Raw genomic sequence first — 57,671 nt, forward strand, 5'->3', positions numbered from 1 at the left:
TCCATAAAATGGACTTTGTCTACAGTCTGAGCTCTTGCCTTGTAAAGGCAAGAGCTTTTTTTGTAAAGCCTTCTTTTTAATAGATTAATAGAAAAAAGCAAAAATCACTTTCTTATGTGATTGATTATACATATAAACCAAAGTTAAAAAAGCGTGATTATTGATAAAAATAATTTATAGAGCATGCCGATAATGAGAGTAAATCAGGCAGTTAAATAACGGTAATTATTACTGAATAAATTTGTGAAATAACGCGTGCAAATAAAGGGCATACTAAGGCTTTGTAGGGATTGTCGACAATATACAATCTTCATGAATAGTGTAAAATTAGTATTTGTAAACGTTTTTTGCTTATTTGAAAAGTTTGATGAAAATTCAATTAGAGAATTCGAAAAAATAGGCAATTTGAAAAGTAGTTTGTCAGAAAATATCAAAATATTGAGGAAACGACCTTTTACTAGTTCGGTGATTGTGCTATCATTTACTTGAACTACGGGTGGCTGATTTGCTCAAGTTCGAACAAACAAAAAAGCAGGGAGGTGAAATAATTTGACACAAATTCTTATACCATTAAAACAACATGTCGGCGCTCCTTGTAAAGGAATCGTGAAGGCTGGTGATCAAGTTCAACGTGGACAACTGATTGCTGAGCCGAATGGTTTAGGTGCAAACATCCATGCAAGTTTTTCTGGAAAAGTAGTAGATGTAGATGGAGACAATATTGTTCTAACGATTGATGAGGAACAAGATTTTTCTAACTATCTGCCTATTCCAGAAACAGATTCGTATGCAAAGGCAGTCGAAGCTGCAGGGATTGTCGGTGCTGGGGGAGCAGGTTTCCCAACATTCTTAAAGCTAGCTTGTGATATTCCAGAAGGAACATTTATCGCAAACGGGGCAGAATGTGAAGCGTTGCTGGCTCATAATGTGAAGCAAATGAGCGAACATATCGATCAATTGATTCGCGGGATGAAGTATTGTATGGAAATGACGAACGCGCCTAAAGGGGTGATTGCGGTAAAAGGCAAACACCGTGTGTTAGTAACGCGTTTATTGAAAGCAGTGGACAACGAACCAACGCTTGACGTTTACCAATTGCCGGATATTTATCCAGCAGGGGATGAGCGTATGATCGTTCGTGAAGTAATGGACATTGTTTTAGAACCAGGCCAGCTTCCAACTGAAGTTGGTGCAGTGATCGACAATGTGGAAACGATCAAACGAATCGCAGAAGCAATTGAAGATCGCAAACCGTTCATTGACAAAGACGTGACTGTTTCTGGTCGTGTAAAACAAAAGGAAACTGTCTTTGTTGACGTGCCAATCGGAACACCGGTCAAAACATTGATCAATAATGTCGGTGGTTACGTTGAACCACATGGCGAGATCGTTATCGGCGGACCAATGACTGGAAGAAGCGGTGATGAGATGACACCCATCACTAAAACAAGTGGTGGCGTATTAGTCGCAATGCCGTTCCCTCAAGAAAGTCGTAAGGTTGGTCTTTTGATCTGCGAATGTGGCGGGTCAGCGGAACGAATGACTGAAATCGCGAATAACATGGGCGCAGAAGTTGTCGCTGCTGAAAGATGCAAGCGAATGGTAGAAGTAAATGGAAGATATAGATGTGCCTTGCCAGGTATTTGTCCAGGTCAAGCTGCTACTGTAATGTCCTTGAAGAAACAAGGAGCAGAAGTAGTGATGACTGGATCCTGTTCCGATTGAACGAACACCGTCATGGGTGTAGCTCCTAGGTTAGGAGTTCCGGTTTATCATCATACAGATCATGTACTGCGGGCAGATGGTCACAGACTATATCGTAAATTACCTACAAACTAAACAAAATTTTAGGAGGATTTAACGAATGTCTATTACAGCAGAAACTGCTCAAGAACATGCCAAAGACCCTGCAGTATTATGTTGCCGTGCAGAAGCAGGCAAAGTAATTGCTCCAGATGATTTAGAAGATCCAGCGATCTTCCCAGATTTAGAGGATTCAGGTTTATTAGAATTGCCTGAAGCGACTCTAACAATCGAACAGGTACTTGGTACCACATTGAAAGAAACAACGGATGCGTTGGTTCCATTAACAAGAGAATTATTAGATGGTGTTTCTGAAGACACTGAAGAAGCAACGGAAGAGGAAGCTCCTGCTGAAGAAGCTGCTCTAGCACCAGTTGCTCCTATTGCTCCGGTAGCACCAGTTGCGCCAGTTGGCGGACAAACGATCAAGATCCATATTGCTGAAGGACGCGGCATTGATTTAGAAGTGCCAATGGCTATTGCAGGTCAAATGGGCGTTGCTCCAGCAGCACCAGCTGCTCCAGTTCCAAGTGAAGCAGCACCAGCACCAATGGCTGAGGCACCAGCTCCAGAAGCGAAAGTAGAAGAAAAAGTCGTTCGTTCAGTTCGTCGTGACCACATGAAGATTGAAAAAGTGATCTTTGGTGAGGAAACGAAAATTGAAGGCACAACTTTAGTTTTACGTAAAATGGAAGATATGTGTGCGGAAGCAGCAGAACTAGAAGAACTAGTTGAAAGTGTTACTTTTGAAATTATTACACCAGATAAATACAACGAATATAGTGAAACGATCATGGACGTACAACCAATCGCTGCCAAAGTTGATGGTGCGGATATCGGCCATGGCGTTACTCGTGTGTTAGATGGCGTTGTTATGGTTCTTACAGGAACAGATGCAAATGGTGTACAAATCGGAGAATTCGGTTCATCTGAAGGTGAATTAGACCGTAACATCATGTGGGGACGTCCTGGTGCACCAGATAAAGGCGAAATCTTCATCAAAACACAAGTAACAATCAAAGAAGGCGCGAATATGGAACGTCCTGGACCATTAGCCGCTCATAAAGCATCTGACTACATTACACAAGAAATTCGCGAAGCTGTTAAAAAAGCAGACGAATCTCTAGTAGTAGCGCAAGATGAAATCGTACAAAAACGTCGTATTGGTAACAAACGCGTGATCATTGTCAAAGAAATCATGGGTCAAGGTGCGATGCACGATAACTTGATTATGCCAATCGAACCAGTTGGAACATTGGGAGCAAAACCTAACGTTGACTTAGGAAATCTGCCAATTATTTTAGCGCCAACAGAAGTATTAGATGGTGGTATCCACGCGTTAACATGTATTGGACCAGCATCAAAAGAAACTTCTCGTCACTATTGGAGAGAACCATTAGTACGTGAAGCGATGGAAGACGAAGAAATCGATTTAGTCGGTGTTATGTTTGTTGGTTCTCCGCAAGCAAATACTGAAAAATACTATGTTTCTAAACGTTTAGGTATGACAATCGAAGCAATGGATGTTGACGGCGCGATTGTTACTACTGAAGGATTTGGTAACAACCATATCGACTTTGCTTCTCATATCGAAGAAATCGGTAAACGCGGCATTAAAGTTGTCGGAGACTCTTATTCGGCTGTACAAGGTGCGCTAGTTGTTGGGAACCCAGAAATGATTGCAATGGTAGATAACAACAAATCTATGCAAGGGATTGAAAATGAAATCCTTTCAAACAACACACTTTGTAAAGAAGACGCAATTCGTGATTTAGCAATGTTGAAAACATTAATGGGTGGCGGAACAATCAAAGCCGCTGAACGTAAATGGAACCCAAATGTGAAAGCAAACAACATTGAAATCATTGAAAAGACTACTGGTAAGAAGATCGACCTAGTAGATAATGAACAAGTCTTGCCTAAGAGTAAAAAACGCCAAGAAATTTACGAAGTAGAATAAGGTGAAGTAATGGATGGAATGAACAAACTCAAATATATTTCGACGGAACAAATGTTTGAAGGGATTATCGTTGAACTTTACGATGCCAGCGTTACGATCGACTTAAAGGGTCGATTAGGCCAGCTTAAAATACCCCGTCGAATGATCATTTCTGAATATGATTTAGAAATCGGTCAAGAAGTTGGGTTTTTAATGACCTATCCAGAAGTTTTGGCGGAAGAGCCGGACGAGCATTACAAAACTGCTATTTATGAGCATGAACGTCGTCGGGCCGAAGCCAGAAGAAAACGTGAAGAAGCAGGAGAGGAGAATTAACACATGGGCTTAACAGTCTTTGAAGGGTTACAGTCAGAAATTTTTGTGCCGATTACGCCAAAATCTGTCTTTACCCCTGTGAAAAAAGAGCTTAAAGAAATGCGTGTGGCATTAGCAACAGCAGCCGGCGTACACTTAAAAACAGATAAACGGTTTAACTTAGCGGGAGATACTTCTTTCCGTGAAGTACCAGATACAGCATCAACAGATGAATTGATGGTTTCTCATGGTGGATACGATAATGCCGATGCAAACCGCGACATTAACGCAATGTTCCCATTAGACCGTCTACACGAATTAGCAGCGGAAGGATTCATTAAAGAATCTGCCCCTGTACACTACGCATTTATGGGTGGTGGTGGAGACCAAGACGCATTCCACGATGTGACTGGACCAGCTATCGCTCAAAAATTAGTAGAAGAAGAAGTCGATGCAGTTATTTTAACCGCTGGCTGAGGAACCTGTCATAGAACTGCCGTGATCGTGCAGAGAGCTATTGAGGAAGCGGGAATTCCTACTATTTTAATCGCCGCATTACCACCAGTTGTACGTCAAAATGGTACTCCACGTGCCGTTGCACCACGCGTACCAATGGGTGCCAATGCAGGTGAACCACATAACATTGAAATGCAGACAGGTATCATGAAGGATACTCTAGAAGCATTAGTATCAATCGAAACGCCAGGGAAAATTGTTCCATTACCTTATGAATACATTGCCCACGTCTAAATCAAGAGGCTGATTTAATAAGTGCTCTGCGTCGAGAAATAAGGCAAAAATTCCTGAAATTGCTTTTCAAATTTTTGTGAATTTTCGACTTATTTCTGAAGACGCTACTTATTAATCGCCGCTTACGTTGAAAGTAGGTGTGAATGATGCGAGGCGAAACTTTAAAGATCAAAGTGTTTCACATGGAAGAAGTTTCCGTTGGAGACGGCTTTCGTGTCAAACCCAATCAGTTACAAATTGATCAAGACTTTGACTGTAAGGACGCCGCTATTCAGAAGCTGACGATTCGATTACTCCCACCACACCAACATGATGTTGAAACCAACACCATCATGGATATCATTCCGATTTCCACGAAGGTGTTGGGTGTGTTGGGTTCAGGGATCACGCATACACTTACCGGTGTTTCTGTCGTTATGACAGGAGCGATCGAGGATGGAGAACAAATGCATGAATTTGGCTCGTCTGAAGGTGTTTTGCGTGATCATTTAGTATTGAATCGAGCAGGGACGCCTAACGCTGACGACTACATCATTTTAGTAGATCTGTTAGCGAAAAAGGGGACTCCTTTTAATCGTGAGCTCTGTCTCAAAATGTTTGCGATTGTGGATGATTTTATCCAAGAAATTCGTGAAAGAATGAAGATGTTAGAAGGCAAAGATGCTTGCGAGTCACATGTGTATGAAGAGAATATCAATCCTGGAAAACCTAAAGTTGCTTTGGTCAAACAAGTGGCTGGTCAAGGGGCGATGTATGATATGCTGCTTTATCCAAATGAACCAAGTGGTTTTAAGGGTGGCTGTTCTATCATTGATATGAACAATATGCCCGTCTTCCTAACAGCAAATGAGTATCGCGATGGAGCGATTCGTTCCATGGTTTAACTGAATAACGGATAGGTGGTGGCGTTATGGGAATAGGCCCATCAACGAAGGAAACATCACTGCATCACTTTCAAGATCCGCTCGTCGATCTTCTAGGAAAAGATCCTGACATTGATTTTCAAGGAGTCGTTGTAGTAGGGACACCCCAAAGTAATGCCATGAAGTATTTAGTCGGACAGCGAACCGCTGCCTGGTTAGAAGGAATGCGCACGAATGGTGTAATCGCTACAACGGATGGCTGGGGAAATTCGGATGTAGATTTTGCGAACACCTTAGAAGAAATCGGACGGAGAGATATCAGTGTGATTGGACTTAAGTTCATTGGTACACAAGCAAAATTTGTTGTAGAAAATGACTTTACGAAGCATGTTTTAGACTTTAATAAATCAGAAGCTGGTATCGAAACAGAAGTAGTTGGTGAAAATACGATCAATCAACGAGATGCAGTTAAAGCGCTTGCGTCAATTAAATTAAAAATGCGTAAGGACAATCAACAGATACGTTAATTATCCGATCTGCATTTCACAAAGATAAGCACTAGTAATATAAAAGCCTTAAGAGGCTATACAGCATGAGAATCAAACGATTTTTTCAAGAGGAAAAATCATTCATTAATACGAACAAGGAGGGCAATCATGAAAGTATCAAAAATGATTTCAGCAATCGACACACATACAGCAGGTGAAGCTGCTCGTCTAATCATCGGTGGAATACCAAAATTCCCTGGAGAAACAATGGCTGAAAAGAGAGCGTATTTAGAAAACGAAGCAGATGACTTGCGTAGAATGTTGATGCTGGAACCACGTGGACACCGTGATATGTTTGGTGCCTTTATTACAGAGCCTGTTCACAAAGAAGCTGACTATGGCATTATTTTCATGGATTCAGGCGGCTATTTGAATATGTGTGGTCATAATACGATTGCAGCAATGACCTCAGCGGTTGAACAAGGCTGGATCGATGTAAAAGAAGGCGACCGTGAAGTAAAAGTTGTTCAGGATACACCAGCGGGAATCGTTCACGGAACGGTGCATTTAGATGAAGACTACTCAGCAGAGTCAGTATCATTCGAGAATGTGGAATCATTCCTTTATAAAGAAAATGTAACCGTCAATGTTCCTGAAATCGGTGAATTGACCATGGATATTTCCTTCGGTGGAAGCTTCTTTGCTATCTTGCCAGCTTCATCCATCGGTCTAGAAATCAAACCAGAAAACGCGTCGAAATTTAATGAACTCGGCATGATTATTCGTGATGCAGTGAATGAGCAAATCGAGATTCAACACCCAACACTGGATCACATCAAGACGGTTGACCTTGTGGAATTTTATGGTCCAGCAACAAGCCCAGATGCGACCTATCAAAATGTTGTTGTATTTGGTGACGGACAAGTGGACCGTTCTCCTTGTGGAACGGGTACAAGTGCAAAACTTGCGACATTATATGGCAAGGGCGAAATGAAAGTTGGCGACACATTTGTGTATGAAAGTATTTTGTGCACGAAGTTTAAAGGTGAAATTGTTGAAGAAGCAGAAGTCGGAGGATACAAAGCAATTATTCCTCGTGTAACGGGTTCCGCGTATGTCACTGGATACAACTCATTCTTAGTTGATCCGAAAGATTCCTTGAAGGATGGATTCCTTTTAGGATAGAAATGAAGGAGGGGTAATATGGTAACACTATTATTAGCGATTTATGTTGGTTTGATTTTAATGCATTCATTCGTAATGGGAAGGGATTTAGTCAAACATAAAAGCGATTTAGGTCATGGGAATTGGGCTGTATCAGGAGTTATTGGTTTCGTTACTGACTTTTTAGATACTTTAGGGATCGGAAGTTTTGCACCAACAGCAATGCTGTTAGATTTTACTAAACAATTAGGTGCTGACCGTCTACTTCCAGGTACATTAAACGTTGCCCATGCCATTCCGGTATTGGTTGAAGCGTTCATCTTTACAACAGTTGTTGATGTTGCACCTATGACGCTATTTTCTTTGATTATTTCAGCGACGATCGGTTCATTTATCGGTTCTAAATTTGTAACGAAATTGCCAGAAAAGAAAGTTCAATTTTGGATGGGCTGGGCATTGATTGTTACTGCAGTTCTTATGGCGTTACGTCAAACCGGCATGTTGAATATGTTAGGGGAAGGAAATACTGCAACTGCATTGACAGGAATCAAATTAGTAATTGGTATTGTCATTAACTTTATTTTAGGTGCGTTGATGACAATTGGTGTTGGTCTATATGCGCCATGTATGGCTATGGTGTATATGTTGGGATTAAGTCCGTTAGTAGCTTTCCCTGTAATGATGGGATCTTGTGCAGGTTTAATGCCAGTTGCAAGTATTAACTTTGTTAAAGAGGGAGATTATGCTCGTAAAGTTAGTTTAGCCATTACTATTGGTGGAATTATCGGTGTAATTATTGCAGCGAAATTTGTCACTGGCTTGAATCTAGATATTTTAACTTGGATCATTATCTGTGTAATTGTATATACGGGTATTACCTATATCTTAAAGAGTCGTAAGCCAGCAACTGCAGCGTAATAAAAAGTAAAAGCTTCCGTCTTATTTTAAACGGTTGCTGAAAAATAATCACTATGTTGAACCTTGTCTGAAGCCAAAAGAGCTTCAAGCAGGGTTCTTTTTCTGTTCAAAGAATGGTGGCTCGAAAAATACTGAAAAACAATGAAATTATATTTATTTTTTGATAGAATAAGCCAAACGTTTTCAGGATTGGAGGAGGATAAATGAATGTTCAAGATATATTGAGACTGCCTTCAATGAAAGAGGCTAAAATAATTGCTGGTGAGTCTCAAAGCCAATGTTTGGTTACTACAATCACTGTTTTAGAGGTTTCGGAACCAAGTTTATATAGTCAGATGCCTATTAAGGGAGAGTATTCAGGAAACGAACTGGTTCTTACATCATTTGCTCAAATTGCGAAAAATATAGAGAAACAGCTTGAGATAGTTTCCATTTTACATCAACACAATCAGCTGGGAATTGTCCTCTATTATGTTGGACTGATCATGCCGGATGTTTCGGAGAAATTGATTGAAAAAATGAATGAACTGAACATGGTCTTAATTTTAATGCCCGTAAATCGGATTGACCTACGGTACAGTGAAGTTATATCCGAAGCATTATCATACATTAATGAAGAGGAAAACGAATTAGAACCGCATCTGGACATTTTGATAGAGACCATCCGTCATTTGCCACCGCCCAATCAAATTGAGACCGCACTGAGTATTTTATCCGACAAATTCAAATGCAGCCTATTCATTAAGAGCCGTGAAGAGGAGGTTTTACTTTCAAAGACATGGCCGCGAAGTCTGGATCAAAGCTTGAGAGAAATCATTGCAGAAAAAAATACAGCTATGGGAGTGAAAAATTCTCCGATAGAGTTTAATCAGATTTATTATTTCCAAACGGATGTTCATTTGAACCTAACGGCTGTTGAAAATCAGTATTATTTAACGATTTTTAAAAAGGAGCCTTTGGCAGAAAAACAGCTGGAGGGAATAAAAACAATTATCGAAAAGACAATTAAGTATTTTGGAGAAGAACAGTTGTTAAATACGGGACAGCAATTCTTTTCGGCTTGTCAGACAGGAGATTATCATACCGCTGATTTATTGGCTCAAAAAGAAGGCGTGGATGGAAGCAGGCCCTTAAGATTGTATTGTTTCGAGAGACAAACAGCGAAGAGAAATGAACGCAATATTCAGCTGAAGGGAATCTATTATAAAGAGCGAAATCTGGAATGGGTGATTGGCAATGTTTCAGAAGAAGTACCGTATGCTGCGTTCTCTTTAAATGATTTGCCTTCAGAGTATGTATTTATTAGTGGAGAATTCATGGGTTTGAGTTCTGTTTCGTCTCAAATGAACTATATAGAAACTCAAATAGAGGATAGTAAGCGGGTCTTTCCGCGAAAGCACTATTTTTATCCTGAAGATCTTTACTTGCTGCAAGATGTAACACAAGAAACTGCCTCTATTTTTTTAGATCGTTATTTAGAGGAGGAGTTGATCGATACTTTAGCAGCATTCTTTTTAGATTGTAACGAAAACATAAACGATACGGCTCATTTACTTTTTTTGCATAATAATACGATTAAATATCGCTTGAAACGAGCACAAGAACGATTAGGCTTATCTTTTTCTCATACAGCATCACGCTACTTATTGATAAAAAACTTGATTTATTATCGAAAATATAAATAAAACATTGAAAGGAAGCTGGTTTTGTCTAATTGGACAAAACGACTTCCTTTCTTTTGTCTTAATAACATAGCCATTATTTTCTCATTTAGCTATAATGATAAAATATTTATTTATCAGAATATTCAGAAATGAGGGGAAATTATGGAAGAAGTGGTAGAAACGAATTCGGGAAATTATGAGAGAGAACGAGTCCCTGAAAAAGATCGAAAACGTTGGTTATCAATTAGTATGGTTTGGATTGCAATTGGTATCGACTTGTCAGGAATGTTTATGGGGGTCGCGTTGTCTCAAGGCATGGCCTTTTGGACAGCTATCGCAGCAGTAATAATAGGATCAATTATTTTAGGTCTACTGGCGATTGGTACAACCTATATTGGGGCCAAAGCAGGTTTGTCAACAGGAATGATATCCAGAATTTCTTTTGGCAAGAAGGGCGCTTCGCTGATGGGGGCCATTATGGGGATTTCTTCTTTAGGCTGGTTTGGCGTTCAAATTGGTTTTTTTGCAGAGAATATCGGATCAGCGATTAGTCAATTAACAAGTACGACTGTTCCATCATGGTTGCTATCTTTAATTGGCGGCGGTTTAATGATGCTTTCCGCGTTTTGGGGCTATCAAGCGATTGAAAAGCTGTGTACTTATTCGGTTCCACTATTGGCGGCATTGATTATCGTGGCAACAATTATGTCAATCAATAAAAATGGCGCATCGGGATTAGCTATCCCGCCTCAAGCTTCAACGATTTCTTTTGGTTTGGCGGTTTCTCTTGTAATCGGCGTGTATATGGTAGGGGTAGTAATGGCTCCAGATGTTGCTCGATGGGCGCAAAATCCTAAACAAGCGATGATTGCAGGGTTTGTCGGGTTTACGATCGGGAATAGCTTTATGATCATTATTTCATTGATTCTGGTAAAGGTTATGAAGACGGCTGATCTTACGGCGGTATTCTTTGCTTTAGGTTTGGGGATTCCCTCTATTTTAGTTTTGACGCTGGCGCAGTGGACGACGAATACGAACAATCTTTATTCGGCTTCTTTAGATTTTTCAATCGTATTCAAACGCGTGAATCCTAAAGTGATTACAATTATTTGCGGATCTTTAGGGATTTTGATGGCCATGTTTGGTATTTACGGAATGTTTGAAAACTTCTTATCGATTGTTACAGTTTTAGTTTCTCCAATTGCTGGAATCTATATGATTGATTATTTTCTTTATAAAGAAAAGTATGAGTTTTCCTTCGAGGAGAAATTACAGGATTATTATCCGGTATCTATTATTTCTTGGGTGATTGGAAGTACGGTTGCCTTTATGACAAGTCAACCGCCTGCAGGTTTTGGACTATTCACCTTAACCAATATTTCTGCTTTGGACGGAATTATTGTAGCAGGGATCTGCTATTTTGTTTTAACGAAATTAACTAAAGGACGGAAATAACTTATGGAATGGATCACGGAAAAGGATTTAGAGAATATTTCAGTTGGAGCAACTTTATTAGGAACTGGCGGAGGTGGCGATCCTTTTGTTGGTAAGTTAATGGCGATGCAAGCAATTCAAAAATATGGTCCAGTGAAAGTATTGCAGCTGGACGAGTTAGATGATGAGGAGTTAGTTATGCCTGTCGGCTCTATCGGAGCACCGTCTGTTTCGAATGAAAAAATAGCTTCAGAAGAAGAAATATATGCGCCTGCCGAAGCGTTAAAAGAATTTTTTCCGGAAAGAACGCAAGCGATTATGCCCATTGAAATTGGAGGAGGAAACTCGTTACTGCCAATTGCCTGTGCAGCTAAGATGGGTCTGCCAATTGTTGATGCTGATGCGATGGGGCGAGCTTTTCCTGAGTCCCAAATGGTGACCTTCTTTTTGAAGGGCTACCAACCAGAGATTGTGTCAATGGCAGATAGTCAGGGAAATCGGATTATTTATTATCCGAAAGATGGAGCATGGTCAGAGAAGATTGCTCGTGCTGTTACGGATGTCATGGGTGGGAGTGCGAACATGGCTGATAATATTTTTCCCGGAAAAATTGTTAAAGAATGCGGTATCGGCGGTACGTTATCACTAGCTAAAAAAATTGGAGAAGAATTATCAAGACTGAATGAAATCGATTCTCCAGTCAAAAGATTATTATCTCTTTTAAAGGGCTTCTCTTTGTTTGAAGGGAAAATAGATCATATCGAACGTAATGTCGAAGGTGGCTTTACAAAAGGAAAAGCCACGTTAGCAGGAATTGGCTGTAACAAAGGAGAGAAGCTAGAGTTACTTTTTCAAAATGAACTATTGTTGGCTAGTAAAAATGGGAAAGTTCTCGCATCTACACCAGATTTGATTTGTGCGTTGGATTATGAGACAGGAAAACCGATTACAACAGAGACTTTACGGTATGGTTCCCGAGTTCATGTGATTGCTCTAGCCTGTGATCCTAAGTGGCGAACAGAAAAAGGCATTGAAGTAGCGGGTCCTAAATATTTTGGCTACGAAATAGAGTACACACCGGTGGAAGAATTGATGGGAGAAGAAAGCATATGTATCGATTAGGAATTGATGTTGGCGGGACCAATACAGATTGTGCGATTTTAGATGAATCATTAAATTGTATAGGAAAAATTAAAAGCCCTACGATGGAGGATGTCAGTCAGGGGATCAATGTAGCGATAAGAAAGATTCTAAAAGAAACGAACATTCCGACAGAAAAAATCAGTGTAGTGATGTTAGGGACGACTCATTGTACAAATGCCATTGTCCAAAGAAAAGAATTGAGTAAGATCGGCATTATTCGTCTAGCCAAGCCAGCAACAACGGCGGTTGCGCCAATGGTTGGATGGCCGGAAGATCTTTCTAGCCAGATGAGTACGCAGTCTTTTATTGCTTCTGGCGGTTATGAATACAATGGCGATCAGATCGCAGAAGTGGATGAAAATGAAATTCGAGAAATTTGTCAACAGATGAAAGGAAAAGTCGAAGCAGTTGCAGTTATTGGCGTCTTTTCCCCTGTAAGTAATGCGCAAGAAAATCAAGTGGCTGCGATCGTTCAAGAAGAAATCGGCGTGCCAGTTACTTTGTCTAGTGAAATCGGCTCAGTAGGATTGCTGGAAAGAGAAAATGCGAGTATTTTGAATGCAGCTCTTACAGAAACAATTGCTCAAATGATCTCTGGATTAAAAGAGGCGTTGAAGAATAACGATCTAGAAGCAGCTGTATATATTTGTCAAAATGATGGTACTTTGATGGATTTAGAAAAAGCCTTGAATTATCCAGTATTGACCATTGGATGTGGACCAACGAATTCCATTCGTGGGGCCGCACATTTAAGCTCTTTGACGGATGCTCTAGTTGTTGATGTCGGTGGAACAACCACAGATATTGGGGTGCTAAAAAATAGTTTTCCTCGAGAATCGTCATTAGCGACGACAATTGGAGGAATCAGAACAAACTTCCGAATGCCCGATGTACTTTCTATTGGTTTAGGCGGCGGGACGCTTATTCATCAGGAGGAGCCTTTTAGAGTCGGACCAGATAGCTTGGGTTACCGGATCTTGGAGGAGAGTCTATCCTTTGGCGGAAAGGTTCTGTGCACAACAGATATCGCCATTGCGAACAAAACAGATCACCCTGTTGATGGAGCTATTTCACAGAATTTAGATGAAGCGCTGGTTTTTCAAGCTAAGGAAAAAATAAAAGAACTGATTGAAGATGCGATTGATCAGATGAAAACGGATAGTCAAGAGATCCCGGCCATTTTAGTTGGCGGCGGAAGTATCATCTTGCCAGAAACAATGGCGGGTGTATCTGAAGTCATTATTCCAGACAATTATGATGCCGCGAACGCTATTGGGGCCGCTTTAGGTGAGGTAGCGGGTGAAGTAAATTCTGTTTATTCTTTGGAGCATCATACTCAAGAGGAAGTTGTAGACATCGCGATTGAAGCTGCAAGACAAGCGGCGGTAACATCAGGTGCTTCTCAGGATACTCTGAAGACCGTTTTTGTAGAGGTTATTCCACTAGCTTATTTGCCTAAGCAAGCCGTGAACATCAAGGTAAAGGTGGCGGGGAAATTAAGCTTTTCTAAAGCAACAGCAATGGAAAAAGTTAGGAGCTAAACCACTTAGCTAATCTAGCAGTTTTTTCAGATAATAAGTGAAAAATGTGCGTTTCCTAATATCTAGGGGACGCACTTTTTATGCTTCTCTAATAAAGTAAGCGGCATTATTTAAAACGTTTTTATGATATGTGACAATCGTTATAAATTGGGCGTAAATAGACGTAGAGAAACAAAAAGTAAACTGTTATAATAGAGAGCGTGAAGGATGGTGGAAAACATGGAGACAGTCCAACAATTAATCGTCTGTGGTGGCTGCAACGCAAAGATCGGTCCAGGAAATTTAGGGGAGCTGTTAGCAGATCTACCTAAAGCAACCAATGAAAATTTATTGGTAGGATTTGATTCCACAGATGATGCTGCTGTTATTAAACTGCGTGATGATTTAGCGATTATTCAGACATTAGATTTTTTCCCGACGATGGTTACTGATCCGTATCTTTTCGGTAAGATCGCGGCCGCAAATGCATTGAGCGATGTCTATGCGATGGGAGGCGAAGTATTGTCAGCGCTGAATATCGTCGCGTTTCCAGAAGAAAAAGAGTTGACCATTTTAAAAGAAATCTTACGAGGCGGTGCAGAGAAGGTCCAAGAGGCTGGCGCGATTTTAGCTGGCGGGCACTCGATTCATGACCAGTCAGTAAAATATGGCTTGTCTGTTACCGGTACGATCGATCCAAATAAAATTTATCAAAACAATACGTGTCAATTGGGAGACCATTTGATTTTGACGAAGCCGTTGGGTGTCAGTATTATAACGGTAGGCTATAGTGCTGAAGAAATTAGCGAAGAAGCATTTGTGAAAGCCACCACGAGCATGGAGACACTGAACAAATACGCGATGGATATCATCCGCAAGTATTCCATTCACAGCTGTACGGATGTGACGGGTTTTGGTTTAGCGGGACACTTGCATGAGATGTTGAATGATCGCTTTAGTGCGGAAATCCAATCGAAAGACCTGCCTTATTTTGAGGAGGCTTATCAAGGAGCCAAAGAATTTATCCTAACTGCTGGTGGTCAACGCAACCGGAACTACATGGAGGATAAAATTGATTTTCAGATTGATGATTTTGGGATTGAGGAATTATTATTCGATCCGCAAACCTCTGGCGGGCTGTTAGTTAGTGTGCCGGCTGAAGAAGTAGACGCTCTGCTAAAAGAGTTACAAGCGGCGGGGATTCCTGCGCAGGATTTTGGGTCTGTTATTGAGCAACAAGACAAAGAATTGATTGTTTATTAGAGAGGTGGATAAATATGTTTAAAATCGATGCTTTAGACAAAGCTTGTCCGTTACCAGTTATTGAAACGAAGAAGGCCTTACGGGAGCATGAAGTTGTACAAACACTAGTTGATAACGAGATTGCCACACAGAATTTGAAAAAAATGGCGGAACAATTAGGCTATATTTATCAGATGGATCAAGATGCGCCGAATCATTACACGGTGGTTATTTCTAAAGAAAATGTGGATTTGACCGAGGAAGTACCTGAAGCAGCGGAACCAATCGCAACGGTAGAGGATTATATTGTTGTGGTTGATACGAATGTGATGGGACGCGGTTCAGATGAACTAGGAAAGAACCTGTTGAAGGGATTCATTTACTCTCTGACTGAACAGGATATACTGCCAGAAAAGGTTATTTTCTACAATGGCGGTGTGCAATCCGTCGTAGAAGGTTCAGACTCATTGGAGGATATTCAAGGTTTGGCTGATCGAGGGGTAGAAATCTACGCTTGCGGCGCGTGCTTGAATTTCTATGAATTGACAGCAGCTGTCGGTGAAGTTACGAATATGTATCGTATCGTAGAAATGATGCGTCAGGCTCCGAAGATCGTTAAACCATAAGAACAAGAGGATGAAAAAGGAGCAGTTTTTATGCAGACATACGGTGTTGCGCTATTTTATTCAACCCGGGAGGCCATGAAAGCTGAGGAAATTGCGAAGGAAGCCCAACTTGCCGTTCGAATCATTCCCACACCGGAAAAGATTCATGCTAGTTGCGGCTTTTCTTTGAAATATCCTTTGGCTGAAGAAGACATGTTAAGGTCTTTGCTCACTGAGGCGATGATTGCTTCAGAAGGCTTTTATCATGCCGTCCAAGAGGGGTTGAAAACCGACTATACGTTGACTCAGAAAGGATAACGAAATGGCAAATATTGTAATTGGAACGGCCGGGCACATCGATCATGGGAAAACGACCTTGATCAAAGCCTTGACCGGAATCGAGACAGACACGACGAGTGAAGAAAAAAAGCGGGGGATGTCGATTAATTTAGGCTTCGCCTATCTAGACCTGCCGAATAAAAAACGGGTTGGTATCGTGGATGTACCGGGACATGAAAAATTTATTAAAAACATGGTGGCTGGTTTGCCTGGGATTAATTTGGTGTTGCTGGTGATTGACGCTGCTGAAGGCATCATGCCGCAAACCAAAGAACATATCGACATATTAACGTTATTGGGCATCCGGGACTTTTTGATCGTCTTAACGAAGGTAGATACCGTTGATCCTGATCTAAAAGAGCTAGTCATTGAAGATATTCGTGAGCAATTGGCGGACACGCCTCTGGCTGAAGCTGATTTGATTGAAACCGACGCTGTAACCGGTACTGGAATCAAAGAGCTGCTGGCAAAAATCCAGGAGCATTCAGAGGAAGTTCCTGAACGTTCAGGCAGCGGCTCTGCCCGCTTGAATGTTGACCGTGTCTTTAGTGTAAAGGGTTTTGGGACGGTTGTTACGGGAACGCTCTTAGATGGCTCGATTAATGCGGGAGACGACTTATATCTGTATCCGAGTCAGAAAAAAACACGAGTACGTAATATTCAAGTACATGAAACAGATGTGAAAAGTGCGAGTTCCGGCCAACGAACGGCGTTGAACTTAGCAAATATCGCGACAGATGAGATTCAACGGGGCGATGTTTTGTCGGTGTCGGAAAAATTAGAAGATACTTGGATGCTAGATGTAAAAGTTACCTGCCTGCCTGAAGTAGAAGGTGGTATTGGTTTATGGGATCGAGTTCGTTTATTGATCGGCACTCGTGAAGTCATGGCACGGACTGTTCCGCTGGGAGTGGATTGGATCGGCCCGGGAGAGGATGGCTTTTTACAGTTGCGTTTAGAAGAGCAGGTCGCAGTCAAAGAACGGGATCGTTTTATTTTACGCTCTTATTCCCCAATGTTTACCATCGCTGGCGGCGAAGTTTTAGATGCTGCCCCACATAAGCATCGCCGGTTCAAGGTGGAAATCTTAGAGAGCCTGAAGGCAAAAGAAGAGGGCAGTCTGGATGAGTTAATTGCTGATTTTATGGTGAATAAGAAGCAGCCGTTTACGAAGGAAAAGGAATTACAGGAGTACTTAGGGGTAGGACTTGAGGAGCTGCAGCCGATCTTAAGTGAAATGGTGACAGAGAAACGAGTAATTGAAACCAAAGTCGGCTATTTGGCGCAAGCCAGCTACCAAAAATTAGCAGATCAGGCAACAGAAATTCTATCCGCCTATCATAAGCAGTATCGTTTGCGTTTCGGGATGCCATTAGAGGAATTTCGTTCGCGGATGCGAGGCGTCTTAGCTGAAAAAGAAATATCTGCTTTGATCGGCTTAATGAAAGGAGAGCTAGTCAAAGAAGCGAATGATAAATTGGCGCTGATTGATTTTGAAGTGACCTTTAACAAGTACCAGCAGGCTGCGAAAGAAAAGATCGAAAAGACTTTAGCAAAAAATGGCTATACACCAGTCAAGAAGGAAGAATTGTTTGATTTAGACAAAAACGCAGAGGAAGTTTTAGAAGCGTTGAATGGCGAAACCGTCGTCTTTTTGACCCACGAGTATGTCATTTTAGGGGAAGTTTTTGATCAAGCGGTGGCATTGATTCAGCAGTATATTGACGAGCACCAGCAAATGACACTAGGTGATTTCCGTGATTTAACCAACTCGAGCCGCAAGTCGTCAATGCTGATCCTCGAGTATATGGACAAGCAAGAGATCACGAAGCGTGTGGAAAATTATCGAATACTAGGCAAGTAATTGACTAGTAGACTTCTGTAGGAAAAAATCCATTAAAGGAAGAAGGGATAATAATGGGCATCTATTTGGATAATGCCGCCACGACGGCTCAAAAGCCTAAGGTGGTGGCAGAGACGATGGCGGAAATTCTAACCGGCGAGTACGGGAATCCCTCTCGCGGAGCCCACGGCTATTCGCTGGCAGGGTTTCGAGTAGCGGAGAAGGCGCGCAATCAGGTGAAGGCTCTATTTAACGCAGACCAACATTATGAGGTGGCGTTTACTAACAACGCGACCGTTTCTTTAAATGAAGTTTTAAAGGGATTGATTCAGCCGGGAGATCATGTGGTGACGACCTCTTGGGAGCACAACTCTGTGTTGCGTCCGTTGTATCAATTAGAAGCACAGGGGGCCAGCGTCGACGTTATTTCCAGTGAAGCGGTGACAGGTCGACTGAACTATCAGGAGTTCGCAGAAAAAGTTCGTTCAGAAACAAAGGCAGTAGTTTGTAATCACGCGAGCAACGTTACAGGGAATTTATTGGACCTTGAATGGGTAAAGGATTTCTGTACAGAGCGGGGACTTTATCTAATTATTGATGCCTCTCAAACTGCTGGTGTCGTACCAATTGATCTCAGCGACGGGAAAATCTCGGCGTTGTGTTTTACTGGTCACAAGTCGCTGTATGGACCACAGGGGACCGGCGGCGTGTGTTTGCGAAAAGACTTACCGTTGGAACCGGTATTGACCGGCGGGGACGGCATGCAGTCCTTTTCGAAGGTACAGCCTAAGGAGCTGCCGACGCTATTGGAAGCAGGAACAATGAATATTCCCGGAATTGCGGGCTTAACAGCGAGTATCCAGTGGTTGAAAGACCGCGAACCTTCGGAAAAACTCGGTGCTTATTTTTATCAGGAGCTGCAAACAATTGAGGGGTTAACGATTTATGGAGATTTCACAGGTCCTCGAGTGGATGTCTTTTCATTGAACATCAAGGATGCAGAGTCGGCAATCGTTAGTGATTTATTGTGGGAAGAGTATCAGATTGCTACACGTCCAGGCTATCATTGCGCGCCTTTGATGCACGAAGCGTTAGGAACCGCGGATCGCGGAACAGTCCGTTTGTCCTTCTCAAGTTTTACAACCAAGGCTGAAGTAGATAAGACCTTGGCGGCAATAAAAAATCTGGCGTTACGCTAAGAAAGCAGGTGGCTTATGTCAAAAGAGATTCAAAATATTTTAGCAAGCTTGCCCTCCGTGGATGTTCTATTGAAGCAGATTGATCCGATCTATCCCCACGGAAAAGCCAAAGAAGCAACACAGCAAGTAGTCGCACGTCTTCGGGAATCAGTGGTCGATGGGACACGCAAAACTGTGATCGATCAAAAAGAAGTTATCGCAATGATTCATAAGCAGTTGGAAGAAAAGCAGTTCTCATTACGTCGTGTGATAAATGGGACTGGAACAGTCATTCATACGAATTTAGGTCGCTCCTCCTTAAGCGAAAAAGCACAGGAGCAGCTGCTAGCGACTAGTTTTCATTATTCAAATTTGGAGTTGGACCTGGAAAGCGGCAAACGAGGGTCTCGCTATAGTCACTTAGTATCGATCGTGAAAAAGCTCACGGGAGCAGAAGACGTCTTGGTTGTAAATAATAATGCGGCAGCCGTATTGCTAGTCTTAAGTACACTGGTACAGGAAAAAGAAGTGCTCGTTTCACGGGGCGAGCTAGTAGAAATCGGCGGCGCCTTCCGAATTCCAGATGTCATTACCTCCAGCGGTGGAACAATCGTAGAAGTGGGAACAACGAATAAAACACATTTAGCAGATTATGAAAAGGCGTTGAATGAAGAAACTGGAGCGATTCTAAAGGTGCATACCAGTAATTATCGTATTGTTGGTTTTACCGAATGTCCGAAATTGGAGAAGTTGGCAGAACTGGCTCACGAGAATAATTTACCGCTGATCAATGATTTAGGCAGCGGTCTGCTACTTGATATGCGTCCTTTTGGGTTGCCTTATGAGCCGACTGTGAAGGAAGTATTGGATCAAGGCTGCGACATTGTAACCTTCAGCGGAGACAAATTATTAGGAGGACCACAGGCAGGAATCATTGTTGGAAAACGAGAATACATCGAGAAGATGAAGAAGAACCAGCTTTTACGGGCATTGCGTATCGATAAAATGACGTTAAGTGCGCTGGAAGCGACTTTATCCTTGTACCTTGATGAAAAGGAAGCCCTCAAATCTGTGCCGACATTACAAATGATCGGACTGAGTGAAGAAGATTGCTTAGGAAAAGCAGCGGAATTGGCTGCGATGCTGCAATTCATTACAGAGTTAAGTGTAAAAATCGAAAAAGACAGCAGTAAAATTGGCGGCGGTTCGTATCCAGAACATCTCTTGCCGACCTATGCGGTTGTTTTAAGCAGTGAACGATTTGCAGCGGATGTTCTGCAGGAGAAACTACGATTTGCAGCAACACCAATTATTACAAGGGTAAAAAATGATTGCAATTTCTTAGATATGCGGACGATTGCATTGGATGAATTTCCGCTGATTCAAGAAAGCCTGCAAGAAATTTTTAAATAAATGGAAGGAGGGATGACGATTCAACCACAGAAACAATTGGTTGTCGTGTCTCATTGTGTTTTGAACCAAAACGCCGTGATTCACGGTTGGGAACGGGCACGTGGAGCATTTCCTTTTGCGATTGATCTGCTGAGTCGCGGGATTGCCTTGCTTCAGCTGCCCTGTCCAGAGTTTATCGTGCTGGGAGGCGATCGTCCACCGATGACCTATGAGGAGTACCGTGATTTGCCAAACTACCGTCAAAAATGTCGAGAGCTGCTAACGCCCATTATCCAGCAAATTCAAGCCTATCAAGCGGAGGGCTACCAGTATCTGGGAATTATCGGGATCAATGAAAGTCCCAATTGCTCTATTAGTGGACAGCGGGGTGTTCTGATGGAAGAATTTTTTACGGAATGCGAGCAGCGGCAAATCGCGACCCAATATTTAGAGGTACCCACTTGGTACAGCGAGGACGATCAGGGAGAATTTGAAGAACAGTTACACGTTTTTTTAGAAAGAGGGATAAAGAATGAACAGTAAAGCAAGAGTGATTGCAATGTGTGCCATTGCAGTCGTATTAAATGTAGTACTGGGTGAAGCGGTATCTATGTTGAAGATTCCATTATTGTTTTTAGATACAATGGGCACGATTTTTATTGCCGCCAATTTTGGTATAGGGTATGGAATCATCACGGGTGTAACAACCAATTTACTAATGGGATTAATTAGCGGGCCGCTTTCCATTCCTTTCGCGTTGGTAAATGTAGCGGTAGCCATTGTAGTAGCATTATTGGCGAAAAATGGCTTTGGCTATAAACAAGCGTTGATTGCAGGAATCTTATTGGCCTTTATTTGTCCAATGATCGGTGCCCCGATTCGTCTAGCACTATTCGGAGGATTTACTGGATCGGGGACAGATATCGTGATCATGGCGCTCAGGGCTTCTGGGAAGGAAATGATCAGTGCGACTTACTGGGGTGCAGTTATGGGGAATGTCGTCGATAAGATTGTTTCGTGTCTGCTAGTCGCGTGGTTTGTTAAATTACCGCAAATGAAACGCTTTGCAGTAAAATGAGTATGAATAGCTTCTACGACTAAGGTGCTTAGTCTGGAAATTTTAAGGTGAGCTAGGATCAACCAGAACAGTTGAGACTAGCTTATTTTTTTTGCCTATTTTTGCCAAATGACAAAAATGTTAGACGAATTTAGGTTGTTTCAATGGTTGATAGTCTAGGAATATTTTATAGTAGCCCTAGAAATAAAAAGGAGCAATCAGTGATGAAAAAAATTTTGATTGGTTTAGTTAGTTTAATTGTCATCGCCTATGTAGGCTTACAAATAGCAGATAAAGTCGTGAAGGGCGGCGATGATTATTATGTCCAAATCACGACAGACGGTCAACGAATTGAAGAGAAGGATACGAGTGGAAATACATATGTAGACTATAGCTATTCGTTGCCGGGCTATGACAAAGCTGGCAATAAAAAAATGCTGGATTTCAATGCCTCAAAATCTCGTCCTTTACGTCGCGAAGCGTTTCTTAAAGTTACCTGGAACGAAAAGAAGGGCGTAACTTCTTACGAAGAGGTGCAACAAAAAGAGGTTCCGAAAAAGGCCGCGGAAAAATTAGGTGTTTGATCATTTCGCGGACTGTACAGAGAAAAAGAAGCAATTAGGAGTGAAAGTATGGAAAAAATTGTATCAGTGAATGAAGTAAAGAAAACCTATGGAAAAGGCAATCAGAAAAAGACGCAAGCCTTAAAGGGAATTTCTTTTGAAGTTGAAAAAGGCGAATTTGTCGGAATTATGGGAGCATCCGGTTCAGGTAAATCAACGTTATTGAATCTATTGGCTACTTTGGATAAGCCTACAGATGGGAAGATTCGAATCAACCAAGCGGATGTAACAAAATTATCAGGCAACAAGCTAGCTGATTTTCGTAGTCGCGAAATTGGATTCATTTTTCAAGATTTTAACCTGCTTGAAAATTTAACTGCAGCGGAAAATATCGCGGTTCCTTTATCTTTACAAGGAGTGAAGGCTAAAGAGATACATCGCAGAGTCTCAGATGTAGCCAAACGATTGTCAATCGACAGTATTTTGAATAGTTATCCTGCTCAAATTTCCGGAGGGCAAAAGCAACGTGTCGCTGCCGCTCGGGCTTTGATCACGCAACCAACGATCCTATTAGGAGATGAACCGACGGGAGCACTAGATTCCAATAGTGCTCGCGATCTATTGGATACGATGGAGGAATTGAATCAAAAAGATCAGGTATCAATTTTATTAGTCACTCACGATCCTTTCTCTGCTAGCTACTGTCAACGGATTTTATTTATCAAAGACGGAGTGATCTATCAAGAGGTTAAACGTGAAAATCAAACACGAGAAGCTTTCTATCGTCAGATTTTAAGCATTCTCGGTAACTTGGAACAGTAGGGGGACTTTCGATGCTTTTAAAATTATCACTTACTGGGATTAAGGGACGCCTAAGAGATTACGTGGTGCTGTTTTCAGGCTTGGTTGTCGCTTCAGGAATCTTTTATATGTTCGAAGGCTTAGCAACGAATGAGGCCTTTTTGAAAAACAATTCTATGATTAATTCAGTGGTTATGATTTTCCATCTAGGGACGGTACTGCTCTCGATTATTACCTTCGTATATATTCTATATGCGAACTCGTTTTTGATGTCGATGCGGCAAAAGGATTATGCGATGTTTATGATGCTTGGTGCAAAAGGACGAAAGATTGCTCAATTGATCTTTATTGAAACCTTTGTCGTGGGCGTTGGCGCTACTTTAGTCGGAGTGATTCTCGGTATCGGCTTGAGTGGTGTTGTACAGCAGTTATTGGTCAAGCAATTAGAGATTAAGATCACTCATTTTACGGCAATCAATTCCTCTGCAGCTCTCTTTACATTGATCTTTTTCACCGTTATTTTCTTAATAGCGGCCTTTGTCAATGCCATGACGATCGTGAGAAAACCGATCCTGAATCTGCTGCGGGCAAGTGAAACACCGCTCCCTGCAAATCGTAAAGTAATTACTTTGATTCTTGAAGTTATTGCGGGTATTGCCTTTTTAGGGATTGGCTATTACATGATGACCCAGGTAATGACCTTAGCCTTCTTAGCTTTGATTATTGCGTTGGTTACGATTGTTTTAGGAACATACTTTGTCTTTCATTCGATCCTGATTTTTGTGTTGGATCTTTTGAAGCGCAGCGACAGTATCGCCTTGAAGAAATTGAACAATTTTACCCTGTCACAGCTAAGCTTCCGTATCCAAGATTATACGCGGATATTATCCATGGTAGCGATGCTTTTTGCGCTAGCATTAGGAGCGATCACTGTGGGACTCGGATTCCACAATGAGATTATGAAAATGACAGATGCAACTTCAGCTTATGATCTAGTTTTGAATAATGGTCAAGCGTTCAACACATCAGAGTTGCAGAAGATTGACGCGACCTCGGATGTTGCTTATCAACAAAAAGAGGATAAGGATACCATCTATTATGATCGTGGGCAATTCAATCAAACGCCGTTCATGGCGAAGGAATTTACTACTAGCCGGGAAACGAAAAAGAAGAGCTATGATGGAGAAACACTGGCGAAGGATCTGACTGCTTCGGATCAACTGCGTTCGTTAGAGCTACCCAATCAAAGTACGAAGAAGCATCAATTTTTGTCCAGTGAAGAATTTGCGGCGTTACCAATGAAAGCCACAGAGCTCCGTCTGATTCATGTGTCAGATTTTTCGAAGGATAAAGCCGCTTTAAAACAGTTAGCGGAAGAGAATTTTGTTAAAAACCCGACCATTAATAAAGATATGGGCAGTATGAATCAAAAAGCGCTGGTGTATGAATTGTATAATGCGTTATTCTCAGGCTTTGAATTTATGGGCTTTTTCCTAGGTATTGCCTTTTTAACAATGTTGGCCAGCTGTCTGATGTTCAAAATTTTATCTGGTGCAAAAAGCGATATTCAACGCTACAGTATGCTGGAAAAAATTGGAACGCGTCGCAAACTTTTAAAACAATCGATTCGCAAAGAAATCGGTATTCTATTTTTAGTTCCGGGATTGTTGGGCGTTACACATGTATTATTTGGTCTGCAGCTATTTAAAACATTGATGAGTGATCCTTACAGCAACATTTGGCTGCCGTTCTTGATTTTCTTTATCCTGTACTTTATCTACTATCTATTAACAGTATGGATCTACACAGGAATCGTGATGAAACACGAGGACTAAAAAAAGCTTCCAGCGAGCAGCTGGAAGCTTTTCTATTCTTCAATATAGGCTAAGATATCTCCTGGCTGGCATTCCAGCACCTTGCAAATCTCATTAAGGGTAGAAAAACGGACGGCTTTTGCTTTGCCGGTTTTGAGCACAGAGATATTGGCATTGGTCATACCGACTCTCTTTGCCAGCTCCCCGGAAGACATTTTTCTTTTTGCCAGCATGACATCTAAGTTTACTTGAATCATTATTTTGCCTCCTTTTGTAAGTCGTGCTTAAATCGTTAATTCATTTTCTTCTGCGATTAAATTCGCTTTCTCTAAATTTTTGCGAGTGCCCAGACGATCGCTGCGCCGACAATATAGGTCAAATCCATGAGAGCACTGTCTGTAGTAAAGCCTTGGAAAGAGGCATATAAATCAGGAAGACCTGAAGTTATGGATAATAGCAACATGATGACGGCGATTTTTTTAGCCATATCGACGTTATCTCTTACAAAAATATAGTCCATTTCTAGGTTCTTGAAGAAGCTGCGGACAAACAAGAACAGGATACCATACAAGATAATGTTTGCTATCAGCAGCAAGAGAAAAATCGGTGAAGACAAGATATCAAAGGTATAGCGCCCAAAAGGCAGGCTGTCTACACTGACAACAGATAATTCCTGTGAGACAGTAGGAAGATTAAAGAGAACGGCCATCACCAGCAATCCTACAGCCGCGATCCCCATAATACCAACAAAAAAACTAAATACCCATTTCAACCCTTTAAATACACTTTTTTCTGAATTCATTTTCATACACTCCTTATTTCTTTGATTTATTTGTTGAGTTAACTATACCCATCGATTTAAACAAAGTCAATAAAAATTTATCGAAAAACGATAAAAATATATCGAATAAGAGATTCAGATCATTGAGAAGTGTTCTAGTGATTTCCCAAGGAATGTTGTCTTACCCTAGAAAAAAGAGTGATAAAGGCTGAACTATTTTGTTATTTTATGGATAATTATTAAGATTATGAATTTTTTGTGTCTTAGGAAATTTTCATTTGACGACGAAAAGTCAATTAACTAGCGGTTCATTCCTTAAAATTTGAAGGAAAGATCACTTTTCGTTCAAAAAATATAAAATTCTCTACTGAATCCCATATAAAAATGCATATTTTTTAATTCTGCTCTATAGTAGTAGCGGACAATTTAATAAAGAAAGAAGTGTTCCGGATGAACCGGGTAAAAAAAGCTTTTACCAATCGTTGGCTTATCTTATTGATGGTCAGCGTGCTTTTTTGGGCAAAGACGATCTTAGCCTATTATGTAGATTTTTCATTAGGTGTGGAAGGGTCCATTCAATACTTCATTTTATGGATCAATCCAATTGCTACGACATTGCTGCTTTTTGGGGTGTTTCTTTACGTCAAAAAAATGAAACCAGCCTTGCTCGTCTTATTTTTGATGGATCTGCTAAATACCTTGATCCTATATTTGAACGTGATTTTTTATCGTGAATTTACTGATTTTGTGACGATCAAATCGATTTTAGGATTTTCAAAGGTATCACAAGGGATCTCCGGCAGTTCGTTTGCTTTGATGAAACCTCATGATATTTTTTATTGGGTAGATATACTCGCTTTCTTAGGAATATTGATTTATATTTTTGCGAAACGAAAGGAAATCGTCAGCAAACCTGTCAAAAAAACTTTCGCAGTAGCAGTCAGCTGTTTAGCAGCCTTGACCTTCTCAATCAATTTATCATTAAGTGAGGCGAATCGCCCACAATTACTGCAACGGACCTTTGACCGGTCTTATATCGTAAAGTATTTAGGATTAGACGCCTTTACTGTTTACGATGGGATCAAAACGGAGCAGACAAACAGTGTACGTGCCCATGCATCAAGCAATGGACTAACAGATATTTTAAAATATACGAAAAGTCATTACGCAGCTCCTGATCCAAGCAAATACGGCATCGCCAAGGGAAAGAATATTATTGTGATCCACTTGGAAAGCTTCCAACAATTCCTGATCAATATGAAGGTGGATGGACAAGAAGTTACACCATTTTTGAACAGTTTGGAAAATGACAACAAGCAAACGCTGGCCTTTGATAATTTCTTCCATGAAGTTGGACAAGGCAAGACCAGCGATGCAGAAAACATGCTGGAAACAGGGACCTTTGGGTTGCCACAGGGGTCATTGTTTACGCAATTAGGTTCAGACAATACCTTCCAAGCAGCGCCAGCAATCTTGAATCAGCAAGCCGGCTATACCAGTGCAGTTTTCCATGGGAATGTTGGCAGCTTCTGGAATCGCGACCATGTCTATAAAAATCTCGGCTATCAAAACTTTTTTGATCGCTCCTACTTTAATCAGTCAGATGAAAATCTAGGCTATGGCATTTTAGATAAGGACATGCTGAAGGAAACGGTGGGGCACTTAGAGCACCTGCAACAGCCCTTCTATACGAAATTTTTAACCGTAACAAATCATACACCGTATTTAACGGATGATAAGAATTTCAACTTCCCAGCGTTAAAAACAGGCAACAGTACAGTGGATGACTATGTGCGCACGGCTCATTATTTAGACGAATCCTTGCGTCAATTCTTTGACTATCTGAAAGCTTCAGGGATCTATCAAAACTCGATCTTTATGATTTACGGGGATCACTTTGGAATTTCCGACAGCAATAATAAGGATCTGGCTAAAGCACTAGGAAAAGACCCAACGACTTGGGATAAATTTGATGATGCGCAGATGCAGCGAGTACCATTGATGTTCCATATTCCCGGCTATACAAAGGGCGGTATCCAGCATCAATATGGCGGCGAAATTGACGTCTTACCAACGCTGCTGCATTTAATGGGCATTGATACGAAAAAATATATTCAATTTGGGACGGATTTATTTTCACCTCAGCATGATCAAACCGTTGCTTTTCGAAATGGGGACTTTGTCTCACCAAATTACACGGAATTAGGCGGAGAGACCTATGACAATAAAACCGGTGAGAAGGTTGATCCAAAAGCCTTGAATATTGAACCGGAGATCGATAAGCAGCAGAAGCAGGTCAAACAAGCCTTAAGCTTATCCGATAAGTTGAACCAAGAAAATCTCTTGCGTTTCTACACACCAGAAGGTTTCACGCCCGTCGATCCGAAAAAATACGATTATCATGATTTAGATAAGAAAAACACGGAGATCGAAAAAGAAAAGGGTAGTCAATCAACCAGTCTTTACTCGAAGAATGGCAATAAAACGACCGCAAACCTTTATCCGCCAATACAGTAAGTTCAAGAAGAAGTATCCAATAAAATGGATGCTTCTTTTTTGATTCAACATTTCGGAAAATATAAAAAGTCTTAGAGTATAGAAATTTATGACAGGTTTCGTTGAAGCACCTGTAAAGCGAAAATAGAAACGCGCGTTTTCTTCTACGTCTATTTCTCGTTGATAGAACCTTTAAAAAGGGCTGGATTCCCACACATTCCCGCCAATCTAGCGATTCAGCAATTGGCTGATTATTTGATAAAACAAATGGGAAAGCGATAAAATCAGTAGGTCATAAAAGGCATCTTTTAAAAAAGCGGGGGTACGTTCCTTTAAAGTTTTCAGCATAATAATCATCCCTTCAAAATTAAGATAAAACCTACTCTAGATAGTGAAGCTTATCGCTTGCTTAAAAGGTTCTAAGAAAACGTAAAACAATCGATCCATTTGATTCAGAGACTGTTTCGGCTTAAGATAGAACTATAGTGGAAAAAGGGCGGGGTGAGTATGGCAGCTATTGAGCATATTATACAAACATTTTTTCATCCGATCGTTCTATTACTGGATGTCCTATCAATTGCTATTATTATCGTGGGAGCAGTGCTTGCGTTTGTGAAGCTGCTTCATCACGGAAGCAACAATGAGTTTTCTTCTGTTTTACAAAAAAATAAATACATCAAGGCTTATTTAGGCAGCTATATTTTGTTAAGCTTAGAGTTTCTAATCGTGGCGGATATTATTGAAACGATCATTAATCCAACCTTTCAAGACATTATCAAATTGGGATTGATTGTCGTCATCCGAACGATGATTTCTTATTTTTTAAATAAGGAAATCAGTGAATTTTCTGATGAAGAAGCGAAGAGATAGAAAGAAAATGACGTGGAAATACAACCCAATAAGTTAGTAATTTTTTAAAAGAAAGAAGTAAACGTACAGCCGACTATTTCTTTCTTTTTTTCTTTGCGATTTGTTATTGATTCCCGCTTGAAGGAGTGGTATGATTATTTTGTTTCGGGAGTGGATGGGTTCTGGTGTTCCCTCTGGTCTTCAAAACCAGTATGAGGAGTTAGGAGCTTCTTGGGTGGGTTCGATTCCCACACATTCCCGCCAATATGACCTTAATCACCGATGTTGCTAGATTTAGAATTCTTTCTAAGTAGAGGAGCATCGGTTTTTTTATTTTTTAAAGGATTGGAGAGATTAAAGTAATGAAGGAATACAAATTTGAATCCCAGATATATGCTTCTGAAGTCGGTAAAGGTGGCGCTTATATTATTTTTCCTTACGACATTCGAGAAGAATTTGGTAAAGGGCGTGTCAAAGTCCGCGCCACCTTTGACGGTGTGGACTATCAAGGGAGTATCGTAAACATGGGTGTTAAGAACGAAGATGGCAGTATTTGCTATATTTTGGGAATTCGGAAGGATATTCGAAAGAAGATCGAAAAAGATATCGGTGATACTGTCTCTGTCCGTGTTTTTTCCATGGAATAAAAGCTAATTGTTCAAAAGGCTATTTTGATAGTTAGAGTAAGTTTTCGTAAGAACAAGGAAACAAATACTCATAGATATGTACGGAAATGAACAGAATGATGAAAATTTGTTCGGACATATATGGCGATATTTTGAATTTTCTGTTACTCTGTATACAAATACTTAGTGAAGGAAAGGGCAGGCTATGAACCAATCAAAATATCAGACGATCGCCGATGAATTGAAATCAAGGATTCTTTCCGGTGAATACAAAGAAAATATGGCGATTCCGCCAGAATTACAGCTACAAAAAGATTATCAGGTAAGCCGACACACGATCCGCCAAGCGATTGCCTTGCTTGTGAATGAAGGCTTTCTTAGAAAAGAAAAGGGTTCGGGGACTTACGTAGATATAAAGTATAAACAAGAAAGTAAAGCGCCAAGCAATAATCATAAAACCATTGGTGTTGTTACCACCTACTTATCTGATTACATTTTCCCTTCGATTATTCGCGGCATTGAAAAGACGTTAAGGGAAAAAGGCTATTCGCTTTTATTAGCTAGCACGAATAATGATTTTCAACAAGAAAAGCAATGTATCGAAAAAATGATCACTCAAGGGGTTGAGGGGTTGATCGTTGAACCGACCAAAAGTAATCAGTACAATCCGAATCTAGCACTGTATGTTCGCTTAAGAGAGCAGGGGATTCCGATGGTTATGATCAATGCTGTTTACGAAGAAATCAGTGCGCCTTTTATTTGTGTAGATGATGTTGAGAGCGGCTTTTTAGCGACAGACTATTTGATCAAAAACAATCATAAAAAGCTGCTGTTAGTCACAAAAATAGATGACCTCCAAGGGAAATATCGGATGAAGGGATTCATTAAGGCCTGTGAGAAATCTGGTATCCAATTTTCTCCAGAGGACATCATTACCTATGAAACAGAAACAAGAAAAACCATTTTCGATCAGGTCCAGGCGCGATTGAAAGAAGAGCCTCAGATTACAGGGCTCGTTTGCTACAACGATCAGGTGGCTAGCAGCTTAATCGATCGTCTAAGTGCGAATGGCTTACAGATTCCTCAAGAGCTTTCGGTAATTGGAAATGATAATTCTGCCTTGAGTAAAATAGGGAATGTGAAGCTTACGACCTTGAATCATCCGAAGGAACAGATGGGGCAGGATTCGGCTAATTGGATCATCGAAGCGATCGAAGAAGGCCGCGATCCAGAGAATATCCTCTATGAACCAACGTTAATTGAAAGAGATTCAGTCACACCATTATTATAAATCATCAAAAAAGCAGCTCGTAGTAGGAGCTGCTTTTTTTGCGTGTTCAGCAGAATATTTGTACGAACAAAAATAAATAATCGGTTGACATGTACGTACACAAATTGTATGATAACGGTAACAAATAGAGAACAAGGGAGGAGATTCCTATCAAAACGAAGGAAATGATCGCAAAAATCAAACTGGATATCATGGATGGCCGGACAGCTTTAGGAATCGAGTTTGGTTCTACACGAATCAAGTCAGTCTTGATTGGATCAGATTTGGTACCGATTGCTGCAGGAAGCTTTGAATGGGAAAATGCCTTAGAAAATGGAATTTGGACGTATTCATTAGAGGATATTTGGAAGGGCTTACGAGTAAGCTATCGCAAAATGGCAACGGAAGTCTTCGAGGAGTATGGTGAAACTTTGTCGACGATCGGCTCGATCGGCTTTAGTGCCATGATGCATGGTTATATGGCCTTTGATAAAAACGATGAATTGCTGGTTCCTTTTAGAACTTGGCGCAATGCTATCACAGCCGAAGCGGAAGAAAAGCTGACGGAGGCTTTTCAATACAACATTCCACAACGCTGGAGTATCGCGCACCTTTATCAAGCGATCCTAAATCAGGAAGAGCATGTAAGCGAGATTCACTTTTTGACCACTTTAGCAGGCTACATTCATTGGCAGATGACCGGACAAAAAGTCTTGGGTGTTGGCGATGCTTCCGGTATGTTTCCAATTGATACGGAGACAAAGAATTATGATCAACAAATGGTGGAAATTTTTAGCCAGTTGACTGAAGGAACGGCCTTTACTCAAGAATTAAGTCAAGTATTACCGAAGGTGCTGCTTGCAGGAGAAGCCGCTGGAACGTTGACGCAAGAAGGCGCATATCTGCTTGATCCTACAGGAACATTGCAGCCAGGGATTCCGCTTTGTCCCCCTGAAGGAGATGCGGGAACTGGGATGGTTGCGACGAACAGTGTGCGTCAAAGAACGGGAAATGTCTCGGCTGGAACCTCGGCCTTTGCCATGATCGTCCTGGAGGAGAAGTTAAAAGAAGTTCACCCAGAAATAGATTTGGTGACGACGCCGATGGGTGATCTCGTGGCGATGGTGCACACCAATAATTGTTCCTCTGAAATTAATGCTTGGGTCCATTTATTTAAAGAGTTTTCTGAAGCATTAGGTTTGGATATTAACACAGAAAAGCTGTATACCACACTGTTTGAAAAGGCTTTGGAGGGGGATCCTGACTGTGGAGGGCTGCTTTCTTATGGGTATCACTCTGGTGAGAATATCACTGGTATGAATGAGGGACGTCCATTATTCGTCCGGACACCTGAGAGCAAGTTTGATTTAGCGAACTTCATGCGTCTGCATCTATCCAGTGCCTTTGGAGCGATGCGAATCGGGATGGAAATTTTGAAAAAGGAAACAATTCGAATTGATAAATTAGTCGGACATGGCGGAATCTTCAAGACCCCTGAAGTCGGTCAACGAATTTTAGCCTCAGCGATGGAAGCGCCTGTGACCGTGATGGAAACAGCTGGCGAAGGCGGTGCTTGGGGCATTGCTTTGCTAGCGGCTTATCAGTCGGAGGAAGTGCTCACGCTAGCAGAATTCTTGGAGCAGAAGGTGTTCGCAGGCAGTGAAGGAGTAACACTTGAGCCGAAGGAAGAGGATTTGCAGGGCTATAGCGAATTTATTGAACGGTATGAAAAAGGTCTGAAGATTGAAGCAGAAGCCATCCAAGCGTTGAAATAAGGAGAGAGTCCCATGTTAGAACAACTAAAAGAAGAAGTTTTTCAAGCGAATTTAGAACTACCAAAGCAAGGATTAATCAAGTATACCTGGGGAAATGTTAGTGCTTTTGATAAGGAGACCGGCTATTTTGTCATCAAGCCTAGCGGCGTAAGCTATGACGAAATGAAGGCTTCGGATATGGTGGTCGTTGATTTAGAGAATACTGTCATTGAAGGAGAATTAAATCCTTCCTCGGATACACCAACCCATGCGGTCTTATATCAAGCTTTTCCTGAAATCGGCGGTATCTGTCACACGCATTCTACTTGGGCAACGATTTGGGCGCAGGCAGGATTGGATTTACCAGCGATGGGAACCACGCATGCAGATACTTTTTACGGAACGGTGCCATGTGCCAGATTTTTAACCCAAAAAGAAATAGATGATGGATACGAACATGAAACAGGCAAGGTCATTATCGAAACCTTCAAGAAACGAGACATAGATGTGATGGAAATCCCTGGTGTTTTACTTCACGGACATGGGCCGTTTACTTGGGGGAAAGATGCTAAAAGTGCCGTTATGAATGCGGTCGTTTTGGACGAAGTAGCGAAGATGAATCTCTTTGCGCGTCAGTTAAACAGCTTTGCAGAGGAGCTGCCGCAACGAGTTTTAGATAAGCACTATTTAAGAAAACACGGAAAAAATGCCTATTACGGGCAAGGAAATTAAACTCACTATTATAAAGGAGCGAACAGGAATGTTAGAAGTAAGCAAAAAAGAATTTTGGTTTGTCGTAGGATCACAACATCTATATGGAGAAGAAGCATTAAAGAGCGTGAAGGCAGACGCAGAAGCAATCGTTAAGGGTCTGAATGACAGCGGGAAAATGAAGTACTCAATCGTCTTGAAGGAATTAGCGGTAACATCCGATACGATTACAAAAATCATGAAGGAAGTCAATTATCGTGATGATGTAGCAGGTGTCATTACTTGGATGCATACCTTCTCACCAGCAAAAATGTGGATTCGCGGCACAAAATTATTGCAAAAACCTTTGCTGCATTTAGCGACACAATTTAATGAAAGCATTCCTTGGGATACGATCGATATGGATTTCATGAATTTGAACCAGTCGGCTCATGGAGACCGTGAGTACGGCTTCATCAATGCCCGCTTGAAAAAGCAAAATCAAATCGTTGTCGGCTACTGGCAAACGGATAGTGTGCAACAACAAATCGCTGACTGGATGGATGTCGCTGTCGCATACAATGAAAGCTTCAATATTAAGGTAGCGCGCTTTGGGGACAATATGCGTAATGTTGCCGTCACTGAAGGGGATAAAGTCGAAGCGCAAATTCAATTCGGTTGGGTCGTTGACTACTTTGGTATCGGTGATTTAGTGCAGTATGTAGAGGCTGTCAAAGAGGAAGAAGTTGACGAGCTATTTGCTGAATACAAAAAAATATATGATTTTGATTATGGTGATTATGATCATGACAAATGGGAAGCCCATGTCAAAGTACAGGCAAAGCAAGAAATTGGGATTCGCCGTTTCCTAGAGGCGGGTGATTACAACGCCTTCACCTCTAACTTTGAAGATTTGTACGGCATGCAGCAATTGCCTGGATTAGCTGTTCAACGCTTAATGGCTGAAGGCTACGGCTTTGCGGGGGAAGGTGACTGGAAAACAGCGGCTTTAGATCGCTTAATGAAAGTGATGGCCCACAACGAAAACACTGGCTTCATGGAAGATTACACATACGAATTGGCTGCAGGCAAAGAAGCGATTCTGCAATCACATATGATGGAGGTCGATCCGACCTTAGCCGTGAACAAACCAAAAATTGTTGTTTCCCCATTATCAATGGGTGACCGCGAAGATCCTGCGCGCTTAGTATTTGATGGAAAAGCAGGGGACGGTGTAGTTGTTTCAATGGCGGACTTTGGTACCCACTATAAATTATTGATTAATGAGGTTGAAGCTTTTGAACCGACAGAAGCTGCGCCGAATCTGCCAGTTGCCCGCGTATTATGGAAAGTAAAACCAAACTTCCATGACGGTGTCGGCCAATGGATTCAAATAGGCGGGGGACATCATACAGTTGTTTCGTTGAATTTGACGACAGAACAGATCATTACTTGGGCGAAATTGGTTGATTTAGAATACGTTACTATCAAGTAGAAAATAAAAATATTGGCTTGGATTTTTCTGAGCCAATATTTTATTCGACTAATAAAAGTAAAAATCACTATTAATTTTCGAAAAGGTATTTACATCTCTGGTAATTAAAGGTATATTGTACTAAAATAATAAAAGTAAAAATGACTAAAAAGGAGTCTTACTCATGGCAACTAATTTTGATTCAAAGGAATACTTAGGAAAAGTCGATGCTTGGTGGCGTGCAGCGAACTATATCTCAGTCGCGCAAATGTATTTAAAGGATAACCCACTGTTAAGAAAACCACTAGAAAAAGAAGATGTGAAGACGCATCCTATCGGTCACTGGGGAACGATCGCAGGTCAAAACTTTTTATATGCGCATTTAAACCGTGCAATCAATAAATACGATTTAAACATGTTCTACATTGAAGGCCCTGGTCACGGCGGACAAGTAATGGTGTCCAACTCCTACATCGACGGCAGCTATACAGAGATCTATCCTGAAATCACTGAAGATGAAGCCGGCTTGAAGAAATTATGCAAAATGTTCTCATTCCCAGGCGGGATCGCTTCTCATGCGGCGCCAGAAACTCCTGGATCTATTCATGAAGGCGGCGAGCTGGGCTATGCCTTGTCTCATGCGACCGGAGCAATTTTAGACAACCCAGATGTTATTGCTGCGACAGTTGTCGGTGATGGTGAAGCAGAAACAGGTCCATTAGCAGGCGGCTGGTTCTCAAATGTGTTTATCAATCCGGTCAATGATGGGGCGGTATTGCCAATTGTTTACCTAAATGGCGGAAAAATTTCTAACCCAACGATTCTTTCTCGCAAAAGCGATGAAGATTTGAAGAAATATTTCGAAGGGCTTGGCTGGAAACCTTACTTTATCGAAGGAACAGATCCAGAAAAAGTTCACCCAATTATGGCTGAAACATTAGACAACGTAATTACTGAAATCAAAACAATTCAAGCAGAAGCTCGCAAAGGCAAAGCGGAAGATGCGGCAATGCCGAACTGGCCAGTAATCTTGTTCCGTACCCCTAAAGGCTGGACAGGTCCGCAAACATGGGACGGCGAACAATTAGAAGGAACGTTCCGTGCGCACCAAGTGCCAATTCCAGTTGGTTCAGAAGACATGGAACATGCCGATAAATTAGTCGATTGGTTGAAATCATACCGTCCAGAAGAATTATTCGATGAAAATGGAAAGATCATTGATGAATTAAAAGAGATCTCACCAAAGGGCGATCGTCGCATGTCAACCAATCCAATTACAAACGGCGGGATCGATCCAAAACCGATGAAAATGCCAAACTGGAAGCAATATGCAATTGATACAACGACCCCGGGTGCGGTAATGGCACAAGATATGATCGTCTTTGGTCAACAGGCTCGCGATATGATTACTGAAAACCCAACGAACTTCCGAATTTTTGGACCTGATGAAACAAAATCAAATCGCTTAAACAAAGTATTTGATGTAACCGATCGTCAATGGATGGAACCAAAAAACAGTACCGACGAATGGCAATCATCTGCCGGTCGAGTAATTGACGGTCAATTGTCTGAACACCAAGCAGAAGGCTTTTTAGAAGGATATGTCTTGACAGGACGTCATGGCTTCTTTGCCAGTTACGAATCGTTCTTGCGCGTGGTAGATTCTATGCTGACACAACACTTCAAATGGATGCGTAAGGCTAGTGCCCATGCATGGCATAAGGAATATCCAGCATTGAACTTGATCGCGACATCTACCGTATTCCAACAAGACCATAACGGTTATACGCACCAAGATCCAGGCGTCTTGACTCACTTAGCGGAAAAGAAACCTGAATTTATCCGTGAATACTTACCAGCCGATGCTAACAGCTTGATGGCGGTAATGGATAAAGCGATGCAAGACAAACAAGTTATCAATCTTATTGTTTCAAGCAAACATCCGCGTCCACAATTTTACTCTGCCGATGAAGCAGAAGAACTAGTTGAAAAAGGCTTGAAAGTCATCGACTGGGCAAGTACCGACGAAGGGCAAGAACCAGATCTTGTGATCGCAGCTGCAGGGACCGAACCAAACTTAGAGGCTCTAGCCGCTGTATCGATCTTAAACAAACAGTTCCCTGATTTGAAGATCCGTTTTGTCAATGTTGTGGACATTTTGAAATTACGTCATCCAGATATTGATCCTCGTGGATTAACAGATGAAGAATTCGATGCTATCTTTACTGCGGACAAACCAATCGTCTTTGCTTTCCACGGCTACGAAGGTATGGTTCGTGATATCTTCTTTAATCGTCACAATCATAACTTGCGTATCCATGGCTACCGTGAAAATGGGGACATCACGACACCGTTTGATATGCGTGTCTTCAGTGAATTGGATCGCTTCCACTTAGCACAGGATGCGGCTAACGCTGTCTACGGAGAAGAAGCACAAGCGTTCTCTAACGAAATGGATGAAACATTAACGAAGCACCATGACTTCATTCGAACAGAAGGCCGAGACATTCCAGAAGTTGAAGACTGGAAATGGGAAGCCTTGAAACGTAAAGAATATCATTTTAGCTAAGAATAGCTGAATGACTAAGAACCGCAATCATCGCCAGTTTATTGGACGGATTGCGGTTCTTTTCTTGCTTTATTATTGATTTTTTTTTCGATACTCCTTTGGTGAAAGGCCTTCTTTCCGCTTAAAAATATAGCTAAAGTAATTGGGATCATTGTAGCCGATCTCTGAGGCGATCGTTGCTAATTTCCAGTCCGTTTCCTTTAATAAGCGTTTTGCCTCTGTAAGTCGTTGTTCGGTTAAGTATTCAATAAACGTTTTCCCGAGTGCCTGTGAGAATACTGTACTGAAATGGGAGCTGCTTAAATTAATGTGTGTCGCCACACTGCCTAAGGTCAGGTCTGAATCTGAGAAATGCTGCTTAATGTAAGTGATAGAGTGTTCTAAAAGCTCGCGATATTGTCCCATACTGTCACTAATAATTGTTCTTTTTAAAAAGGCCAGCGATTGCTCGATATAGGTACGGAATAAAAGCGTGTCGGAAACGATCGTTGATAGCTTTCCTTGCGAAGGAAGCGGGAAAGGCTCTTTTGATTGTTTATTTCGTTCGCTGATCAGCGGATTCAGTTGATTTAGTAAAAATAGCCTAAATAATAACGGATTTTTGTCTCCCTCTGTTTTTTGAATAATTTCTTCGACGAGGTGCCGAAGTTCCTTGTTACTGATTTGTTCGAGCTTCTCTTTTAGCGGAAGCGTCTGTTGGTATTTTTGGAATTGCTCATTAAAATCTTGATAATGAAGAACGTTTTGCTTAGTTTTGATCACGGAATATTCCAACAGCTGCTTCGCTGTTTCATAGCTATTTTCAATTTCGCTGATTCGTTCTACCGGGTGACCGATCGCCACGACGAGATTGGATTCGCCTGTGTTTAGTTCAGAGTATAGTTTGATCGCTGTATCCTCCGCCTTTTTTAAGAGTGTCGCTTGGTTTGGATGAAAGATCATGATCTTAATGAAGCGGGAGGAGAGACAGGAGAAGAACAGCTCCTCCTCCGAATGAAATAGTCGGGATAGTTTTTCTCGAAAGCGTTCATAATCCGCAAAGTTCTTGTTGAGATAGTTGGTGACAAGAAGCACGATGTATTTTTTACCTGCGATTTGTCTGTTTAAACGACGCGCCTCTTCGATTGCTTCAGAGGTAGACCACTGATTGCCAAAAATCGCATTTAGAAAAAGATTTTTTTGGACATCGAAGGAATAAGTGTCAACAGGAATGGGCTGCTTTTTTTGCTCCAATCGTGCGATTACTTTTTCGAGACTGCTTTTTAATTCGTCGTGCTTGATGGGCTTTAGTAAATATTCCGCGACCTGTAAGTGAATCGCGGCTTTGGCATAGGTAAACTCATCGAACCCGCTGATAAAGATAATTTCTGTAGCAGGAAAGCTTTTTTTGACTTCCTGAGACAGTTCGATACCGTTCATAAAGGGCATGCGAATATCTGTTAATAGAATATCTGGCTGCTCCTCTAAGATCAGAGAAAGGGCTACCTCTCCGTCACTTGCTTCCCCAACAACTTCGAGGGGAAGTGTCTCTGCCAGCTGATTTAAGTTTCGCTTTAACGATTCACGAATCAAGTGTTCATCTTCGACTATAAATACCTTAAACATCTTTGAGGGCTCCTTCTTCCATAATAGGAATAATTACGTGGACCGTCGTCCCAGTATCTACTATGCTTGTAATTTCAATTTTTGCTTGTTTGCCATAATAAAGCAGCAGGCGTTTATTTACGTTAAATAGGCCATAGCCAGCATTAAAATCAGTATCCAAGCCATTTTTCAGCTCTAAATTGATTTCCTGCAGCTTTTCTGACGGAATGCCTTTTCCATTATCAATAACATAAAAGTGGATATGCCTTTGGTCATCTAAAAAGGCCTGTACAATGATTTTTCCAGTCCTTCGTACCAGCTTTGTTCCGTGATAAATCGCGTTTTCAATAAGGGGCTGTAAGATCATTTTTAGCATGGAGTAGTTCTTGATTTTATCTTCAATTTCAATCGAATAGGTCAAGGAATCTCCATAGCGAATTTGTAAGATGACTAAATAATCGGTAATGTGCTTGATTTCCTTTTCCACGGGAATCCAATCCTGCCCCTGACTCAGAGAAATTCGAAAGAAATCGGAGAGGGCATAGGTCATCTCTTTGACTTTATCCACGTCATTCATTTCCGCCAAGACAAGGATGGCATCTAAACTGTTATAAATAAAGTGAGGGGTGATCTGCGCTTGAAGGACACGTACCTCACTTTGCGCGAGGTTGTATTGCTTCAAGGCATTTTCTTCTAAAAGCACTACGAGGTTATCTGCCATCTCGTTCATGCTGTTGCTTAGCTTTAACAGTTCGTTGCCCGGCAATGTTTTAATTCGATAGTTGAGCTTCCCATCGGATAAGGCGTCTGCCATTTTGATCATTTCATCCATCGGCTGTTGAATTTGTTTGACTAGTCGTTGATTGGTTTTTCTTGTAAATAGAATGATCAAACAGATGATCACGCCTTCAATGATAGACAAAACAATGATGGAACGCCGGACCTGTTCACTATGATTGGCAGCTAGCTGAATCTCGACGGTAACAAAATCTTGAAGAATATCATGAACGAGTTTGGTAGCGGCTTCGACTTGATTCATTAATTCTTGATTTTCATTAAATGGTGCATCCTGCTGGACATTTCCAACGATTTTTTCTAAGAAGCTGTTCACATTGTCTAACGAACGAATCACAATATTCAATGTCGCACGTTCCTGAGCACTTTGTGTGTTCTCTTTTATTTGTCGGATTTCTTTCTTTACTCGGCGAACACTATTGCTTTCGGTAAACTCACTTGGCTTCGTTTGGCCATAGGTGAGGCTCCAAGCTTCCTCCATAATATTTTCTTCCACATCGTTTGCAATTCGATTTGCTTCAGAGATATTGCTGATGCTGCGTTCATAGGTGAAGAGGTAACGCGTATAAATCAAGACGCTGATAATTAGTGGAACGATGGATAAAATCAACATCAGCCAGCTGATTCGTTGAAGAAGTGCCTTTATACTTAACTGTTTTTTCATGGCCGCCTCCTAATAATTTCTTGGTGGGATGGTAGAAAGAGGATTTTGATCAGAAAAAACAGTATCAGAAACATAAATATCCTCAGAAATTGTTTCTTTAGCGAAGTAGCGTTTAACGGTATTTGCCACCAGCTCGCCCATAAAAGGATTGCATTCCACTACACAATTGACTTTGTGCTGCTTCAGCAAATCAATCATTTCCTTTTGGGCATCAATACTTACGATCACAAAGTTGTTCTCCATTTTCGCTGCTTCAAGAGCATCTAAGGCACCTAACGTCATTTCATCATTATGAGAATAGATGACATCAATATTTTGAAGTTTTCCTGCTTTGATCGCCTCCGAAAAAGCCTCCTTTGCCTTTAATCGGATATAATCACCAGTGATAGTTTGGGTGATCTTTATTCTAGGATCACGTCCGACCGTCTCAGCGAAACCATCATGGCGCAGACGTGTTGGAGAAGTATGGTCCGACCCTTTGATTTCAAAAACGTTTACGGACTCCTTCTCTTTTTTTTGATAATAATTCGAGACATATAAGCCTGCTCGTCCCCCCTGAGCTTTAAAGCTTGAGCCGATATGAGTCAGAAACAGATCGGTTCTTTCCGTGGCAATGTTGCGATCAACAATAATTACAGGGATCCCCGCTTTTTTTGCCTCTTCTAAAACGGTTTCCCATCCATTTTCCTGAATCGGCGAGAGAACGATCAAATCGACTTGATAAGCGATAAAGGTCATCACGTCTTGAAACTGCTGTTTGGGATCTGAAAAGCTGTTTCGTGCCATCACTTGATAATTTTGCTTTTTAAGCTCTTCGGTGATGGATTTATTTTGTGCTTTGCGCCAATTGCTTTCCGTACCAGCTTGAGCAAAACCAATTGTGCGTTCATTCTGATCTTCTGCGGGTTCGTTGTTTTGACAGCCTGTAAGCAGGAGAGCCAAAAGTACCAACAGAATAACTTGGATTTTTTTCACTTGTTTGCTCCTTTTTCTTTCTATTATATAGCGCTATCATTTCTAATTCTAACATGTTTAGGCATTTCAAAAGAATGTCAAGAATCACCAAAAAAAATCCAAGAAATATAGAATTTCGAAAAAAACTCCCAGAATATTTCAAGAAATCAAAAAAGAATATCAATGAAAGCGTTTGCTGTTAATCGTAAACTAAGTCTATCAAATATGTTTTGGAGGGAAAAATATGAAACGAGGGTTCAAGAGAATGTTAGTCGCAGCTGCCTTACTAGTGGTGCTGCCAACGCTAGCTGCCTGCGGCGGTAAAGGAAATGCTTCAGGAGGCGACAAAGGCTATGTCGGAGTATCTATGCCGACCAAATCGGCAGAACGCTGGATCGCTGATGGCAACAATATCGTGAAGCAATTGAAAAAGAAAGGGTATAAAACAGATCTACAATATGGAGAAGATAAGGTCGAAAATCAAGTAGCGCAAATCGAGAACATGATTACGAAGGGTGTCGATACTTTAGTCATCGCATCCATTGATGGCTCCGCACTTACCGATGTTTTAGAAAAAGCACATCAGTCGGATATCAAAGTAATTGCTTATGACCGCTTACTAATGAATTCTAAGTATGTTGATTATTACGCTACCTTTGATAATTTCGGCGTAGGTGTTCTGCAAGCATCTTATATTGAAGAAAAATTAGGATTGAAGGATGGAAAAGGCCCTTACAATATTGAACTGTTTGGCGGATCGCCAGATGATAATAATGCACTGATTAATTACAACGGAGTCATGTCCGTCTTCAAACCTTATTTTGACAGTAAACAGCTAACAGTCCCATCTGGTCAAACGAAATTCAATCAAATCGCGACCTTGCGTTGGGATGGCTCAACCGCTCAGTCACGGATGGATAACTTATTGAGTGCTAATTATACTGATAAAAAATTGGATGCTGTGTTGTCACCTTATGATCCAATCAGTCTAGGAATTATCTCTTCATTGAAAGGTGTTGGCTACGGTTCAGCAGACAAGCCGCTTCCCGTAATTACTGGACAAGATGCAACGATCGCAGGAGTGAAATCAATTATCGCTGGTGATCAAACCGAAACGATTTTTAAGGATACACGTGTATTAGCAGACAACACTGTGGAAATGATCGAAGCGATTCACGACGACAAGAAGGTGCCAGTGAACGATGAAGAAACCTATGATAACGGAGAAAAAGTCATTCCTACTTATTTAGCGAAGCCAGTGTCTGTAGATAAGGAAAACTACAAGCAGGAATTGATCGATACGAAATACTATACAGAAAAAGACTTAAGCGAATAAAAAAGGGAACGAGAAAAGTATGAGCAGTCTTCGTACTTTTCTCGATCCTCTTAATAAGGAAGTGGAGAAATGGCCGATTACATTTTAGAAATGAAAAACATCGTGAAGGAGTTCTCTGGTGTTCGGGCCTTGGATGATGTCAACCTAAGTATCAAACGAGGAGAGATCCATGCACTTTGTGGAGAGAATGGCGCTGGGAAGTCGACATTAATGAATGTGTTAAGTGGTTTGTACTCATATGGCAATTATTCAGGCGATATTATTTATGACGGCGAAACCTGTCAGTTCAAAGGGTTGCGAGACAGTGAGGAGAAGGGCATCGTCATCATTCATCAGGAGTTGGCATTAAGTCCGTACCTATCGATTAAGGAAAATATTTTTTTAGGCAATGAGCAGACGAAGCATGGCATTATTGATTGGAACTTAACAGAACGGAAGACAGAAAACTTACTTAAAACAGTCGGCTTAAAAATTAATCCGAATACGCTTGTTTCACAAATAGGGGTAGGACATCAGCAGCTTGTGGAAATCGCAAAAGCCTTTTCGAAAAATGTACGCTTATTGATTTTAGACGAACCAACGGCTGCTTTGAATGAAGAGGAAAGCGCCAATCTACTGGAATTGATCAAAGAATTTCGGAATCAGGGGATCACCTCGATCATTATTTCTCATAAGTTAAATGAAATCGTTGATGTCGCGGATCGAATCACCATTTTACGTGACGGTCAAACAATTGAAACCTTAGAAAATGAAGACATTACTGAGGAACGGATTATCAAAGGAATGGTGGGAAGAGACCTCACGAACCGCTACCCAGATCGTCACCCAAACATTGGCGAAGTATTTTTTGAAGTGAAGGATTGGACAGTGCATCATCCAATTGATACTGCCAGAGTGATGAATAATCACATCAATTTCACTATTCGTCGAGGAGAGATCGTTGGAATCGCGGGCTTGATGGGGGCAGGACGAACAGAATTTGCGATGAGCGTCTTTGGCAATTCCTATGGCAGCAATATCAGCGGAAAAATCTATAAGGACGGAAAAGAAATAAAAATCAAAGATGTCTCTCAAGCCATACATAATGGATTGGCCTATGTATCTGAGGACCGTAAGGCACTGGGATTGAATCTATTAATGGACATTCGTGAAAATACAACGATTGCCAGTTTAGGAAAAATAAGCAAAAGCGGTGTTCTAGATAAAGAAAAAGAAGTCACGGAAGCGGAAAGCTATCGAAAAAAAATGCGGACAAAAGCCAATAACGTGTTTCAAAATGTTGGCAGCTTAAGTGGTGGGAATCAGCAAAAAGTCGTCTTAGCAAAATGGTTGATGACTGAACCCGATGTGTTGTTTTTAGATGAGCCGACTCGTGGGATCGATGTGGGAGCCAAATATGAGATCTACACGATCATCGAAGAAATGGCGGCACAAGGCAAGTGCGTATGCATTATTTCTTCGGAGCTGCCGGAAATTATCGGGATGTGTGACCGTATTTATACGATGAATGAAGGAACTATGACTGGGGAAGTCTTACGAGCAGACGCAAATCAAGAAACCTTAATGAACTTGATGACGATGGAAGAGGAGGCAGTATCCTAATGGAGAATGCAACGAAGGAAAGCAAAGAAAGAAGTACCTTAAATATCAAAGAAAAAGTACTAGATATCTTCAGTAAATATAGTATGGTCATTATTTTGATCGCGTTATTGATCGCCTTCCAATTAATGACCGGCGGCATTTTTCTACGACCGTTAAATATCACCAATATCGTATTGCAAAACAGCCATATCTTAGTTTTAGCAGCCGGTATGCTGCTTGTTGTATTGTTGGGATTTGTTGACTTATCTGTTGGTTCAGTCATGGCATTCGTTGGCGCGATCGCTGGGATGATGATGGTGAACAATCATATGAGTCCATGGCTCGCCGTTCCTATCTGTTTAGCAATCGGGGCATTGATTGGTGCTTGGCAGGGATTCTGGGTCGCGTATGTTGGGATCCCAGCATTTATTGTTACACTGGCTGGATTACTAATGTTCCGTGGGTTGACGCAAGTCGTTTTAGGCGGACAATCGTTGGCGCCCTTCCCAAGAGCCTTCCAAAAGATTTCTACAGGGTATCTGCCAGAAGTTTTTGTTTCTTCTTCAGGTATGCACTTTTTGACCCTGATTTTAGGAGCGGTGTTGGCCCTAGGTTTAGTATTCTTCCAATGGAAGGCGCGGGAAAAACGGAAACAGAATTTATTTGAAGTTCCTTCAATGAATGCCTTCATTTTTAAATCAGTATTGACGGTCGCGATTGTCTTAGGATTAAGCTACATTTTCGCCGCGTATCAAGGATTCCCAGTTATCCTAATCATCTTAGGCGTTATCGTTGGTGTCTATGGTTTCTTAACCAATAGCACGGTTGCTGGGCGTCAAATTTATGCGACCGGCGGAAATTTAAAAGCGGCGCAATTATCTGGGATCAAGACGAAAAAAATCACGTTTTGGGTCTTCGTAAATATGGGGATGATGGCTGCTTTAGCTGGGTTGATTTTAGCGGCGCGATTGAACGCGGCGACACCTCAAGCAGGGACTTCTCTTGAATTAGATGCCATGGCCTCTGTTTACTTCGGTGGTGCGTCTACCTCAGGCGGGATCGGTACAATTACTGGAGCAATTGTCGGTGGTTTGGTGATGGGTGTTCTGAATAACGGGATGTCGATTTTAGGGATTGGTGTGGACTGGCAGCAAGCGATCAAAGGGTTGATTTTACTTCTTGCCGTAGTACTAGATATTTATAATAAGAAACGCAAAATCTCTTAAGGAGCTATTTTATGACTGATGAAAAACGTATTTTACTCATATGTACAGCAGGGATTACTTCAGGTCTGCTGGTAAAAAACATTCAGACAGCCGCAGATGAGCAAAACATTCCTATTCGAGTGTATTCCGCTCCAGCCATTATTGCGGAACAAGCCATTCAAAATCAACACATTGATGGTCTGATGATAGGCCCACAGTCAGAATACGAAGTGAATCGATTGAAAGACTTTTTGAATTATAAAGCGGTAGCTTATAAAATGATCAAAAAAGAAGATTACGAAACGTTAGATGGCGAGGCAGTGCTGCAAGATATTGTCACAAATTTTTTAGAATAGAATACAGTAAAAAGGGTCGAGAAAAATTTTTCTCGATCCTTTTCATGTATACAAGCTATTTATTTCGTTTATTCAACCAATCCGTAGAGACATCCATCGCTGCTCTAGTCGCATTGCTCTGATCCATTGAATTGACCATTACAAAGTCGTGAATCATGCCTTGGAATCGAATTTGCGTGACATCCACGCCGGCTTCTCGCAGGTGACGAGCGTATTCTTCACCTTCATCTCTTAATACATCCGCTTCACCGTTCAGGATCATCGCGGCTGGAAGATCTGTTAAGTCTTCTTTGGTCGCTTGTAAAGGAGAAATTGTTTTGATGGATGCGTCCTGTCCCTCAGGAAGGTAATTATCCCAGAACCATTTCATGCCCTCTTTTGCCAAAAAGTAGTCGGTGGCGAATTGATGATAGGATTCCGTATCAAATCCGTGATTTGTTACAGGGTAGTAAAGCAGCTGCTGCTTAATTTTCGGCCCCTTGCGATCTTTCGCCAACATCGTAAGAACTGTCGCCATATTTCCGCCAACACTGTCGCCAGCTATGGTGAGCCGATCTGTATCGTATCGTCCCTCTGCCTCCTCCACAAGCTTTAGAAGAACCGCATAGCTTTGCTCGATCGCGACAGGATATTTGGCCTCTGGGGAACGATCATATTCAGGAACAAACACAATAGAATTTGTCCGAACCGCCAATTCTCGCACTAATTTATCATGTGTGTGGGCACTCCCTAGCACCCAGCCAGCGCCGTGAATATAAAGAATAACCGGTAATTTTTCCGTCGTATGTTTTGGTTTTACCGTTCGTACATTAATGATTCCGTGATTACCTAGGTCCCATTTTTCGTCCGTTGTATCGGCCTCTAATTTATTTACAGGAGAATCTTGAACTTGCTCTAACAGTGCGCGTGCGTCATTTACGGGTAATTGATAAATATAAGGTTCTTTTTCATTGGCAATACTAAAATCTAAAGCAGATTTTTCTAAAGAAATTCTTTCCGTCATATCAATTCCTTCTTTCCTGTGTTGTCCTAACATCATAGTATGAACCGCTCTCATTATCAAAACATCAGCTTGTTCAGGAATGGACGAATAATGAAAACAACGCCATGTATGGCTTTCTAAAGCTTAAACCGCCCATTTTTTCTATCAATGATGAATTGAAAGAAATCTCAAATTAAATAGTAAAAGCTGATACTAGTACCCAAACAACAGAAACCGCTTTAATTATAGACAATAGTAAGTTACTCTTCATATGGAAAATAAATTGATGGGGGACAACAAGATGGAGAGAAAAATTGTTGCTGTGACTGCTTGTGCGGCTGGTATTGCTCATACCTATATGGCCGCAGAATCACTTGAACAGGCGGCTAAGAAAATGGGCTATGGAATAAAGGTGGAAACGAATGGAGCGATCGGGGCAGAAAATGTTCTGACTGCTGAAGACATTGAACAGGCTGACGTAGTCATCGTCGCTTCGGATATTAAAATCGATCCGCTTCGTTTCACAGGAAAGCCGTTATTTGTTACGAAGTCGATTCCTGCAATAGAGGATTCTGAGGCATTGATCAAGCAAGCATTTGAAGAGGCGCAGGTCTTTGGGAAAAAAGGATCAAAGGTCGGAAAGATCCAAATAGGAAATGATAAGGAAAAGGTGAATTTCTTCACCCATATTATGAGTGGTATTTCTTACATGGTACCGATGGTCATTGCGGCTGGGTTGATTTTGACTATCGCTAATTTGTATGCGTTTCAAAAAGATGATTTGGGTCGGATAGTTAACTGGGGCTTTGACAATAAAACACAAATGGGTTTCTTGATGTCGAAGCTGTTTTATGTTGGGCAAATTGGTTTTAAATTGATGATTCCGCTGTTTGCCGGATTTGTGGCGAATTCGATTGCCGACAAACCAGCAATCGCTCCAGCTATGATTGGTGCGTACCTCGTAAATGATCCAGAGTTTCTGAATACGGAAGCTGGAGGAGGGTTCATTGGTGCGATTGTGGTTGCCTTTATTGTTGGCTATCTTGTAAAAGGGTTAAAGAAAATCAAATGGCCAAAGCTATTAGTACCAATTGTACCGATTATGATCATTCCATTTATCGCTACGGCTATTATTACATTGATCGTCCTTTATATCATTGGGAATCCAATTGCTATTGGTATGGATGCGATGTATCAAGGGTTGACGAACTTAAATAATAATTATGCTGGAGCGCCTATTTTGATCGGTGCCATTTGCGGCGCAATGATTGGTTTTGACTTAGGCGGTCCAATTAATAAAACAGCACTGGTATTTGGAACGGCTATTTTTACGGATACGTTGACAAAGTATGGAATTGATGGCGCAAATTTTGTACCCGGTACAGCTACGCAAGCAGCGATTTCAGTAGCGCCTCTTGGGGTTTGGTTAGCAACCATCTTGTTCAAAAAGAAATTCTCTAAAAATGAAAAAATTGCCGCAAGTGCCGCTTTTGGTATGGGGATCGTGGGGGTCACAGAAGGAGCGATTCCTTTCGTCGCTGCAGATCCAATTAGAATGATTTTTTCTAACGTAGTAGGTTCAGCCGTTGCTGGCGGATTAGCGGCCGCGACAGGATGTAAGTTCTATGGCGGAATTGGTTCGCCATTAGGAACATTTATTGGCTATATAGAACAGCCGATTCCTTTTATCACGTGGATTTTATGCGTTAGTGCTGGAATTTTGACCACGGCGCTGCTTATTGGATTTACCAGAAAGCAGATTGTTGAGGATAGTATCATTGAACAAGAAGAGCAAGAAGAACACGATCAAATGATGGAAACAGTAAACGAATAGGCAGGTAGAAAAAATGAATAAAGCAGTATTTAATCAAGAGCATATATTATTTGATGAAACATCCACCACTCAGGAAGAGGCATTCAAGAGTCTTGCGAAATTTGCTTATGACGCTGGATTCGTATCTGATGAAGAGAGCTATTTTAATGGATTAAAGGAAAGAGAGCAGGAGGCGACGACAGGATTCAAAGATCATATCGCTATCCCTCACTGCAAAAGCAGTGTAAATAAGAAGCCCGGTTTATTTCTCCTGAAGTTTGCTCATGATATTCCATGGAATTCTTTGGATAAGAAGCCTGTAAAAGTAGCATTTGGTTTAACCATCCCAGAAGAGGGGGCAACAGAGCATTTGAAATTGTTAAGCTTAATTGCTAGAAAATTAATTGATCAAGAATTTAGAGACGGAGTTCTGAAGCAGGATAACCCAGAATTACTAGCAGAAATCATTGATCAAATTGATTTCTCTTAATGCGTTAGATAATACCGAGAAGAATAACTTATGAAGTAGGATGGCACTTATGCAAAGAAAAGTTCATGTAATACATCACACCCATTGGGATTTTGAATGGTATTTCACTACCAACGAGTCATTTGTACAGTTGGTCTATCATTTAGATGAAGTAATGCAGGCTTTAGAAGAAAATCAAATCGATTATTATTTATTAGATGGTCAGATGAGCATTTTAGATGACTATTTAGCAAGCTTTCCAGAGAAAAAGGAACGCTTGGCACAATTGGTCAAAAACGGAAAATTAGCCATTGGTCCCTGGTACACGCAAACGGATGAATTAATTGTTCGGGGAGAATCGATGGTTAGAAACTTGAATCTGGGGATGGAGTTAGCAGAATCCCTAGGAGGTTATATGAATATTGGCTACCTTCCAGACTCGTTTGGACAAAGCAAGGACATGCCTAAAATATATAATGGATTCGGCATTCAGCATTCAGTTTTTTGGCGTGGTGTGCCTAATGAGATTACTACTAAGAGAGAATTTCATTGGAAAGCGGAAGATGGTTCAAATGTATTAACCTCAAATATAAAGGACGGCTATTTTGTCGGAGTTGGATTGATTTATTCAGATGATGCACAATCGTTGATTGAGACAATTTCCAAGGGAGCGGTTAGTGAGTCGTTAGTTTTACCAGTAGGAGGTGATCAACGCTATGTCGATTTCAATTTACGTGATCGAATAGAGCGATACAATGATAAATTGACCGATGTGGAATTGATGGAGAGCACTTATGAATTGTTTTTTGAGGCTGTTAAGGAGAAAGAGCTTCCAACGGTCGAAGGAGAATTTATCTCCAGCTCTGTCTCAAAAATACATCGATCGATCTATTCTTCACGATACGACCATAAATATTTAAATGATAAGGTTGAAAGACGTATGCTTTATCAAGCGGAACCTTTAATGGTGATGGCTGAAACCTATAGTATTCCCTATAAAAAAGGGTTGCTAGATCGGATTTGGAAGCTGTTGAATAAAAATCAGGCACATGATTCGGCTGGCGGATGCAATAGTGACCTAACCAATCAAATCATTCTGGAGCGTTTTGTCGAAGCCGATCAGTTGTCCTATTCTTTAGTGGATTATTTGACGAGAAAAATTGCGGAATCCCGTCCGATTATTTCAGAAGGAGAGCTAGTTGTTTTTAATACCTTGCCATGGAAAAACAAAAAAGTGATGAAGTGTGAAGTATCCACACCGCTTTCCTCTATCTCACTGAAAAAAGATGGCAACGAAGTCCCATTTGAGGTGTTGAATACAAGACAAGAATTTTCCGGCTCTATTCGTCGGGAGAAAAAGCTGGCGGATACAGATGACTACTACTTCGTGCATGAAGTATTGCTAGAAGCAGAAGTTCCAGCACTTAGCTTCCTTACGTATCAAGTAGTAGAGGGCTTAGAAGAATCTACTGAGTGCTCTAGCGAAGCATCGCCAGTTGATTCGATCGAAAATGAACATTATCAAATTATTTATGAAGCAGGTGCTTTAGTCCTAGTAGATAAGAGAAATGGAAAAGCCTATAGTCACTTTTTGACTTTTGAAGACAGTGGCGATGAAGGGGATACCTATGATTTTTCTCCTCCATACGCGGATCATAGCTATTTACTAGATTTAAAGGAAGCCAATTGTGACTTAGTACAAAATACCTTAATGGAAAAATTAACCATATCTGGGGAGTGGAAAATCGCGAAGGATTTACAGGAACGTCAGGAGAAAAAGAGAACACAGGCGATCCCGTATAAGCTGACGATTCAGTTGATGAAAGAAAGTTCTCAGATTCAATTCCATCTAGAGCTAGACAATCAGGCGTGTGATCACCGTATGAGAGTGCTGATCAATACCCCACACGAGAATGATTTTTCTTACACGGATACGCCCTTCGGCACAGTGAGGCGACAGGTTGAAGATCCGCATATTCATGATTGGAAAGAATTAGGCTGGCGAGAAGAACCAACAGCAATATTTCCTATGCTGACGTATGTAAACAGTCATAATTCCAACTCTAGCTGGACAGTTTTCAGCAAGGGGATTAAAGAATACCAGTTTGTGGGAAAACGATTTGAAACCATAGCACTGACTTTATTCCGCTCTGTCGGTTATCTTGGTCGACCGGATCTCTTGAGACGTCCTGGTGTGGCTTCGGGAAATGAATTCAAATATATTCCGACGCCTGACAGCCAATTGCAGAAAAAAATGACCTTCAAATTCTCTCTTCAGCTGAATAAGGAATATCAGCCGGCAAAGCTTGCTAAAGAGTATTTAGATTATGCGATAAGCTGCCCTTATTATCAGCTGCAGGAACTGAATCGTTTTACAACGACGCTGAAATATTTTGTGTCGAATCCGTTAAAAAACAAAGTAACTTCAAAGGAAGGGATCACCATTGATAGTGACACACTTGTGTTTAGTGCCTTGACGAAGACGACAGAAGGTGCGGGATTTGATGTTCGTGTATACAATCCGGATGTTCGTCTGGAAGTTGAGGGTGGAACGATTAAAGGAACGCATGAGATGAGTTACACATTTGTCGATCTTAAAGGAAAGGCTATTTCTTCAACAGAAAAAAATGATACTATTCCTCTAGGCACCTTTAAACCAGGCCAAATAAAAACGATCCATATCGTTGATTGAGGAGAATCTCTATGCAAGAAGACATTTTTATTTTAATCGAATCCTGTCGCTTGAATTTTACTTCTGTTGAGCAAGTGATCGCTGATTATTTACTAAGTAAACAGCCGTCCATGACGATCGACAAGTTATCCGAGCATTTAGCTGTATCGAAAGCGTCTATTACAAGATTTTGTAAAAAAATTGGATTGAATAATTACAAAGAATTGATTTTTCTCTACAAGCTGTCGTTAGATAATGAAGCTTCCGGCGTCTCTGTTTCTTCAAAAATAACCGCAGCGTATCATTCGCTGGCAACTCGCAGCGATAGTAATTATTCACAAGAAGTAGTCGACGCTTTCTGTGAGGTGCTCCATCAGCATAAAATTATTCATTTCTTTGGGAAAGGGTTCAATTCTTATGCTGGTGCTGACTTTCAATTCAAATTCTCTAGGGTTGGCAAATATGTACGAGTGATTGCTGATGAAAATTCGATTTTGATGTCCGCACATTTTGCAAATAAGGATGAGTTAATCGTGGTTTCGAGTTTACGAGGTGATGACGAAGAACTACTAGAGGCTATGAAGATTGCCAAAGATCGAAAGGTCCCGATTTTATTGATCACGTCCAATCGTTATTCTCAGCTAGTTCCTCATGCGGATGTTGTTTTAATCGCCGCAAGCTTTACGCGAGAAGAAGCGTTGGGAAATATTTCTCCGCAAATCCCAATTCTTATCCAACTGGACATGGTTTATGAAAGATATATTCACTTATATTCAGATGCGATCTCCCAGTGGTTAGAGTCTGAACAAATATTGCACAAATAAAAGGAGTAAACATGAAAAAATTTCCGAAGAATTTTTTGTGGGGTGCGGCGATGTCAGCCCCTCAAACAGAAGGGGAAAGTTTGAGCTTTGGAAAAACTGAGACAACGTGGGACTATTGGTTTCGAGTGTCCCCTGAAAACTTCTATGAGAATCAAGGACCCGGGGTCACCTCTGATATCTATAACCAGTATCTAGAAGACTGTCAGCGAATGAAGGAGATTGGCTTGAACTCCATTCGAACATCCATTTCATGGGCGCGTCTGCTCCCTGATGGAAAGGCGATTAATCAAAAAGCTGTTCAATTTTATCGAAATTATTTTTCAACGATGCTGGAAAATGGTGTCGAACCAATTATTAACCTCTTTCATTTTGATCTACCCATGTGGCTAATGAAACAGGGGGGATGGGAAAACCGAGTATCTGTTCAAGCCTTTGCCTTTTATGCAAAAACTTGTTTTGAGTTGTTTGGTGATCTTGTTGGGAAATGGACGACCTTCAATGAGCCGCTTGTTCATATAGAGTGCGGATATTTGTATCAATATCATTATCCCGCAATTGTTGATTTCAAGCGTGCGATTCAAGTGGGGTATCACACCTTGCTCGCCCATAAAGCGGCGGTAAAGGTGTTTAGAGAGGTCATAGAAACTGGAGAAATCGGCATTATTTTAAATATTTCTCCAACCTATCCTAGAAGTGTCTCTGATGAAGATCAATTGGCGGCTTTTCGTTCCGATTTATTGAATATTCGAAGTTTTTTAGATCCGTCAGTATTAGGAACAATCCCTGAGGAATTAGTCACGTTATTATCAGAAAATGGTCTGTTGCCAGAGGTGAAGGAGGAAGATGACCAGCGAATTAGAGAAAATTTAGTGGATTTTATCGGATTAAATTATTATCAGCCAAGACGAGTACAAGCTCCTGAATTTCCAACTGTTCCCGCAAAAATGCCTTCAGATTTTTATGCGGCGTATGATTGGCCAGATAAAAAAGTGAATCCTTATCGTGGATGGGAAATTTATCCTGAAGCGCTTTATGATGTGGCTATGATGATGAAAGATAAGTACAACAATATTCCTTGGTATGTTAGTGAAAATGGTATGGGCGTAGCGAACGAAGAACGCTTTATGAATGACGCTGGAGAAATTGAAGATGACTATCGTATCGCTTTTATGAAAGAACATTTGTCTTACTTGCATAAGGGGATTAGTGAAGGAAGTCATTGCTTTGGATACCATGCATGGACATTCATAGATTGCTGGTCGTGGCTAAATGGCTATCGAAATCGGTATGGATTCTATCGATTAGATTTAACGACACATGAACGTTCTATAAAGAAAAGTGGTCGATGGATTCAACAAGTAAGTGAAAATAATGGATTCTAGGTGAGTGCAGATGAGTATAGTTGTAGTTGATATTGGTGGAACTACTGTGAAGCATGGCGTTTGGGAAAAGCACAAGTTAAGTGAAGTTTCCGCATTTTCCACCCCAGATACCTTTGAGGCGTTTTTAGAAAATCTTCAGCTGGCAATTGAAAAATACGATCAAACCTTTGAAGGTATCGCGATTAGTGCCCCAGGTGCAGTTGATCAGGAGCAGAGAAAGATTCTGGGGATTAGCGCAGTGGATTATATTCACCAACGGCCAATTTTTGATGAGCTGGAACAGTATTTTAATCTGCCGGTAACTATAGAAAACGATGCAAATTGCGCTGGAATTGCTGAAGTAGAACTCGGTGAGGGGAAGAACGCGCAAAATATTGCCTTTGTTGTCTTAGGGACAGGAGTTGGCGGGGCGCTTTTTGTTCAACGGAAATTATATAAAGGAAGCCACCTATTCGGCGGTGAGATAGGCTTGCTGAAGAGTCAACAGACACAGACCTTCAGTCAAAATGGGACACTGGTGAAAGCGGCTAAGGCTTATTCGGAACAGACACATACCTGTGTTGATGGAAAAGAACTTTATGTATTGAGAGAAAAGAAGGATCTGCTGGCTACATCCCTTTTAGACGAGATATATCAAATCATGACCAATAATCTTTACAATATACAAGTCATGTTTGATCCTGAACTAATTCTCTTAGGCGGCGGTATCTCCAAGCGTCCTGAATTGGCAGAGGAGCTATCCAATCGACTGTTTGAGCTGTTGAAAAAAGAAGGCGTCGAAGAAATCATGCCGACGATCAAGTGCTGCAGATTTCAAAACAATGCGAATCTAATCGGTGCCGCATTGAATTTTGAGCTGCAGAGGAATAAATAATAACCAAGGCACTGTCGACAAAGACAATGCCTTGGTTTTTGCTTTATTCTTTATCAACTGTCTGTCGTTGGACACTTTCAATGACAAATTCAGCGTTATCTAAGGCATACATTCCTTGGATGTCGCCGGTGTTCAAAGCGGCGATGGCTTCGTTTGAAAAATGAAGTGCGCTTGTTTCAAAGCGTTGTTCTTTTTGTCCATCCGTTACAAGGAAGGTTTTAGTTGCGGGACGATTGATTAATTTGAACTGTGTGGGTGTTGAATCAAGCGTACCAAGTATTTCTTCAATGGTTAAATCTTCCACTTTTTGGTAACGAGAGACGATGAACCCATCCGCCTGCTGCTTCACTAAAATAGCAGCAAAATGCGTGTCATTAATCAAACTGAGTAGGCCGATTTGCCCATCATTGATGGCTGTTGCTTCAGCAACATTGACAGTGAATGATTCCGCGCTTTCGGTTTGTCGAATGCCCAGAAATGCGGGTGTAGCTTCTTGTTCGATGGTTGTGGGACGCCCTTTTATCGTTAAGGTGTTGTTCTTTAATAATACGTCTTCGCCAAGTGTATCTCGCAGACTGAGCCATTCGGGGTGCAACGTTTCCTGTTCAAAGTTATCGTAAAAGGACGTTAGCTTTTGTTGGTTTACTAAAACGCGTTGATGGCTTGGAAAAGAGGTCATATCCACAATTTCGCTAGGCAGTCCATGATTGATTTCCGGCCATTCCTTATCCCAGATGACAGGGTAGAGCAGTGTTTCACGCCCCATATTCGTTATTTGCTTAAACCCAATGGTTGATGGACGCGTGCCTAAACAGGTCAACCACCAATTTTCTTCAGTGTCTTGGAACAAGTCCGCATGACCAATATTTTGCAAAGGTTCGTTTGCGCGATCACGATTGGTAAAAAGAGGATTGATGCCAGGCGTATCTTCAAAGGGTCCCCAAAGATTCGGAGACTTGAACATTGTGATCATGTGCCCAACACCCGTTCCGCCTTCAGCTGCTAAAAGATAATAAGCCTCGTTTCGTTTGAGGATGTGGGGACCTTCCACATCTCGTCCGCCAGTGCCCATGCTGATTACTTCTGGTCCTCGCAGAATTTTTCCAGTAGAAAGATCGATTTCTACTTGTTGGATCGCCTTAGTACCCTTATCATCAATAAAGCCAGTAAAGGTGACATACGTTCGGTCTTCTTCGTGGTATAGGTCAGGATCGATCCCCATAATGTCGATCTCAATCCGCTGATCCTCCCAAATGATTTCGCCCCGATCATTAAGGCTGCCTTTGATGATAAAATTTTTGAACTCCGCGAAATTTGTTGTAATGACATAAAAATGATTATTGATAAAACGAATACAGACAGCGAAGATGCCTTCATTTGATTTTGCTTTCGATAAATCTGCTTGTTCTTTTTTTGTAACGATACCTGGAACCTTTGTCCAGTTTAATAAATCGGTGCTTTTACTGAGAGAAATGCCTGGATAATATTCAAAGGTACTGTTAACCATGTAGTACGTATCTTCGACTAGAACAATACTTGGATCAGGGTACATTCCTCTTAGAATCGGATTTTGATAGTTTTCGATCATATGAAAAACTCCTTTTTAGTTCGAATAAGCGATACGAAGAGTGTCTAAGCATAACTCCGCGGTTGATGGAAGGATGAGATTAGCGGATTGCAATTGAGGATTTTTCCCGACTGCAACCGAAAAGGCGCCGCTGCTGTTAATAGCGGTGATACCAGCAATAGAATCCTCAATACCGACACACACTGCCGGAGTTAAACCTAGGGCTTTTGCCGCGGCAATAAAAATATCTGGAGCTGGTTTTCCGCAGGCCACTTTACTCGGATCAGCGACAGCGTCAAAGGTAGTACTTAAGGCCAATTTTTCTAAAATCAAAGGGCCATTCAGACTAGCAGAGGCCAAGGCAAGCTTCATTTTCTGCTCCTTTAATTCGGAAATGAACGGTGCTATTCCAGGTAAAATATTGTTGGGAGACAAGGTATTCAGTGAGTCGCCATACAGTTCATTTTTCTCATGGAGCAGCTGTTGAAACATACTGTCGGAAACAACTACATCGAGAGATTCTAAGATCACCTTTAAGGAGTCAGTACGACTGACTCCTTTTGTTTTCTCCTCTATGTAATCTGGAAGAGCCACCGAAAAGTATTTATTCACGAGTTTTTTCCAAGCGTCAAAATGCAGCGTGGAGGTATCAGCAATGACACCATCTAAATCAAATAAAACACCTTTAAACAAAAGAGACTTCCTCCCGTTCGCTGAGAATAGGGGTAGTGGTCAAAATGTCATTAATCTTTGCAAGATTTTCTGGTGAGATTTGAATAAAAGGCAACAGTGTATTTAATTTAGTCAATGACATCGTACCTAGTCCACCTTTGATCGCTTCAGGATCTGCTTTAAAGAAATGTAGCACAGGATCCACCGCATCAATTTTTTTAACCAAAAGATCATCCGCCATGATTTCCGCGGCAGGTGTTTCACTGCTGTAGTGCTCCACATAACTTTCAGTGGGAATATAGCTGATGGCATAGGTACCGCAGGTTAACACGAAGCCGTCGTTTTCTTTTAATTGATCATTTACCGTGATCGAAGTAGTCTCAGCTCTAGGCAACGTGACCTTTACAGAAGCACCAAAGGGAACAGTCAAGTTGATTTTGATAGTGTGCTCTTTGTCCGCTTCAATTTGATAATCGACAGCGATTCTTCCATAAGGGGAGTCAAAATGTCCACTCACTTGTTTTAAACGATAATCAAACTGCGGAGCGAAGGTAATTTCACGATAACCTGGGGCCGCAGCTTGAATGCCTAACAAATA

General features: G+C 41.2%; 51 protein-coding genes and 1 tRNA gene (1 of these 52 running past the window's edge). 43 read left to right on the forward strand and 9 right to left on the reverse strand.

Annotated elements, in window-relative coordinates:
- Nucleotides 1-549: 549 nt before the first annotated feature.
- From prdC to RV13_RS14195, 24 genes are all read left to right on the forward strand, one after another.
- Entirely contained in the window at nucleotides 550-1,839 is a 1,290-nt protein-coding gene (gene prdC, locus RV13_RS14080) for a proline reductase-associated electron transfer protein PrdC (RefSeq protein WP_174520513.1), read from the forward strand.
- Nucleotides 1,840-1,864: 25 nt separating this feature from the next.
- Nucleotides 1,865-3,763: a D-proline reductase (dithiol) proprotein PrdA gene (gene prdA / locus RV13_RS14085; RefSeq protein WP_060789390.1), complete on the forward strand. Its 1,899-nt coding sequence runs from the start codon at nucleotides 1,865-1,867 to the stop codon at nucleotides 3,761-3,763.
- Nucleotides 3,764-3,772: 9 nt separating this feature from the next.
- On the forward strand, nucleotides 3,773-4,078 hold the full coding sequence (locus RV13_RS14090; RefSeq protein ID WP_060789389.1) for a CBO2463/CBO2479 domain-containing protein: 306 nt from the start codon (nucleotides 3,773-3,775) through the stop codon (nucleotides 4,076-4,078).
- 3 nt (nucleotides 4,079-4,081) lie between these two features.
- Nucleotides 4,082-4,534, forward strand: coding sequence for a glycine/sarcosine/betaine reductase selenoprotein B family protein (locus RV13_RS21740; RefSeq protein ID WP_010744012.1), 453 nt, complete (start codon nucleotides 4,082-4,084; stop codon nucleotides 4,532-4,534).
- A 27-nt stretch (nucleotides 4,535-4,561) separates the two neighbouring features.
- Nucleotides 4,562-4,807: a hypothetical protein gene (locus RV13_RS21745; RefSeq protein WP_196805502.1), complete on the forward strand. Its 246-nt coding sequence runs from the start codon at nucleotides 4,562-4,564 to the stop codon at nucleotides 4,805-4,807.
- Between the two features lie 146 nt (nucleotides 4,808-4,953).
- Entirely contained in the window at nucleotides 4,954-5,691 is a 738-nt protein-coding gene (prdD, locus tag RV13_RS14105) for a proline reductase cluster protein PrdD (protein WP_060789388.1), read from the forward strand.
- 26 nt (nucleotides 5,692-5,717) lie between these two features.
- Entirely contained in the window at nucleotides 5,718-6,197 is a 480-nt protein-coding gene (locus tag RV13_RS14110) for a glycine/sarcosine/betaine reductase component B subunit (RefSeq protein ID WP_028021056.1), read from the forward strand.
- A gap of 129 nt (nucleotides 6,198-6,326) precedes the next feature.
- Nucleotides 6,327-7,343, forward strand: a complete 1,017-nt coding sequence (locus RV13_RS14115) for a proline racemase family protein (RefSeq protein WP_010744008.1) — start codon at nucleotides 6,327-6,329, stop codon at nucleotides 7,341-7,343.
- A gap of 18 nt (nucleotides 7,344-7,361) precedes the next feature.
- On the forward strand, nucleotides 7,362-8,240 hold the full coding sequence (locus RV13_RS14120) for a TSUP family transporter (RefSeq protein WP_028021054.1): 879 nt from the start codon (nucleotides 7,362-7,364) through the stop codon (nucleotides 8,238-8,240).
- Between the two features lie 203 nt (nucleotides 8,241-8,443).
- The gene (locus RV13_RS14125; RefSeq protein WP_071875971.1) at nucleotides 8,444-9,925 is read left to right on the forward strand and encodes a PucR family transcriptional regulator; all 1,482 of its coding nucleotides are present in this window, start codon (nucleotides 8,444-8,446) and stop codon (nucleotides 9,923-9,925) included.
- Nucleotides 9,926-10,066: 141 nt separating this feature from the next.
- Nucleotides 10,067-11,359 (forward strand): cytosine permease, encoded by a 1,293-nt coding sequence (locus RV13_RS14130; protein ID WP_060789387.1) that lies wholly within the window; start codon nucleotides 10,067-10,069, stop codon nucleotides 11,357-11,359.
- A gap of 3 nt (nucleotides 11,360-11,362) precedes the next feature.
- Nucleotides 11,363-12,460 (forward strand): S-methyl thiohydantoin desulfurase family protein, encoded by a 1,098-nt coding sequence (locus RV13_RS14135; protein ID WP_060789386.1) that lies wholly within the window; start codon nucleotides 11,363-11,365, stop codon nucleotides 12,458-12,460.
- Nucleotides 12,448-14,022 (forward strand): hydantoinase/oxoprolinase N-terminal domain-containing protein, encoded by a 1,575-nt coding sequence (locus RV13_RS14140; RefSeq protein ID WP_060789385.1) that lies wholly within the window; start codon nucleotides 12,448-12,450, stop codon nucleotides 14,020-14,022. The genes RV13_RS14135 and RV13_RS14140 overlap by 13 nt, the downstream gene beginning before the upstream one ends.
- 219 nt (nucleotides 14,023-14,241) lie before the next feature.
- Nucleotides 14,242-15,264: a selenide, water dikinase SelD gene (gene selD / locus RV13_RS14145; protein WP_060789391.1), complete on the forward strand. Its 1,023-nt coding sequence runs from the start codon at nucleotides 14,242-14,244 to the stop codon at nucleotides 15,262-15,264.
- Nucleotides 15,265-15,278: 14 nt separating this feature from the next.
- A complete protein-coding gene (yedF, locus tag RV13_RS14150; RefSeq protein WP_060789384.1) occupies nucleotides 15,279-15,869 on the forward strand; it encodes a sulfurtransferase-like selenium metabolism protein YedF in 591 nt (196 codons plus the stop codon).
- Nucleotides 15,870-15,899: 30 nt separating this feature from the next.
- Entirely contained in the window at nucleotides 15,900-16,166 is a 267-nt protein-coding gene (locus RV13_RS14155; RefSeq protein ID WP_028021047.1) for a putative Se/S carrier protein, read from the forward strand.
- Between the two features lie 4 nt (nucleotides 16,167-16,170).
- A complete protein-coding gene (selB, locus tag RV13_RS14160; RefSeq protein ID WP_028021046.1) occupies nucleotides 16,171-18,051 on the forward strand; it encodes a selenocysteine-specific translation elongation factor in 1,881 nt (626 codons plus the stop codon).
- A 53-nt stretch (nucleotides 18,052-18,104) separates the two neighbouring features.
- Nucleotides 18,105-19,229 carry an aminotransferase class V-fold PLP-dependent enzyme gene (locus RV13_RS14165; protein WP_028021045.1) on the forward strand — a complete coding sequence of 375 codons (1,125 nt, stop codon included), beginning with the start codon at nucleotides 18,105-18,107 and terminating at the stop codon, nucleotides 19,227-19,229.
- Between the two features lie 15 nt (nucleotides 19,230-19,244).
- Nucleotides 19,245-20,621 (forward strand): L-seryl-tRNA(Sec) selenium transferase, encoded by a 1,377-nt coding sequence (gene selA, locus RV13_RS14170; RefSeq protein ID WP_028021044.1) that lies wholly within the window; start codon nucleotides 19,245-19,247, stop codon nucleotides 20,619-20,621.
- 12 nt (nucleotides 20,622-20,633) lie between these two features.
- Complete coding sequence (locus tag RV13_RS14175; RefSeq protein ID WP_169794377.1) at nucleotides 20,634-21,143, forward strand: CD3072 family TudS-related putative desulfidase; 510 nt, start codon at nucleotides 20,634-20,636, stop codon at nucleotides 21,141-21,143.
- The gene (locus RV13_RS14180) at nucleotides 21,133-21,678 is read left to right on the forward strand and encodes a CD3073 family putative ECF transporter S component (RefSeq protein WP_028021042.1); all 546 of its coding nucleotides are present in this window, start codon (nucleotides 21,133-21,135) and stop codon (nucleotides 21,676-21,678) included. The genes RV13_RS14175 and RV13_RS14180 overlap by 11 nt, the downstream gene beginning before the upstream one ends.
- Nucleotides 21,679-21,881: 203 nt before the next feature.
- Nucleotides 21,882-22,241 carry a YxeA family protein gene (locus tag RV13_RS14185; protein WP_028021041.1) on the forward strand — a complete coding sequence of 120 codons (360 nt, stop codon included), beginning with the start codon at nucleotides 21,882-21,884 and terminating at the stop codon, nucleotides 22,239-22,241.
- A gap of 48 nt (nucleotides 22,242-22,289) precedes the next feature.
- Complete coding sequence (locus RV13_RS14190; protein WP_060789383.1) at nucleotides 22,290-23,042, forward strand: ABC transporter ATP-binding protein; 753 nt, start codon at nucleotides 22,290-22,292, stop codon at nucleotides 23,040-23,042.
- Nucleotides 23,043-23,053: 11 nt separating this feature from the next.
- A complete protein-coding gene (locus RV13_RS14195; RefSeq protein WP_060789382.1) occupies nucleotides 23,054-24,856 on the forward strand; it encodes an ABC transporter permease in 1,803 nt (600 codons plus the stop codon).
- Between the two features lie 32 nt (nucleotides 24,857-24,888).
- Here the strand turns inward: RV13_RS14195 and RV13_RS14200 are convergent, their stop codons facing one another.
- Nucleotides 24,889-25,092 carry a helix-turn-helix domain-containing protein gene (locus tag RV13_RS14200; protein WP_010743987.1) on the reverse strand — a complete coding sequence of 68 codons (204 nt, stop codon included), beginning with the start codon at nucleotides 25,090-25,092 and terminating at the stop codon, nucleotides 24,889-24,891.
- 71 nt (nucleotides 25,093-25,163) lie between these two features.
- Entirely contained in the window at nucleotides 25,164-25,637 is a 474-nt protein-coding gene (locus RV13_RS14205) for a hypothetical protein (RefSeq protein ID WP_249024484.1), read from the reverse strand.
- Nucleotides 25,638-26,066: 429 nt separating this feature from the next.
- Here RV13_RS14205 and RV13_RS14210 point away from each other — a divergent pair, with 429 nt between their 5' ends.
- From RV13_RS14210 to RV13_RS14245, 9 genes are all read left to right on the forward strand, one after another.
- Nucleotides 26,067-28,133 (forward strand): LTA synthase family protein, encoded by a 2,067-nt coding sequence (locus RV13_RS14210; RefSeq protein ID WP_060789381.1) that lies wholly within the window; start codon nucleotides 26,067-26,069, stop codon nucleotides 28,131-28,133.
- A 486-nt stretch (nucleotides 28,134-28,619) separates the two neighbouring features.
- The gene (locus tag RV13_RS14215) at nucleotides 28,620-28,982 is read left to right on the forward strand and encodes a DUF1622 domain-containing protein (protein ID WP_010743984.1); all 363 of its coding nucleotides are present in this window, start codon (nucleotides 28,620-28,622) and stop codon (nucleotides 28,980-28,982) included.
- A gap of 146 nt (nucleotides 28,983-29,128) precedes the next feature.
- Nucleotides 29,129-29,225 (forward strand) — tRNA-Sec (locus tag RV13_RS21045).
- Between the two features lie 98 nt (nucleotides 29,226-29,323).
- A complete protein-coding gene (locus RV13_RS14220; protein WP_060789380.1) occupies nucleotides 29,324-29,608 on the forward strand; it encodes a DUF1905 domain-containing protein in 285 nt (94 codons plus the stop codon).
- A gap of 184 nt (nucleotides 29,609-29,792) precedes the next feature.
- Complete coding sequence (locus RV13_RS14225; RefSeq protein ID WP_060789379.1) at nucleotides 29,793-30,878, forward strand: GntR family transcriptional regulator; 1,086 nt, start codon at nucleotides 29,793-29,795, stop codon at nucleotides 30,876-30,878.
- A 164-nt stretch (nucleotides 30,879-31,042) separates the two neighbouring features.
- Nucleotides 31,043-32,632 carry a xylulokinase gene (locus RV13_RS14230; protein ID WP_060789378.1) on the forward strand — a complete coding sequence of 530 codons (1,590 nt, stop codon included), beginning with the start codon at nucleotides 31,043-31,045 and terminating at the stop codon, nucleotides 32,630-32,632.
- A 12-nt stretch (nucleotides 32,633-32,644) separates the two neighbouring features.
- On the forward strand, nucleotides 32,645-33,343 hold the full coding sequence (locus RV13_RS14235) for an L-ribulose-5-phosphate 4-epimerase (protein ID WP_060789377.1): 699 nt from the start codon (nucleotides 32,645-32,647) through the stop codon (nucleotides 33,341-33,343).
- Between the two features lie 28 nt (nucleotides 33,344-33,371).
- Nucleotides 33,372-34,796 (forward strand): L-arabinose isomerase, encoded by a 1,425-nt coding sequence (gene araA, locus RV13_RS14240; protein ID WP_060789376.1) that lies wholly within the window; start codon nucleotides 33,372-33,374, stop codon nucleotides 34,794-34,796.
- 163 nt (nucleotides 34,797-34,959) lie between these two features.
- The gene (locus RV13_RS14245; protein WP_060789375.1) at nucleotides 34,960-37,344 is read left to right on the forward strand and encodes a phosphoketolase family protein; all 2,385 of its coding nucleotides are present in this window, start codon (nucleotides 34,960-34,962) and stop codon (nucleotides 37,342-37,344) included.
- Between the two features lie 72 nt (nucleotides 37,345-37,416).
- On the opposite strand, the gene RV13_RS14250 is transcribed toward RV13_RS14245, so the two are convergent.
- Genes RV13_RS14250 through RV13_RS14260 form a run of 3 tightly spaced genes read right to left on the reverse strand, consistent with a single transcriptional unit; the run spans nucleotide 37,417 to nucleotide 41,362 of the window.
- Nucleotides 37,417-38,949: a response regulator gene (locus RV13_RS14250; protein ID WP_060789374.1), complete on the reverse strand. Its 1,533-nt coding sequence runs from the start codon at nucleotides 38,947-38,949 to the stop codon at nucleotides 37,417-37,419.
- Nucleotides 38,942-40,387 (reverse strand): sensor histidine kinase, encoded by a 1,446-nt coding sequence (locus RV13_RS14255; RefSeq protein WP_060789373.1) that lies wholly within the window; start codon nucleotides 40,385-40,387, stop codon nucleotides 38,942-38,944. Before RV13_RS14255 ends, RV13_RS14250 begins: the two co-directional genes overlap by 8 nt.
- Before the next feature lie 9 nt (nucleotides 40,388-40,396).
- Complete coding sequence (locus tag RV13_RS14260) at nucleotides 40,397-41,362, reverse strand: ABC transporter substrate-binding protein (protein ID WP_060789372.1); 966 nt, start codon at nucleotides 41,360-41,362, stop codon at nucleotides 40,397-40,399.
- Nucleotides 41,363-41,585: 223 nt separating this feature from the next.
- Here RV13_RS14260 and chvE point away from each other — a divergent pair, with 223 nt between their 5' ends.
- The 4 genes from chvE to RV13_RS14280 all read left to right on the forward strand — a co-directional run bounded on the left by chvE (nucleotide 41,586) and on the right by RV13_RS14280 (nucleotide 45,819).
- Nucleotides 41,586-42,677 (forward strand): multiple monosaccharide ABC transporter substrate-binding protein, encoded by a 1,092-nt coding sequence (gene chvE, locus RV13_RS14265; protein ID WP_060789371.1) that lies wholly within the window; start codon nucleotides 41,586-41,588, stop codon nucleotides 42,675-42,677.
- A gap of 69 nt (nucleotides 42,678-42,746) precedes the next feature.
- Nucleotides 42,747-44,279: a multiple monosaccharide ABC transporter ATP-binding protein gene (gene mmsA / locus RV13_RS14270; RefSeq protein ID WP_010743973.1), complete on the forward strand. Its 1,533-nt coding sequence runs from the start codon at nucleotides 42,747-42,749 to the stop codon at nucleotides 44,277-44,279.
- Complete coding sequence (gene mmsB, locus RV13_RS14275; protein ID WP_060789370.1) at nucleotides 44,279-45,484, forward strand: multiple monosaccharide ABC transporter permease; 1,206 nt, start codon at nucleotides 44,279-44,281, stop codon at nucleotides 45,482-45,484. Before mmsA ends, mmsB begins: the two co-directional genes overlap by 1 nt.
- Before the next feature lie 11 nt (nucleotides 45,485-45,495).
- Nucleotides 45,496-45,819 (forward strand): PTS sugar transporter subunit IIB, encoded by a 324-nt coding sequence (locus tag RV13_RS14280; RefSeq protein WP_010743971.1) that lies wholly within the window; start codon nucleotides 45,496-45,498, stop codon nucleotides 45,817-45,819.
- A gap of 55 nt (nucleotides 45,820-45,874) precedes the next feature.
- Here RV13_RS14280 and RV13_RS14285 read toward each other — a convergent pair whose 3' ends face one another.
- Entirely contained in the window at nucleotides 45,875-46,822 is a 948-nt protein-coding gene (locus RV13_RS14285; RefSeq protein WP_028021025.1) for an alpha/beta hydrolase, read from the reverse strand.
- A 280-nt stretch (nucleotides 46,823-47,102) separates the two neighbouring features.
- On the opposite strand from RV13_RS14285, the gene RV13_RS14290 reads away from it, so the two are divergent.
- The 6 genes from RV13_RS14290 to RV13_RS14315 are packed head-to-tail and all read left to right on the forward strand — an operon-like array spanning nucleotide 47,103 to nucleotide 54,834.
- A complete protein-coding gene (locus RV13_RS14290) occupies nucleotides 47,103-48,635 on the forward strand; it encodes a PTS fructose transporter subunit IIC (RefSeq protein ID WP_060789369.1) in 1,533 nt (510 codons plus the stop codon).
- A gap of 13 nt (nucleotides 48,636-48,648) precedes the next feature.
- Entirely contained in the window at nucleotides 48,649-49,104 is a 456-nt protein-coding gene (locus RV13_RS14295) for a PTS sugar transporter subunit IIA (protein WP_028021023.1), read from the forward strand.
- Nucleotides 49,105-49,153: 49 nt separating this feature from the next.
- The gene (locus RV13_RS14300) at nucleotides 49,154-51,775 is read left to right on the forward strand and encodes a glycoside hydrolase family 38 N-terminal domain-containing protein (RefSeq protein ID WP_060789368.1); all 2,622 of its coding nucleotides are present in this window, start codon (nucleotides 49,154-49,156) and stop codon (nucleotides 51,773-51,775) included.
- 11 nt (nucleotides 51,776-51,786) lie between these two features.
- A complete protein-coding gene (locus RV13_RS14305) occupies nucleotides 51,787-52,578 on the forward strand; it encodes a MurR/RpiR family transcriptional regulator (RefSeq protein WP_010743966.1) in 792 nt (263 codons plus the stop codon).
- 11 nt (nucleotides 52,579-52,589) lie between these two features.
- A complete protein-coding gene (locus tag RV13_RS14310) occupies nucleotides 52,590-53,960 on the forward strand; it encodes a glycoside hydrolase family 1 protein (RefSeq protein WP_060789367.1) in 1,371 nt (456 codons plus the stop codon).
- Between the two features lie 10 nt (nucleotides 53,961-53,970).
- Nucleotides 53,971-54,834, forward strand: a complete 864-nt coding sequence (locus RV13_RS14315; RefSeq protein WP_028021020.1) for an ROK family protein — start codon at nucleotides 53,971-53,973, stop codon at nucleotides 54,832-54,834.
- A gap of 43 nt (nucleotides 54,835-54,877) precedes the next feature.
- Here the strand turns inward: RV13_RS14315 and RV13_RS14320 are convergent, their stop codons facing one another.
- The 3 genes in view from RV13_RS14320 to RV13_RS14330 are tightly spaced (at most 15 nt apart) and all read right to left on the reverse strand, a layout consistent with a single transcriptional unit that may run on beyond the window.
- On the reverse strand, nucleotides 54,878-56,422 hold the full coding sequence (locus tag RV13_RS14320) for a glycoside hydrolase family 43 protein (protein WP_060789366.1): 1,545 nt from the start codon (nucleotides 56,420-56,422) through the stop codon (nucleotides 54,878-54,880).
- Nucleotides 56,423-56,437: 15 nt separating this feature from the next.
- Complete coding sequence (pgmB, locus tag RV13_RS14325; RefSeq protein WP_060789365.1) at nucleotides 56,438-57,094, reverse strand: beta-phosphoglucomutase; 657 nt, start codon at nucleotides 57,092-57,094, stop codon at nucleotides 56,438-56,440.
- On the reverse strand, nucleotides 57,087-57,671 hold the 3' end of the coding sequence (locus tag RV13_RS14330) for an alpha-L-rhamnosidase (RefSeq protein ID WP_060789364.1). Its footprint extends 2,241 nt past the window's final position; the window shows 585 of its 2,826 coding nt (coding positions 2,242-2,826); its start codon lies beyond the right edge, outside the window; the stop codon is at nucleotides 57,087-57,089. Before RV13_RS14330 ends, pgmB begins: the two co-directional genes overlap by 8 nt.

Source organism: Enterococcus raffinosus, from assembly GCF_001886185.1.
Classification (GTDB): domain Bacteria; phylum Bacillota; class Bacilli; order Lactobacillales; family Enterococcaceae; genus Enterococcus_A; species Enterococcus_A raffinosus.

What these genes read in the sequence shown, in the direction of transcription:
- prdA (WP_060789390.1), top strand. Translation starts at nt 1,865, where the DNA reads ATGTCTATTACAGCAGAAACTGCTCAAGAACATGCCAAAGACCCTGCA.
- RV13_RS14320 (WP_060789366.1), bottom strand. Translation starts at nt 56,422, where the DNA reads ATGATCGAAAACTATCAAAATCCGATTCTAAGAGGAATGTACCCTGAT.
- RV13_RS21740 (WP_010744012.1), top strand. Translation starts at nt 4,082, where the DNA reads ATGGGCTTAACAGTCTTTGAAGGGTTACAGTCAGAAATTTTTGTGCCG.
- RV13_RS14190 (WP_060789383.1), top strand. Translation starts at nt 22,290, where the DNA reads ATGGAAAAAATTGTATCAGTGAATGAAGTAAAGAAAACCTATGGAAAA.
- RV13_RS14310 (WP_060789367.1), top strand. Translation starts at nt 52,590, where the DNA reads ATGAAAAAATTTCCGAAGAATTTTTTGTGGGGTGCGGCGATGTCAGCC.
- RV13_RS14195 (WP_060789382.1), top strand. Translation starts at nt 23,054, where the DNA reads ATGCTTTTAAAATTATCACTTACTGGGATTAAGGGACGCCTAAGAGAT.
- RV13_RS14165 (WP_028021045.1), top strand. Translation starts at nt 18,105, where the DNA reads ATGGGCATCTATTTGGATAATGCCGCCACGACGGCTCAAAAGCCTAAG.
- RV13_RS14185 (WP_028021041.1), top strand. Translation starts at nt 21,882, where the DNA reads ATGAAAAAAATTTTGATTGGTTTAGTTAGTTTAATTGTCATCGCCTAT.
- selD (WP_060789391.1), top strand. Translation starts at nt 14,242, where the DNA reads ATGGAGACAGTCCAACAATTAATCGTCTGTGGTGGCTGCAACGCAAAG.
- RV13_RS14120 (WP_028021054.1), top strand. Translation starts at nt 7,362, where the DNA reads ATGGTAACACTATTATTAGCGATTTATGTTGGTTTGATTTTAATGCAT.
- RV13_RS14220 (WP_060789380.1), top strand. Translation starts at nt 29,324, where the DNA reads ATGAAGGAATACAAATTTGAATCCCAGATATATGCTTCTGAAGTCGGT.
- RV13_RS14210 (WP_060789381.1), top strand. Translation starts at nt 26,067, where the DNA reads ATGAACCGGGTAAAAAAAGCTTTTACCAATCGTTGGCTTATCTTATTG.
- selA (WP_028021044.1), top strand. Translation starts at nt 19,245, where the DNA reads ATGTCAAAAGAGATTCAAAATATTTTAGCAAGCTTGCCCTCCGTGGAT.
- RV13_RS14180 (WP_028021042.1), top strand. Translation starts at nt 21,133, where the DNA reads ATGAACAGTAAAGCAAGAGTGATTGCAATGTGTGCCATTGCAGTCGTA.
- RV13_RS14285 (WP_028021025.1), bottom strand. Translation starts at nt 46,822, where the DNA reads ATGACGGAAAGAATTTCTTTAGAAAAATCTGCTTTAGATTTTAGTATT.
- RV13_RS14130 (WP_060789387.1), top strand. Translation starts at nt 10,067, where the DNA reads ATGGAAGAAGTGGTAGAAACGAATTCGGGAAATTATGAGAGAGAACGA.
- RV13_RS14250 (WP_060789374.1), bottom strand. Translation starts at nt 38,949, where the DNA reads ATGTTTAAGGTATTTATAGTCGAAGATGAACACTTGATTCGTGAATCG.
- RV13_RS14245 (WP_060789375.1), top strand. Translation starts at nt 34,960, where the DNA reads ATGGCAACTAATTTTGATTCAAAGGAATACTTAGGAAAAGTCGATGCT.
- RV13_RS14115 (WP_010744008.1), top strand. Translation starts at nt 6,327, where the DNA reads ATGAAAGTATCAAAAATGATTTCAGCAATCGACACACATACAGCAGGT.
- chvE (WP_060789371.1), top strand. Translation starts at nt 41,586, where the DNA reads ATGAAACGAGGGTTCAAGAGAATGTTAGTCGCAGCTGCCTTACTAGTG.
- RV13_RS14290 (WP_060789369.1), top strand. Translation starts at nt 47,103, where the DNA reads ATGGAGAGAAAAATTGTTGCTGTGACTGCTTGTGCGGCTGGTATTGCT.
- RV13_RS14225 (WP_060789379.1), top strand. Translation starts at nt 29,793, where the DNA reads ATGAACCAATCAAAATATCAGACGATCGCCGATGAATTGAAATCAAGG.
- RV13_RS14200 (WP_010743987.1), bottom strand. Translation starts at nt 25,092, where the DNA reads ATGATTCAAGTAAACTTAGATGTCATGCTGGCAAAAAGAAAAATGTCT.
- RV13_RS14110 (WP_028021056.1), top strand. Translation starts at nt 5,718, where the DNA reads ATGGGAATAGGCCCATCAACGAAGGAAACATCACTGCATCACTTTCAA.
- RV13_RS14315 (WP_028021020.1), top strand. Translation starts at nt 53,971, where the DNA reads ATGAGTATAGTTGTAGTTGATATTGGTGGAACTACTGTGAAGCATGGC.
- RV13_RS14230 (WP_060789378.1), top strand. Translation starts at nt 31,043, where the DNA reads ATGATCGCAAAAATCAAACTGGATATCATGGATGGCCGGACAGCTTTA.
- RV13_RS14140 (WP_060789385.1), top strand. Translation starts at nt 12,448, where the DNA reads ATGTATCGATTAGGAATTGATGTTGGCGGGACCAATACAGATTGTGCG.
- RV13_RS14215 (WP_010743984.1), top strand. Translation starts at nt 28,620, where the DNA reads ATGGCAGCTATTGAGCATATTATACAAACATTTTTTCATCCGATCGTT.
- RV13_RS14255 (WP_060789373.1), bottom strand. Translation starts at nt 40,387, where the DNA reads ATGAAAAAACAGTTAAGTATAAAGGCACTTCTTCAACGAATCAGCTGG.
- araA (WP_060789376.1), top strand. Translation starts at nt 33,372, where the DNA reads ATGTTAGAAGTAAGCAAAAAAGAATTTTGGTTTGTCGTAGGATCACAA.
- RV13_RS14175 (WP_169794377.1), top strand. Translation starts at nt 20,634, where the DNA reads ATGACGATTCAACCACAGAAACAATTGGTTGTCGTGTCTCATTGTGTT.
- prdD (WP_060789388.1), top strand. Translation starts at nt 4,954, where the DNA reads ATGCGAGGCGAAACTTTAAAGATCAAAGTGTTTCACATGGAAGAAGTT.
- mmsB (WP_060789370.1), top strand. Translation starts at nt 44,279, where the DNA reads ATGGAGAATGCAACGAAGGAAAGCAAAGAAAGAAGTACCTTAAATATC.
- RV13_RS14135 (WP_060789386.1), top strand. Translation starts at nt 11,363, where the DNA reads ATGGAATGGATCACGGAAAAGGATTTAGAGAATATTTCAGTTGGAGCA.
- RV13_RS14305 (WP_010743966.1), top strand. Translation starts at nt 51,787, where the DNA reads ATGCAAGAAGACATTTTTATTTTAATCGAATCCTGTCGCTTGAATTTT.
- RV13_RS14280 (WP_010743971.1), top strand. Translation starts at nt 45,496, where the DNA reads ATGACTGATGAAAAACGTATTTTACTCATATGTACAGCAGGGATTACT.
- selB (WP_028021046.1), top strand. Translation starts at nt 16,171, where the DNA reads ATGGCAAATATTGTAATTGGAACGGCCGGGCACATCGATCATGGGAAA.
- RV13_RS14155 (WP_028021047.1), top strand. Translation starts at nt 15,900, where the DNA reads ATGCAGACATACGGTGTTGCGCTATTTTATTCAACCCGGGAGGCCATG.
- RV13_RS14300 (WP_060789368.1), top strand. Translation starts at nt 49,154, where the DNA reads ATGCAAAGAAAAGTTCATGTAATACATCACACCCATTGGGATTTTGAA.
- RV13_RS14090 (WP_060789389.1), top strand. Translation starts at nt 3,773, where the DNA reads ATGGATGGAATGAACAAACTCAAATATATTTCGACGGAACAAATGTTT.
- mmsA (WP_010743973.1), top strand. Translation starts at nt 42,747, where the DNA reads ATGGCCGATTACATTTTAGAAATGAAAAACATCGTGAAGGAGTTCTCT.
- yedF (WP_060789384.1), top strand. Translation starts at nt 15,279, where the DNA reads ATGTTTAAAATCGATGCTTTAGACAAAGCTTGTCCGTTACCAGTTATT.
- RV13_RS14125 (WP_071875971.1), top strand. Translation starts at nt 8,444, where the DNA reads ATGAATGTTCAAGATATATTGAGACTGCCTTCAATGAAAGAGGCTAAA.
- RV13_RS14205 (WP_249024484.1), bottom strand. Translation starts at nt 25,637, where the DNA reads ATGAATTCAGAAAAAAGTGTATTTAAAGGGTTGAAATGGGTATTTAGT.
- RV13_RS14235 (WP_060789377.1), top strand. Translation starts at nt 32,645, where the DNA reads ATGTTAGAACAACTAAAAGAAGAAGTTTTTCAAGCGAATTTAGAACTA.
- RV13_RS14295 (WP_028021023.1), top strand. Translation starts at nt 48,649, where the DNA reads ATGAATAAAGCAGTATTTAATCAAGAGCATATATTATTTGATGAAACA.